The sequence below is a fragment of the Mucilaginibacter aquatilis genome, from assembly GCF_009755275.1.
GTDB classification, from domain to species: Bacteria; Bacteroidota; Bacteroidia; order Sphingobacteriales; family Sphingobacteriaceae; genus Mucilaginibacter; species Mucilaginibacter aquatilis.
This window is the reverse complement of sequence record NZ_WQLA01000002.1, coordinates 519043-576713: the sequence shown is the minus strand read 5'-3', so window position 1 is coordinate 576713 and position 57671 is coordinate 519043. Positions and strand designations below refer to the sequence as shown.

Annotated in this window: 45 protein-coding genes (2 of these 45 only partly in view); 23 read left to right on the top strand and 22 right to left on the bottom strand. The window is 42.3% G+C overall.

The features are described 5' to 3' along the window. Both GO816_RS06960 and radC read left to right on the top strand, forming a co-directional pair. Positions 1–436: the 3' portion of a S9 family peptidase gene (locus GO816_RS06960; protein ID WP_157540628.1), read on the top strand. The gene continues 1901 nt to the left of window position 1, outside the view; 436 of the gene's 2337 nt are visible here — the last part of the coding sequence; the start codon falls outside the window, past its left edge; the stop codon is at positions 434–436. Between the two features lie 160 nt (positions 437–596). Continuing rightward, positions 597–1295 carry a RadC family protein gene (radC, locus tag GO816_RS06955; protein ID WP_317163599.1) on the top strand — a complete coding sequence of 233 codons (699 nt, stop codon included), beginning with the start codon at positions 597–599 and terminating at the stop codon, positions 1293–1295. Between the two features lie 17 nt (positions 1296–1312). Here the strand turns inward: radC and GO816_RS06950 are convergent, their stop codons facing one another. From GO816_RS06950 to GO816_RS06940, 4 genes are all read right to left on the bottom strand, one after another. Further along, positions 1313–4795 (bottom strand): PAS domain S-box protein, encoded by a 3483-nt coding sequence (locus GO816_RS06950; RefSeq protein ID WP_157540627.1) that lies wholly within the window; start codon positions 4793–4795, stop codon positions 1313–1315. Positions 4796–4928: 133 nt separating this feature from the next. Continuing rightward, a complete protein-coding gene (locus tag GO816_RS06945) occupies positions 4929–7724 on the bottom strand; it encodes a hypothetical protein (RefSeq protein ID WP_157540626.1) in 2796 nt (931 codons plus the stop codon). A gap of 117 nt (positions 7725–7841) precedes the next feature. Next, entirely contained in the window at positions 7842–7967 is a 126-nt protein-coding gene (locus tag GO816_RS18890) for a hypothetical protein (RefSeq protein WP_262884859.1), read from the bottom strand. A gap of 57 nt (positions 7968–8024) precedes the next feature. After that, the gene (locus tag GO816_RS06940) at positions 8025–8708 is read right to left on the bottom strand and encodes a PAS domain-containing protein (protein ID WP_157540625.1); all 684 of its coding nucleotides are present in this window, start codon (positions 8706–8708) and stop codon (positions 8025–8027) included. Positions 8709–8992: 284 nt separating this feature from the next. On the opposite strand from GO816_RS06940, the gene GO816_RS06935 reads away from it, so the two are divergent. From GO816_RS06935 to sov, 3 genes are all read left to right on the top strand, one after another. Then, complete coding sequence (locus GO816_RS06935) at positions 8993–11293, top strand: NADP-dependent malic enzyme (protein WP_157540624.1); 2301 nt, start codon at positions 8993–8995, stop codon at positions 11291–11293. 155 nt (positions 11294–11448) lie between these two features. After that, positions 11449–12033, top strand: a complete 585-nt coding sequence (ruvA, locus tag GO816_RS06930; RefSeq protein ID WP_157540623.1) for a Holliday junction branch migration protein RuvA — start codon at positions 11449–11451, stop codon at positions 12031–12033. A 69-nt stretch (positions 12034–12102) separates the two neighbouring features. Beyond that, the gene (gene sov, locus GO816_RS06925; protein ID WP_157540622.1) at positions 12103–19086 is read left to right on the top strand and encodes a T9SS outer membrane translocon Sov/SprA; all 6984 of its coding nucleotides are present in this window, start codon (positions 12103–12105) and stop codon (positions 19084–19086) included. A 69-nt stretch (positions 19087–19155) separates the two neighbouring features. Here sov and GO816_RS06920 read toward each other — a convergent pair whose 3' ends face one another. Next, positions 19156–20739, bottom strand: a complete 1584-nt coding sequence (locus GO816_RS06920) for a sensor histidine kinase (protein ID WP_157540621.1) — start codon at positions 20737–20739, stop codon at positions 19156–19158. Between the two features lie 82 nt (positions 20740–20821). Beyond that, positions 20822–21415 carry a DUF4202 domain-containing protein gene (locus GO816_RS06915; RefSeq protein ID WP_157540620.1) on the bottom strand — a complete coding sequence of 198 codons (594 nt, stop codon included), beginning with the start codon at positions 21413–21415 and terminating at the stop codon, positions 20822–20824. Positions 21416–21683: 268 nt separating this feature from the next. On the opposite strand from GO816_RS06915, the gene GO816_RS06910 reads away from it, so the two are divergent. The 4 genes from GO816_RS06910 to GO816_RS06895 all read left to right on the top strand — a co-directional run bounded on the left by GO816_RS06910 (position 21684) and on the right by GO816_RS06895 (position 26733). After that, positions 21684–22373, top strand: a complete 690-nt coding sequence (locus GO816_RS06910) for a Crp/Fnr family transcriptional regulator (RefSeq protein WP_157540619.1) — start codon at positions 21684–21686, stop codon at positions 22371–22373. A 66-nt stretch (positions 22374–22439) separates the two neighbouring features. Next, positions 22440–23276, top strand: a complete 837-nt coding sequence (locus tag GO816_RS18695; RefSeq protein ID WP_198171437.1) for a glycine-rich domain-containing protein — start codon at positions 22440–22442, stop codon at positions 23274–23276. Positions 23277–23360: 84 nt separating this feature from the next. Further along, positions 23361–25457 (top strand): phosphate acetyltransferase, encoded by a 2097-nt coding sequence (pta, locus tag GO816_RS06900; RefSeq protein ID WP_157540618.1) that lies wholly within the window; start codon positions 23361–23363, stop codon positions 25455–25457. A gap of 76 nt (positions 25458–25533) precedes the next feature. Continuing rightward, a complete protein-coding gene (locus tag GO816_RS06895) occupies positions 25534–26733 on the top strand; it encodes an acetate/propionate family kinase (RefSeq protein WP_157540617.1) in 1200 nt (399 codons plus the stop codon). A 68-nt stretch (positions 26734–26801) separates the two neighbouring features. Here the strand turns inward: GO816_RS06895 and GO816_RS06890 are convergent, their stop codons facing one another. The 5 genes from GO816_RS06890 to GO816_RS06870 form a co-directional block, all read right to left on the bottom strand. Further along, on the bottom strand, positions 26802–27821 hold the full coding sequence (locus tag GO816_RS06890; RefSeq protein ID WP_157540616.1) for an asparaginase: 1020 nt from the start codon (positions 27819–27821) through the stop codon (positions 26802–26804). 52 nt (positions 27822–27873) lie between these two features. Continuing rightward, complete coding sequence (locus GO816_RS06885) at positions 27874–28641, bottom strand: TatD family hydrolase (protein WP_157540615.1); 768 nt, start codon at positions 28639–28641, stop codon at positions 27874–27876. A 51-nt stretch (positions 28642–28692) separates the two neighbouring features. Then, positions 28693–29721: an FKBP-type peptidyl-prolyl cis-trans isomerase gene (locus tag GO816_RS06880; RefSeq protein ID WP_232336507.1), complete on the bottom strand. Its 1029-nt coding sequence runs from the start codon at positions 29719–29721 to the stop codon at positions 28693–28695. 111 nt (positions 29722–29832) lie between these two features. Continuing rightward, positions 29833–30807, bottom strand: a complete 975-nt coding sequence (locus tag GO816_RS06875; RefSeq protein WP_157540614.1) for an FKBP-type peptidyl-prolyl cis-trans isomerase — start codon at positions 30805–30807, stop codon at positions 29833–29835. A 7-nt stretch (positions 30808–30814) separates the two neighbouring features. Next, positions 30815–31825: a DHH family phosphoesterase gene (locus GO816_RS06870; protein ID WP_157540613.1), complete on the bottom strand. Its 1011-nt coding sequence runs from the start codon at positions 31823–31825 to the stop codon at positions 30815–30817. 119 nt (positions 31826–31944) lie between these two features. Here GO816_RS06870 and GO816_RS06865 point away from each other — a divergent pair, with 119 nt between their 5' ends. Together GO816_RS06865 and GO816_RS06860 are read left to right on the top strand one after the other, a co-directional pair. Beyond that, complete coding sequence (locus tag GO816_RS06865; RefSeq protein WP_157540612.1) at positions 31945–32364, top strand: nucleoside-diphosphate kinase; 420 nt, start codon at positions 31945–31947, stop codon at positions 32362–32364. 146 nt (positions 32365–32510) lie between these two features. Beyond that, on the top strand, positions 32511–32714 hold the full coding sequence (locus GO816_RS06860; protein WP_157540611.1) for a hypothetical protein: 204 nt from the start codon (positions 32511–32513) through the stop codon (positions 32712–32714). Here GO816_RS06860 and GO816_RS06855 read toward each other — a convergent pair. Next, positions 32701–32991, bottom strand: coding sequence for a DUF721 domain-containing protein (locus GO816_RS06855; RefSeq protein WP_157540610.1), 291 nt, complete (start codon positions 32989–32991; stop codon positions 32701–32703). The two genes, GO816_RS06860 and GO816_RS06855, sit on opposite strands and share 14 nt — an antisense overlap. 106 nt (positions 32992–33097) lie before the next feature. Then, positions 33098–34198: a DNA replication/repair protein RecF gene (gene recF / locus GO816_RS06850; protein ID WP_157540609.1), complete on the bottom strand. Its 1101-nt coding sequence runs from the start codon at positions 34196–34198 to the stop codon at positions 33098–33100. 142 nt (positions 34199–34340) lie between these two features. On the opposite strand from recF, the gene GO816_RS06845 reads away from it, so the two are divergent. The 6 genes from GO816_RS06845 to GO816_RS06820 all read left to right on the top strand — a co-directional run bounded on the left by GO816_RS06845 (position 34341) and on the right by GO816_RS06820 (position 38552). Further along, positions 34341–35018, top strand: coding sequence for a tetratricopeptide repeat protein (locus GO816_RS06845; protein ID WP_157540608.1), 678 nt, complete (start codon positions 34341–34343; stop codon positions 35016–35018). Positions 35019–35069: 51 nt separating this feature from the next. Continuing rightward, complete coding sequence (ribH, locus tag GO816_RS06840) at positions 35070–35564, top strand: 6,7-dimethyl-8-ribityllumazine synthase (protein WP_157540607.1); 495 nt, start codon at positions 35070–35072, stop codon at positions 35562–35564. 223 nt (positions 35565–35787) lie between these two features. After that, positions 35788–36117 (top strand): bacillithiol system redox-active protein YtxJ, encoded by a 330-nt coding sequence (gene ytxJ / locus GO816_RS06835; protein ID WP_157540606.1) that lies wholly within the window; start codon positions 35788–35790, stop codon positions 36115–36117. Positions 36118–36243: 126 nt separating this feature from the next. Then, the gene (gene lipA / locus GO816_RS06830) at positions 36244–37122 is read left to right on the top strand and encodes a lipoyl synthase (protein WP_157540605.1); all 879 of its coding nucleotides are present in this window, start codon (positions 36244–36246) and stop codon (positions 37120–37122) included. Positions 37123–37155: 33 nt separating this feature from the next. Continuing rightward, entirely contained in the window at positions 37156–37707 is a 552-nt protein-coding gene (locus GO816_RS06825; RefSeq protein WP_157540604.1) for an RNA polymerase sigma factor, read from the top strand. 2 nt (positions 37708–37709) lie between these two features. Beyond that, positions 37710–38552 carry an anti-sigma factor gene (locus GO816_RS06820; protein ID WP_157540603.1) on the top strand — a complete coding sequence of 281 codons (843 nt, stop codon included), beginning with the start codon at positions 37710–37712 and terminating at the stop codon, positions 38550–38552. A gap of 206 nt (positions 38553–38758) precedes the next feature. Here GO816_RS06820 and GO816_RS06815 read toward each other — a convergent pair whose 3' ends face one another. The 5 genes from GO816_RS06815 to GO816_RS06795 form a co-directional block, all read right to left on the bottom strand. Further along, entirely contained in the window at positions 38759–40267 is a 1509-nt protein-coding gene (locus GO816_RS06815; protein ID WP_157540602.1) for an NAD(P)H-hydrate dehydratase, read from the bottom strand. Positions 40268–40309: 42 nt separating this feature from the next. Then, the gene (locus tag GO816_RS06810; RefSeq protein WP_317163606.1) at positions 40310–40762 is read right to left on the bottom strand and encodes a DUF6624 domain-containing protein; all 453 of its coding nucleotides are present in this window, start codon (positions 40760–40762) and stop codon (positions 40310–40312) included. Then, on the bottom strand, positions 40738–41232 hold the full coding sequence (locus GO816_RS06805; RefSeq protein WP_157540600.1) for a hypothetical protein: 495 nt from the start codon (positions 41230–41232) through the stop codon (positions 40738–40740). Before GO816_RS06805 ends, GO816_RS06810 begins: the two co-directional genes overlap by 25 nt. A gap of 102 nt (positions 41233–41334) precedes the next feature. Next, positions 41335–44187, bottom strand: a complete 2853-nt coding sequence (gene uvrA / locus GO816_RS06800) for an excinuclease ABC subunit UvrA (RefSeq protein WP_157540599.1) — start codon at positions 44185–44187, stop codon at positions 41335–41337. A gap of 151 nt (positions 44188–44338) precedes the next feature. Further along, positions 44339–45103: a lytic transglycosylase domain-containing protein gene (locus GO816_RS06795; protein ID WP_157540598.1), complete on the bottom strand. Its 765-nt coding sequence runs from the start codon at positions 45101–45103 to the stop codon at positions 44339–44341. Between the two features lie 231 nt (positions 45104–45334). Between GO816_RS06795 and GO816_RS06790 the strand changes: the two genes are divergently transcribed. From GO816_RS06790 to GO816_RS06780, 3 genes are all read left to right on the top strand, one after another. Then, positions 45335–46804, top strand: a complete 1470-nt coding sequence (locus GO816_RS06790; RefSeq protein ID WP_157540597.1) for a pseudouridine synthase — start codon at positions 45335–45337, stop codon at positions 46802–46804. Between the two features lie 128 nt (positions 46805–46932). Next, entirely contained in the window at positions 46933–48012 is a 1080-nt protein-coding gene (locus tag GO816_RS06785) for a lactonase family protein (RefSeq protein ID WP_157540596.1), read from the top strand. 377 nt (positions 48013–48389) lie between these two features. Continuing rightward, the gene (locus tag GO816_RS06780; RefSeq protein WP_157540595.1) at positions 48390–49532 is read left to right on the top strand and encodes a lactonase family protein; all 1143 of its coding nucleotides are present in this window, start codon (positions 48390–48392) and stop codon (positions 49530–49532) included. 112 nt (positions 49533–49644) lie between these two features. On the opposite strand, the gene GO816_RS06775 is transcribed toward GO816_RS06780, so the two are convergent. Beyond that, entirely contained in the window at positions 49645–50127 is a 483-nt protein-coding gene (locus GO816_RS06775; protein ID WP_157540594.1) for a hypothetical protein, read from the bottom strand. A 105-nt stretch (positions 50128–50232) separates the two neighbouring features. After that, entirely contained in the window at positions 50233–51369 is a 1137-nt protein-coding gene (gene bshA, locus GO816_RS06770; RefSeq protein ID WP_157540593.1) for an N-acetyl-alpha-D-glucosaminyl L-malate synthase BshA, read from the bottom strand. 221 nt (positions 51370–51590) lie between these two features. On the opposite strand from bshA, the gene GO816_RS06765 reads away from it, so the two are divergent. Then, positions 51591–51800: a hypothetical protein gene (locus GO816_RS06765; protein WP_157540592.1), complete on the top strand. Its 210-nt coding sequence runs from the start codon at positions 51591–51593 to the stop codon at positions 51798–51800. Between the two features lie 59 nt (positions 51801–51859). Here GO816_RS06765 and GO816_RS06760 read toward each other — a convergent pair whose 3' ends face one another. Both GO816_RS06760 and GO816_RS06755 read right to left on the bottom strand, forming a co-directional pair. Continuing rightward, positions 51860–53683 carry a serine hydrolase domain-containing protein gene (locus GO816_RS06760; RefSeq protein WP_157540591.1) on the bottom strand — a complete coding sequence of 608 codons (1824 nt, stop codon included), beginning with the start codon at positions 53681–53683 and terminating at the stop codon, positions 51860–51862. Further along, positions 53670–55313: an amidohydrolase gene (locus tag GO816_RS06755; RefSeq protein ID WP_157540590.1), complete on the bottom strand. Its 1644-nt coding sequence runs from the start codon at positions 55311–55313 to the stop codon at positions 53670–53672. The genes GO816_RS06760 and GO816_RS06755 overlap by 14 nt, the downstream gene beginning before the upstream one ends. Positions 55314–55496: 183 nt before the next feature. Here GO816_RS06755 and mutL point away from each other — a divergent pair, with 183 nt between their 5' ends. Then, positions 55497–57362, top strand: coding sequence for a DNA mismatch repair endonuclease MutL (gene mutL, locus GO816_RS06750; RefSeq protein WP_157540589.1), 1866 nt, complete (start codon positions 55497–55499; stop codon positions 57360–57362). Positions 57363–57371: 9 nt separating this feature from the next. Beyond that, on the top strand, positions 57372–57671 hold the beginning of the coding sequence (locus GO816_RS06745; protein ID WP_157540588.1) for a rhomboid family intramembrane serine protease. 387 nt of this gene lie beyond the right edge of the window; 300 of the gene's 687 nt are visible here — the first part of the coding sequence; the start codon lies at positions 57372–57374; its stop codon lies off the right edge, out of view.

Sequence of the window (57671 nt, the reverse complement as noted above, 5' to 3'; positions counted from 1 at the left end):
TACTGCATGCGCTATGTTTAAATATCCTGATTTCTTCAAAGTAGGCATATCAGAGTCAGGCAATCATGACAACCGCAACTACGAGGATGATTGGGGTGAACGCTACATTGGCTTACTTACCAAGGATGCAAGTGGCAAATCAAACTATGAAGACCAGGCCAACCAAAATTTTGCAAAAAATTTAAAAGGAAAACTGATGCTGGCGCACGGCATGATGGATGATAACGTACCTCCTTACAACACGTTGCTTGTTGTGGAGGCACTTGAAAAAGCAGGTAAAGATTACGACCTGGTAATATTTCCTAACAGTGCACATGGTTATGGCCAATACAGCTATTACATGACCCGTAGGCGCTGGGACTATTTTGTGCGTTACCTGATGGGCGCTGAAACGCCTAAAGAATACCAGTTAAAACCACAAATTGATATAAGATAACATCAGCCTACAGGGCTCAGCAATTACCTGCTTTACATGTGATACAAAACGCCATAGTGAAATTCACTATGGCGTTTTGTTTTAATCCTTGTTACCCTTGGAAACCACGGCTAACATTCAAGGTATTGCACTGATGATAAATTTTCAATAGTTTCAAGCCGTGGAAGCATATGAAAGCAAAATAAGCATTAAGGCCTGGGCAGAGGAAGACCGTCCGCGTGAAAAGCTCAATAGCCAGGGGCGCCGTGCATTAAGTGATGCTGAATTAATTGCAATTTTGATTGGTTCAGGCAGCCGAACCGAATCGGCAGTTGAACTAAGCAAGCGAATTTTGCACCATTATGATAACGACCTGCAAAAGCTAGGAAAGGTTTCAGTTGCTGAGCTTTCGAAATTTAAAGGTATTGGTGAGGCTAAAGCAATATCCATTATTGCGGCCCTTGAATTAGGCAGGCGGCGTACCGATACCGACGTAAAGGTACCTGAAACTGTTGCCGGCAGTAAAAGTGTTTACCAGGTTATGAAAAGGCATTTAGTTGATTTAAACCATGAGGAGTTTTGGATTTTACTGCTAAGCCGCAGCTGCAAAATTATCTCTAAAGAGTTAATTAGCAAAGGTGGACTTTCAGGAACGGTTGCCGACCCTAAAATAATCTTCCATGTTGCCCTGCAACACCAGGCATCCTCAATTATTTTAACCCATAATCATCCTTCGGGCAACCTTAAACCCAGCCAGCAGGATATTGATTTAACTCGTAAAATACACCAGGCCGGAAAAATTTTGGATATATGCGTTCTCGATCATTTAATTATTACCGACGGCGGCTATTTTAGCTTTGCCGACGAAGGATTGATTTGATGACAAAATGCCCTGGCTTAAGCTAAGGGCAAGCTAAAGTAAAATGTAGAACCTGCACCAGCTTCGCTTTCTGCCCAAATTTTGCCGTCATGTCGGGTTACAATTTCGGCGCATAAGTATAGCCCAATGCCAAAGCCCGAAATGGTTTGTGTTTGCTTGTTATCTACCCGGTAATAGCGCTCAAATAACTTATCCAAATCCTGCGTTTTTATGCCGATGCCCTGGTCTTTAATGCTAATACGTGCTACACCATCAGCTACCTGGCAACCTACTTCAATATAAGTGTTACGTGGAGAGTACTTAATTGCGTTGCTTAACAAATTTGATATAACAGTTCCTATTTTTTCCTTATCTGCATTAACATTAAGGCTATCACATTGTAGCAAGCTTATACTGTGGCTAGAGGTGGTAAGCTGTGTTTCTTCAACCATATCATGCACTAAAGTAGCCAAATCAAAAATCTGCTTATCTAAATGGATCTTTCCTGATTCTAACCTCGAAACATTGAGGAAGCCATTAATCATGGTAGTCATCTTTCTAACCTGAATGGTTACCTTATCCAATGCATTTGTAGTGAAGCTATCACTGCTGTTACGAGCCTTTGCATGCAACATTTGAACGTAAGCACTTAATGATGTGAGCGGCGTTTTAAGCTCGTGGCTTACCATACCTATAAAATCATTTTTACGCTGCTCATCCTGCTTTTGCTCAGTAATATCAATAATTACGCCCGAAAAGTAGGTTACACCGCTTTTGTTATCATCATTTAACCGGCCCGATGCTCTAATCCAACGTATCTTCTTGTCGTGGTGCCCAATTACGGGGTGTTCAATATTATATACCTCACCATCAGCAATTGCCTTGGCAACTGCCTTTTCAACCAAAGCACGGTGTTCATCGGGTATACAGTTAACTGCATCAGCGTAATCAACCACATCATCGGCATAAAAGCCAAACAGCTCTTTCATCCTACCCGATACCCTGAACTCTCGGGAGTTGATATCCAAATACCATGTGCCTACCCTTGCAGCCTCTACAGATAAGCGCAACATCTCTTCGGCCTGTTCAACAGTGTTGCGCGCCCTTACCTGCTCTGTAATTTCGTTAGCAACTACCATTATGCTAAAGGTATTGCCGTTATTATCCTTTATAGGATGATATACATAGTTAAAGTAGCATTCTTCTAAAACACCGCCGCGTACTAATAGTACTTTTGCTTCATCTCCTGAGTAAGGAACACCGCTTTCATAAACGTTTTGCAAAAGCTCTATATAGGCCTGCCCTTCCAACTCCGGAAGGGCAATATGCAATGGCAGATTCAATATAGCCTTATCTTTACCCCAAACCTCCAGCAACTTATTATTAGCTGCTTCAACAATAAGGTCTTGACCGGTAATTATACCAATGGCTACAGGCGCATCAGCCACCATATAGCGTATACGAGCTTCACTTTCTGCCAGCTGAGCAATAGTGCGCTGCAAATTTTCCTGAGTATGCGCTAACTCTTCGTTAGTGGTCACCAATTCTTCATTAGCGGCTGCTACTTCCTCGTTAGTTGCCGTCAGCTCCTCGTTTAATGATTGCTGTTCGCTATAGCTCTTCTCCAGTAATAGCCGGTTCTCTACTGTTTCTGTAATATCTTCGGCCGCTACAATTATACCCGTAACGTTACCATCGCCATCAAAAACAGGATCATAATAAAAGCTTACGTATTTTTTTACAGCCCCTTGTGGCGTATCAAGAAGAAAAGCTTCCTCCTCTTGCCCATAGGATGTACCGGTATTATAAACGCGGGTTAACAATTCGGGAAATGGCTGGCCTTCCAGTTCAGGAAGTACATCAAGCAGCCTTTTGCCGGTTACTTCCTCTATACTTTTTCCCCATAATTTAACTAACTGCTGATTGGCAACGTCAATAACCCAATCACGACCACGTAATATCATCAAGGCATAATGGGCCGACATTACCAGGTTGCGTAAGCTGTGTTCACTTTGCTCAATTGCCTTGCGTGCCTCAACCTGCGCTGTAACATCAACAGCCGATTGAACAATGCCTTTTATTTCGCCGTTTTCGTATAACGGCCGGTATGATACATTAAAAAAGCCGCGTGACTGCTGCCCGTTACGCTTTAATACTACCGGTTGCTCATGACCTTTCCATTCAATGCCGGTTTTGAGGACCTCATTCAGTTTATCAACTATAGATTGCCCAATAAGCTCGGGAATTACTTCCAGCAGGGGCTTGCCTTTGACATCCGCCGTACGGTCTATCATATCAAGCATAGGCTGGTTAAAAATATCAAACAGCAACTGCGGGCCACGCAGTACAAGCATAGCCACGGCCGATTGTTCAACCAACTGCCTGAACCTTGATTCGCTCTCACTAAGAGCAAGGGTACGACTGCTGATGCGATCTTCCAATTCATCATTTAAATCGGCCAGATTTTGCTGAGATTTATGCAACTCATCATTAGTAGCACCCAGTTCTTCATTAGCTGCAGCAAGCTCTTCGTTTAAAGCCTGCTCGCGTTGCAAGGCTGTGCTTAAACTAAAGTTGTATCCGTTATTAAGTATGATCCCTGCATAATTGCCAACAGATGCTAGGAAATGTTCGTAGTCACTATCCAGCTTTTTCCTGGGCGACACGCCTAACACCAAACTTCCTTTAACATTAGCCTCGCCCCCGCTTATAGGTACAACGTACGCCTCACGGCAAGCTTCGTTCCATTCACTTAGTATAGGTACTGCTAAAACTTCAAGGTTTTCTATATGCTCAGGGTTACTGCTAATAATCACCTTCTCAACCGCGGCATCAAATACTTGTTGGTTAAGCGGCATGTTAATACTCTTAACTGATTGTTCGGCCTCGGGTACGTTGATATTGCCTGACAGCTGAAGTTTGTAAAACGGAATATCACTACTGCAAGTATTTAAAATTTGCTGCACTAACGCGAGGCTTTCCTGCATATCATGCGCAATGTTAACAGCATGCTGCAGGCTTTGCAAAATCTTATTACGCCTGTCGTTGATTACCTTGTAGGTGGTTTCAATAACTGCGTTGAATATACCCTCAACAACACCTTCTTCATTAATTATGGGCGACAGGGTGTAGTCAAAATAACATTCTTCGGTATAGCCATAACGGTGCATTAGTAATAATGCATCAGGCTTGCGTATGGACTGCCCTTTGTATAATACACCTTCAAATTCACTGTTTAAGCCATCCCAAATTTCGGCCCAGGCAACTGCACCGGGTTTGCCTAAAGTCCAGGGGTGTTTATCTCCTGGGATAGAGCTGTATGCATCGTTATAAAGTAATATAAATTGAGGTCCCCAATATATAGCAATTGGAAACCCAGAATTAAGACTAATACTGATTGCCTGCTTTAAACTTTCGGGCCAGGCATCGGGCATTCCTAACGGATGGTTAGACCAGTCAGTTGAGCGCAATAGCTTGCCCGTCTGGCCTCCGCCATGCAAGAATGTGGTAGAATCATTCACGATAGTAATATTAGAATAAATTGGCTAACCGCAAAATAGTATTAATAAACTTAACGCGAAACCCTTAAAATGGTTGGTGTCTCTAATAAATTTTAACCCTTAATTAATAAGATTAAATGCGGTTTGCCAGTAATTATTTATTAATTTTTATTGATGATGTTTGTACACCAACATTACCCTGCAAATCGGCACCTTCAATATTAATAGTATAGCTGCCCACGTTATCAGCAGTGTAAAAGGTAATTTTAGCTTTGCCGTCTTTACCGGTCACAATGTTAGGCTCCCAGTGCACTGTCGACCTAATATCAGTCATATCAGCAACAGCACCCGCCTTGTATTTTGGTGCATAAAACACTTTAGGAAGTGCAAATGGCATAGGCCGGTAAACGTAGGTACCAACCGCCTTTTTCATAAAAGGCCCGCTGCCGCTGCGTGTGGTAACCTCAATAAAGCAATGCTCAAACGGAATAGCTAAGGGGTTTTTGGATGCAATAAACGCCGAAAAGTAGTTTAACGAATACTTTGAGCTCGACATCACCTCAATTCCCTTAATTTCCTCGGCATCATAATAGTCCAGGTACTGATCATAATATTGATAGCGTGACAAGCCACCATCGGGATTAAAAAAGAAGTCAATTTCGACTCCATCAATAATTAAGTGAAGCAGGTTACTATTGATCACGTATTCCTTGTTGAAGTTTCTCAAGGTTTTGAGATAAAAGCCTTTTACCCTTTTTTCGAGCAGTTGCCGCAAAGCGGTTCGGCCCGATCGTTTTAACTCTTCCTCGTCTATAACCACATCAGACCCGCCCGCACCATTTAGATTTTTTGAACCCTTAATTACCTTTTTTGCTTTTACCTCTACCGCTTTTAACACATTGCCTTGCGTAACGCGGTTCTGCTCTTCTTTAAGTTGCTTTTGTTTATTCTTTAAGCGCAACTGTGCGGTATCAATATTCACATACCATGGCACAAGCCTGCCCACCGGATCCTTAAAAACGGGTGGCATAAACTCTTCCATTTCAATACCTACGTTAAAGCTTTTGCCGCGTTTATTTTTTGCCTGCAAAAAATAAACTGCCGTATCAGACGGGTATATGCCGTTAAACATAAATATGCCTTTATCGTTAGACGTTGTATCGGTAATTAAAAATGGCTTTTTTGAAAACAGGGTAATACCTGAATTTGACACAGGTTTATTGAATGCGTTGGTTACCTTACCACGTATAGAAAACTGCTGCTCAGCATTAAACGCCATTGGTGCTGCAGGTTTAAAATAATTATCCCATTTATAACCTACCCACCCATGCACCATAAGTAATTGATCGGTATGCTGCCATTTAAGTGCATCCGCGGCGGGATTAGTATAATACCCGGAGTCTTCAATAACACCGTTTAAATTTGAGGCGAGGTATAAATAGCTGTTGATACGATTGGCAGCAAGCGTATCTATCTTAACCTGATTATCATCAGTCACAGCCAAAGAAAATGATCCTATAACCGGGTTGCCTTCTTTATCCCTTACCTCCATTTGCAAAGCAACACTGTCTCTGCGCCCGTAAGCCGGCTTTGAAGCAGATAACCTTATTTTAAGCTGATCGGCATGATCTATATAAATCATACGTTCGCTTAAAACTGTCTTTCTGACATCAAGCAACATGAAGCGCGTAATACCCGTAGGCAACAGATTTTTTGCGATGTAGAGTTTTGTTGGATCGGCCAGCAATTTGAACGATGCCCCGTAGCAAACCATGCCACGTGCCTGCGCAATTAAGTAATACGTTCGGCCAATAATTAATGAATCGGCAGAACCATTAATTACTACTTCGCACGAGTCGGCTTTGTAAGGATTATTTACCCGTAAACTAAGCCCTTTAGCGGCAACAGCAGGCAAACTAAAGCTTTTGAATAATACACCATCAGTTTGAACCCTGGCAGTATAAACCTCATTTGCAGCGGGAGTAAAATCAAAAACACCCATACCTTTATGTGTTGATGCAAATGAAGCAACTTCCTCCATTTTTTTGTTAAAAACCTTTCCGCTTACATTTGTGCTTAAACCGTTTTCGGTAACTGCTTTAAATGCAACATGGGCAGGTATACCTGCAACCAGATTCCCTCCCTCGGGCATAAACTGCAAATCAATATTTTGCTTACGGTTTAGCATCAGTGGCATCTCCAAAACACGGTTGCCCACATTTTTGCGCATGTCTTTAAGGCTTAATGATAAATTTTGGGCATTAACCTTATCTAGCAAATTGAAGTTAACATCCATTTCACCCGCAAGGTCGGTTTGCACCTCGCTCCGAAGCAACGTACGTTTTCCATCACTAAGCCGCAGCTGCATCTCTCTTACACGTACCGGGTCTTTGTCTAATTGGTTAACCAACAATTTAAGCCGCACGTTATCTTTACCATTTAAGCTTGTAGTTGCGGCGTTATAATTTACCAGCCAGCTATCGGCAGTAGCGGCACCCGATACGTAGAAGTGTTTTTGAAATGCTGCATCCTCACCAAAGTTGCGCATCCAGTTAGTGTAGGCCCTTAAAGTATATCCGCCTTGCGGCACATCCTCCGGCTGCAGCACAATGCTACCATAAGTTAAGCCCATGTAAACCGGCAACATAACGCGCTTAACCAATCTATTGCTATCACTGGCCAATTCAACGTATAACAAACCACTTTTAGTTGATGAGCTAAGCGATGCTTCGTTTAACAAATAGCCTTTAAACCACAGGGTATCACCGGCCTGGTAAGATTGCTTATCGGTTTGGAGGTATAATTTTTCAATAGCAAGTTTTTCGGTAGTTGAATTTACTGTTGTAATTACGCTATTAAGGTAAGCCCGCGTTGGCGATTGCGCAAAGCAATTACCGCAAATGATTAAACCGGTAATAAGAACATACCAGGTTATTAAACATTTTAGCATAAGGAGGTAGATTAGGTTAGCGAAAATAAAGTTAGAGTTTATTATTCTAACTTTCAAAACATCGGCAATAACATGCGTGCCATGCTAACACGTTGGCTTAGCCCTTACTAGCACCTATCAAAAACAAACCTGTGCGTTTATTCTTTTTACAGTTTCGTCAAGCTCATTGGCCGAAGTTTCTAGATAGTTTATAAGCTCAGGCAATGCTGCATCATCATTCACATTAGCTTTAACCATGGGCATAAGGCCAAGCATGTTACATAACGGCCGCCTTATTTCATGCGAGTTTAGCCATGCAATTTAATTTAGTTTCTCATTTTGTGCCTCCAGGCGCAAACCATAGTTCTTTCGCACGTCAATGTCCTGCATTGCACCCAGCATTCGCACAGGCTCACCATTATCATCTAATATCAGGTATCCTCTATCGGCAACATATTTATATGCACCATCGGCGCATAAATAGCGATACTCGGCATTCCATTTTCGTTCCTTTAGCTGCAGTACTGTTTTAAAACTTTTTATAGTTGCCTTTCTATCATCTTCATGTATACGGTTCATATTCCAAAAGGCATTTTCAACCGGTAATTCGTCATTACTGGTAAAGCCAAATACTTCCCGGTATCCGCTTAGCCATTTCAGCTTATTATTCGCTATATCATAATCCCAAATTACATCATTGGTTGCCTTCATTACATATTCATAAGTATTAAGCAAGTGCCTTAGCCTGCCTTCACTTTCTGTAAGTTGGCGGTTTAATATGGTTTGCCGCGCCAGCAACTGGCTGTAATAGTTAGCTACTATGTAAACAAGGCTTATTACACTTACAAATAAAAATAATGTGTTTTTAACCACCAATGCCAAATCAAACCCGGCAAAGTAATCATGTAACTGCAATTGGTCAATTAACCATGTGCCGCCAACCAGCCATAATAAACCGGCGGCAACATATCCAAGCATCAGCTTTAAAACAAACTTTTTATCCATCGGTATAGTAGTAACTACATTTACCTAATATAAGCAACAATACTTATTCATAAAAAATATTATACACGCTTTATACCGACTCAATTTGATGAACAATTGCGTCAACATAATATTCAACAGCCGAATAAAATTTGGGCACTTACAGTTAATGTAGAAAAATTAAATAACGCCTTTAATATTTACGCAACCAAAACCTGCGTTTGCTGCTAACTTCATAATATTGAGGTAATATGCAGCATGTTAAAAAGGAATCGTAATTTTGCCAACCTGAAAATTCGAGAAGAATGAGCACAACCAACAACAATAATAATGCTAAACGCCGTCAGGATGCTTTAAGCTACCATGCTAAAGGCCGCCCCGGTAAAATACAGGTGGTTCCAACAAAACCAACTAATTCACAGCGCGATTTAACCATGGCATACTCTCCGGGTGTGGCCGAGCCCTGCCGCGAGATTGCCAAGAATACCGACGACGTTTATAAGTACACTGCCAAAGGTAATTTGGTGGCCGTAATAAGCAACGGTACCGCAGTATTAGGTTTAGGCGACATTGGCCCCGAAGCCAGTAAACCGGTAATGGAAGGCAAAGGCCTGTTGTTTAAAATATATGCCGATATTGACGTATTTGACCTAGAGTTGAATACCAAGAACGTTGACGAGTTTGTAAACATTGTAAAAGCGTTGGAGCCTACCTTTGGTGGTGTAAACCTCGAGGATATTTCGGCACCAACCTGTTTTGAAATTGAGCGCAGGCTAAAAGCGGAAATGAACATTCCGGTTATGCACGATGACCAGCATGGCACGGCTATAATTTCAGGCGCTGCGCTGATGAATGCATGCGAAATTCAAGGCAAAAAGCTCAGCGAGATAAAACTGGTTATCAACGGAGCCGGTGCTGCTGCAGTATCATGTACTAAAATGTATTTGCAGTTAGGTGTAAAAAAAGAAAACCTTATCATGTTTGATATTAATGGTTTGATTACGCCTAACCGTACCGACCTTGATGAAATACGCCTGGAGTTTGCCACGCACCGTACCGATGTAAGCAATCTTACCGAAGGCATGAAAGGCGCTGATGTTTTCATCGGACTATCTGCAGGTAATGTGGTAACTGCAGAAATGCTGCAAGGCATGGCACCTAACCCTATTGTGTTTGCAATGGCCAATCCAGAGCCTGAAGTTACCTATGATATTGCCGTAGCAGCCCGCAAGGATATTATTATGGCTACCGGCCGTAGTGATTATCCAAACCAGGTTAATAACGTTTTAGGATTTCCTTACATTTTCCGTGGTGCATTAGACGTGCGCGCTACTGCAATTAACGAGGAAATGAAAATTGCCGCAGTACATGCCATTGCCGAACTTACCCGTAAACCTGTTCCGGAAGAGGTTAACTTGGCTTATAACACCACCAACCTGCGTTTTGGTAAAGATTACATCATCCCAAAACCAATGGATCAGCGCCTTATTGTAGAGGTATCGGCCGCGGTGGCCAAGGCTGCAATGGAATCAGGCGTGGCCCGTACCGAAATTACTGATTGGGCCGAATATGCTGAGAAGTTACATGGCCGCATAGGAAGCGATAACAAGCTGATGCGTAACCTAAGCGGTAAAGCCAAGCAAGATCCTAAACGTGTGGTTTTTGCCGAGGCTGATAATTATAAGATATTACGTGCTGCCCAAATAGTTAAAGACGAAGGTATTGCCATTCCAATTTTGTTGGGCAACACCGAAAAAATTCAGAAGATAATTGCCGATCACAAACTTGATTTGGGTGACGTAAAAATCATTAATACCCTGCTGCCATGTGACCGCCAGGATGAATACGCACAGCACTTGTACCAAAAGCGCCAGCGCCGCGGTATAACGCTTTATGAGGCTAAAAAAATGATGCGCGACCGTAACTACTATGGTGCAAGCATGGTTGAATTTGGTGATGCCGATGCCTTAATTTCAGGTTTAACCAAAAATTATGTATCAACTGTAAAACCTGCCCTGCAAATTATTGGTACTGCCGATGGTGTTAGCCGTGTAGCGGGTATGTACATGATGATCACTAAAAAAGGTCCGCTATTTTTTGCTGACACTACAGTTAACGTAAACCCAAGCGTACAGGATTTGGTTGATATTACTGTACTGGTAGAGGAATCAGTTAAACAGTTTAACATCAGCCCGCGTATAGCAATGCTATCTTATTCAAACTTTGGTTCGAATGATGGAGACGTGCCTGATAAAACACGCGAGGCCGTTAAGATTTTGCACAAGCAATACCCTGATATGGTTGTTGACGGTGAAATGCAGGCTAACTTTGCCATGAACCCGGCGTTGTTAGAAGACAACTTTCCGTTTTCAACCTTAAACGGCAAGGCTGCTAATACCTTAATTTTCCCTAACCTTGAGTCGGGCAATATTGCTTACAAGCTTTTACAGGAAGTTGGCGGAGCCGAGGCTGTTGGGCCAATTTTGCTAGGCCTTAAAAAGCCGGTACACGTGTTGCAATTAGGCAGCTCGGTTCGTGAAATTGTAAACATGATTACCATTGCAGTGGTTGATGCACAGCAAAAAGCTAAGGACGGCGCTTTATAAGCTTCCGCTAGTTTAGCACTTATATTTATTATCAATTTAAAGTCATTTAGGCCTATCCGCAAGATAGGCCTAAATCTTTTTTACAAGCCCGCCGTATAAGCGTATGTTTTATTATTTTTAACGAAAAATAATAAACACACACTTATTGATTATACATGTACGCATACATTGATGGCAAGTTGGCTTTTAAAAGCCCAGCCTATGTGGTGATTGATGCTGGCGGGGTAGGCTATCACATAAACATCTCATTAAACACCTTCTCAAAACTGGGCGATGCCGAACGCTGCAAGCTATTTGTTTGGCTGCATGTTAAGGAAGATGGCCATACGCTTTACGGCTTTGCCGATGAAAGTGAAAAACGCTTGTTTCTTCATTTAATTTCGGTATCGGGAATTGGTCCTAACACCGGGCGCATGATGTTGTCGTCCATTACGCCCGAAGAAATACAAACAGCTATAGTAAAAGGTAACGTTACCCAAATACAACGCATAAAGGGTATAGGCCCTAAATCGGCCCAACGGGTAATACTGGAGCTACAGGATAAATTACGCAAAGAAGGACCGGATACGCTTATAAGCATGCCGGCCAACAATACAGTTAAAGATGAAGCGCTTTCTGCACTGGTTATGCTGGGTTTTGCCCGTAACGCAGCCGAGAAGGTACTCGACGCAGAAATAGGTAAAAACACCGAAACTTTAACGGTGGAACAACTAATTAAATCGGCTCTCAAAAGTTTATAATTACAGCTTTTAATACCATTGGTAAGCTCGGTAAACAAATTTGCTGCAAGTGTTTTAGTGGGATTGTTGATGTTAACCTGTGGCGGGATAAGGCCTCTTTTTGCCCAGGTTAAGCCTAAATCTAAAGATTCACTTACCATTAAGGTTCCTTATAAAAAGCCGCAATCACGCAACGCTCGTGTTAGGCAGGGAGATTTCATGCCCGATCCGCCAAACCTTGAGCGGGTTATACAGTACGATGCAGCTACCAACCGTTATGTGCTTATTGAAAAGGTGGGTAACCTTATGTACCGGGCACCACGGTATTTAACTTTTACCGAGTACCTGCAGCTTACCCAACAACAAAACCGCCGCGAATATTTTCGTGAGCTGGCTGATAAATATGCTTATGACTCGCAACAACCGGGCTTTATACCGCAAATAAAGGTACGCAGCCGTACGTTTGAGCAAATATTTGGCAGTAATACTATTGATATCCGTCCGCAGGGGTCAGCTCAGCTGATATTTGCAGGGCAGGTAAACAGCAACCAAAACCCGCTGTTTAACACCCGCCAGCGCAAGCAATTCAATTTTAATTTTGATCAGCGCATCCAAATGAACATTACGGGTGCCATTGGTGATAAGCTTAAACTGGCTACCAACTATAATACTGATGCTCAGTTTCAGTTTGAAAACCAGGTTAAGTTAGATTATACCGGCCGCCCCGATGAAATTATCCAGAAAATAGAAGCCGGTACCGTAAGTATGCCGCTTAATACGTCGTTAATTCGTGGCAGCCAGGCCTTATTTGGTTTAAAAACCAAAATGAAGTTTGGCAAGCTGGATGTTACCAGTATTTTTTCGCAGCAGCGCTCGCAGGCTAAAACTATTACTATAACCAACGGCTCACAGCAAGGAGAGTTCAGGCTTACTCCGGCCGATTATGAAGCTAATCGTCACTTTTTCCTGGCGCAGTACTTCAGAGATAATTATAACAAAGCGCTTGCTAATATTCCTATTATCAGCTCAAACGTTACGGTAACGCGTGTAGAGGTTTGGACTACCAACCGTACCAATTCTACTACCGATTCGCGCGATATTATAGGTTTACTCGATCTGGGCGAAAACCGCCCTTACAATACTGTGCGCATTCAAGGTGGTACTTCGGGCTTACCGGCGGGCTTCATTGGCCCGGGGTTTACGCAGCAATCAAACAATTTGCTTCAAAACCTGCAAGCTTTACCCAATCAAGGCCGTTTAACCAACTCAAATGACGTTGCCACATTCTTTCAGGCTACCGGCGCTACCGATAACTACGTAAAGCTGCCTTATGCACGTAAACTTACCACGCGCGAATATACCCTGCATCCACAATTAGGTTATATATCGCTTAACTACCCATTGAACAACGATGAGGTGCTGGCCGTAGCTTATCGTTACACTTATAACGGCCGGGAATACCAGGTAGGCGAATTTTCAAACGATATACCGGTTGATGCAGTAAACCCTAAGGCACTTTATGTAAAGATGCTGAAGAATGAGATACTGAAAACCAACCTGCCCACCTGGGACCTGATGATGAAAAACATTTACTCATTAGGTGCTTACCAGGTTAGCCCGGTAAATTTTAGAATGACCATTGCCCGGGTTGACGACCAATCGAACATTGAAAAGCCACTGCTTACTGAAGGTGATACAACCGTACGCGGCAAACTTTGGCTGCAGCTTACCAACCTTGATAATCTTAACCAGCAAAATGATAAGCGACCAGATGGTTACTTTGACTTTTTGGAAGGCATAACCATTGATTCGCAAAACGGGCGCATTATGTTCCCAACCATTGAGCCTTTTGGCAGCGATTTGGCTCGGCGGTTGTCAAACAGCCCTAACCTGCAAAGCCGCTATGTTTACCAGCCGCTGTATGACTCGGTACGTACCATTGCTCAACAATATTTTCCGCAGCTCAACCGCTATGTAATCAGGGGTACTTATACATCACAATCCGGATCAGAGTATCAGTTAAATGCAGTAAACATTCCTCAAGGGTCGGTAGTGGTTAACGCGGGGGCATTACGCCTACAGGAGGGTGCCGATTTCACGGTTGATTACAGCATTGGCCGCATACGTATCCTCAACCAATCGTTGCTATCATCAGGTCAACCCATTACCGTCAACATCGAAAATAATGAGCTTTTTGGCGTACAGCAAAAAACGCTATATGGGTCGAGGTTTGATTATAGGGCCAACTCCAAGCTTAATTTAGGTGCCACCATTATGCACCTGTCTGAGCAGCCCCTCACTCAAAAGCAAATTATTGGCGAAGAGTCGGTTTCAAATACCATTGCTGGTTTTGACGTCAATTATAGTTCTGAGTCACGCTGGTTAACCCGCATTATTGACCGTTTGCCTCTAATCAACACCAAAGTTCCGTCATACATCAATTTTTCGGGCGAGTTCGCCCAGTTAATGCCGGGCAGCCCCCGCGCGATAAACTTTGCAGGATCAAAAAACGGAACGTCATATCTGGACGATTTCGAAAGCAGCCAATCAGTAATCGATCTTAAAAGTGCACTTGGCTGGCAAATATCAGGAACGCCGCAACTGTTCAACGAATCGCGGTTGTTTAATGATTTAAGTTACGGTTATAACCGCGCCCGTTTAGCTTTTTACAACATCGACCCCATATTTTATACATCAACCGCCCAATTCAATTTAACACGCGCCGATTTATCAAACCATTACGTGCGCCAGGTACTTGAAACCGAAGTACTACCCTACCGGCAGTCGGTAACGGGGCAGCCGTTAATTTTACCAACTCTTGATTTAGCTTTTTACCCAAATACACGCGGTCAGTACAATTATACCACAACGGGCATCAATCCCGATGGTACGCTGCAAAATCCACGCAACCGTTGGGGTGGCATGTTCCGTAAGCTGGAGACCAATGATTTTGAATCGCTCAACGTTCAGTATATTGAATTTTGGATGATGGATCCATTCATTTATAAACCTAACTCGCAAGGGGGGGATTTATATTTAAACCTTGGAAGCATATCTGAAGATATTTTGAAAGACGGGCGTAAGTCTGTAGAGAACGGCCTACCCCCTGATGGCAGCGCTACCGGAACCGACGAAACCGTTTGGGGACGCGTACCACGCCTGCAACCCGTAATTAATGCTTTTGACAATAACCCTGATGCACGCCGGCTGCAGGATATAGGCTTAGACGGCTTGAATGATGCCGGTGAGCAAACTAAATTTTCTGGCTTTGTACAGCAATTAAGGTCTCAGTTAAGCCCGGCAGCAGCCAATGCACTGGCGGCCGACCCTTCTTCAGATAATTACCAGTACTATCAGGGCCCACAACTAGATCAATCACGTGCCGGCATCTTACAGCGCTACAGCAAATACAACGGAACTGAGGGCAACTCTAAAACAGCCGAGCAGTCACAAGCCGAACTTGGCGTATCTACCTCGGCCTCCACATCTTTTCCTGACGGGGAAGATTTGAACAGAGATAACAGCATGAGCCAGGCCGACGAGTATTTTCAATACAAAGTATCCATTCGCCCGCAGGATATGGTAATTGGTCAAAACTTTATTAACGACCGTGTTACCGCACAAGTACGTTTGCCTGATGGTACCACACAAAGTGTAAACTGGTATCAATTCAGAGTTCCAATTGCTGGTTATAACTCGCGCGAGGGAAATATTCAGGATTTTAAGGCCATACGTTACATGCGTATGTTTATGACCAACTTTGCCGACACCGCCGTTTTGCGTATGGGTACCCTTCAACTGGTGAGGGGCGAATGGCGTGGTTATAACGTGGAAAACAATGCTACCAAAGTTATTGCCGACCCTGCGCTCATCAATCCACCTTTAGATGCTTCGGTACTGAATGTACAGGCAGTGAACCTGGAGGCTAACGGCAATCGTTCGCCAATACCTTATGTGCTGCCTCCGGGCATTGAGCGCCAGCGTGACTATAATAATCTCCGTACTGATACGCGCCTTAATGAGCAATCATTATCTTTAAATGTTACCAACCTGCGTAACGGTTACTCGCGTGCTGCATACCGCACGTTTTATAATGACTTACGCTCATACAAACGTTTACAACTGTTTGTACATGCCGAAGGCGAACAGCTGAATGATAATGACCTGAGCGCTTTTATACGTTTAGGTGTTGATTACCAGGATAGCTACTATGAGTACGAGGTTCCGCTGAAAATTACCCGCCCCGGCACGTCAGATCCCGGCGCTATATGGCCTGCCGCCAATAACATGGATATTGAGCTGGCAGCACTCACCCGCGCTAAGCTTGCGCGCGACAACGCCATTGCAGCCGGACAGCTTGCATCAATAAATATTCCTTTTACGGTAACCGATGGTAACAATAAAATAACCATTAAAGGCCAGCCCGATTTAAGCCGCTTGCGGGCTATTATGCTGGGTATACGTAACCCATACAGGCAAGCGGGCGGGTTTGATAAGAATGCCATTGTGTGGTTTAACGAGTTACGCCTTACAGATTTTGACCAGCGTGGTGGCTGGGCTGCAACCGCACGTCTTAACGCAAAACTTGCCGACTTTGCCGACATTACCTTGGCTGGCAGCAAAACCACCATTGGTTTTGGATCAATTGAGCAGCGCGTAAGCGAGCGTAGCCGTCATGACAGCCACACTTTTGATATGGCCGGCAGTTTAGAGCTAGGTAAGTTTTTCCCTGCAAAAACAGGTATGCGCATACCAATGTATGTAAACGTATCGCAACAGGTAGCTATGCCGCAGTTTAACCCGGCACAACCAGATGTTGAGTTAAAGACTGCTATTGCTAATGCGCCAACACAGGAGAAAAAAGATGAGATAAAACGGGTAGCGCAAGATTATACCATGCGCAAAAGCATAAACTTTACCAACGTACACAAATCAAAATCAAACCAGGCAGCACCGGCCAAATTGTGGGATGTAGAAAACCTCAACGCTACATATGCTTACTCTGAGTATGAGCACCATGACTTCATTACCGAAAACGATGTTCAAAAGATATACAAGGTTGCCCTAGCTTACAATTATCTTAACCAGGCAAAGTATTATACGCCTTTAGAAAAAGTAATAAAAAACAACATGCTGAACCTGTTGCGTGATTTCAACTTCAGCATTCTTCCGTCGAGGTTAAATTTTGCCATTAGTTTTGACAGATTTTATTCAGAAAATACCCTGCGTAACAACGACCCTAATAATTACCTGCCTATACCTACCACAACGTTTAACAAAAACTTTAACGTTACACGTGTTTATGGTATAGGCTGGAATTTAACCAAATCATTGCAAATGGATATTGATGCCACCAACCTTGGTGTTATTGATGAGCCTGCCGGTCGTATAAACGGAATGAAGCGTGATACGCTTTGGGAAAACCTTAAACGTTTAGGCCGTACCACCAACTATAATCACACCATTAACTTTAACTATACATTACCTATAAGTAAAATACCGGGGTTTGATTGGGTAAGTGCCATTGCACGTTACAGCACCAACTTTAACTGGCAAACCCAACCTAAATTTGCTATTGACAATGCAGCTTATGATGTCGGCAATACCATACAAAACTCACGTTCGGTTCAACTTAACCCTACGCTTAACCTGAGCAATTTGTATAATAAGTTTAGTGCCATACGTAAGTTTAATAATACCGATGCTAAAGGTGGCGGCAAGTTTTTAGTGAACTTGCTAACCAGCGTAAAAAACCTGGGCGCAACGTATACGCGTACACAAGGCACATTTTTACCCGGATATTTGCCAACAACCGGCTTTGGCGGGCAGGATTTCAGCGCAAATGCGCCGGGTATAGGATTTTTATTAGGCAGCCAGGCCGATTTACGTTCAAGAGCCGTTGCTAACGGATGGCTCAGCCGCGATACGTTGCAAAATCAATTATACACAACTACGCTTAATGAGGATATGCACCTGCGCAGTACCATAAGGCCAATACCCGATTTAAATATAGAACTTACCGCCTTCCGCACGCGCGATCGTAATTTTCAAACTAATTATAAATTTAATCCGGCCAATAATAATTTTGAAGACCAAAGCCCCATAACATCCGGCACATACAGTGTATCGTTCCTTTCAATAGGTACCGCGTTTAGCCGAGACAGGGGACTGAATAATAACTCTGCGGCATTTCAACAACTTTTAAACAACAGGCAAATTATATCGCAGCGGTTAGCCGCACAAAACAGCAACGCCACAGGTGCTGGTACCAACGGCTATGCCGATGGGTACGGACCTAACCAGCAAGATGTACTGGTAAATTCATTTTTAACCGCTTATGCCGGTAAAGACGCAGGCAAATCGGGGCTAAATTCTTTCCCGCAAATACCCATTCCAAACTGGCAAATTACCTATAACGGATTAAGCCGCGTAAGCTGGCTTAAAGACTTTTTTGATTCTTTTGATTTACGTCACGGTTATCGCTCAACCTACAGTGTAAACAGCTATAACTCCCTCATCCGCTACCGCGAAGTAAATGGCGCATCTGTTGAGCGCGATGTAAATAATGATTTCTTACCGTTTTATCAGTTTACCCAGGTAACGCTTTTTGAACAGTTTGTGCCGCTTGTAGGCGTTGATGTACGTTTTAAAAACAGCATGACGCTTAGCGCCGAATACCGCAACAGTCGTACCCTTAGCTTAAGCGTACTTAACAGCCAGTTGGCGCAGCAAAATGAGAATATAATGGTGGTAGGTTTTGGTTATCGTACCCGCAATTTCCATTTCCCGTTTGGCTTGTTCAGCAACTTTAAGCTCAATAATGATTTGAACTTTAAGTTTGACTTTGCCCTGCGCGATAATAAAATTGTGATTTACCGCGCTGATGTAGAAACCGCGGAGATTTCATCAGGAGCTAAGAATATCACCATCCGACCTTCAATTGATTATGTAATTAACCAGCGCTTTAACTTCAATATATTTTACGATTCAAATATTACCCGCCCTTATACTTCACAAACATTCAATACTGCCTTTACCAATTTTGGTATAAATCTTAAACTTTTGTTACAGTAGTGGCGATTTAAAAGTTCGTGCATTACATCATACGTTGTGAAAGCTACGGATATAAGTTAATATAGCGTCTTACCCGGCCTGAGCAGCAAGCCATTGTTTAGCCTCACTAAGGCTGTCAAAAAATTGCGCGGTAACCTTCCCCATAGTAATATCGATGCTTTTATGTGCCGAGAGCCTGCTAAAGGTACTTGGAGAATAAATCCAGGCAAAATGTTTAAGCCCAGCTTCCTGCATTGCCGGAAACCAGTATTCGCCGCCCCAATCAGCCGCTTCAGACCAGTTTCCTAACACATGTGTGTTATCATTCAAAACCTTTGCGCACTTGTTTTTCCTTAACAGATCGAGCATAATGAGGCAACCTTTTTTTACTGAGTCATAATTTTGATAACCTAACCAATTAACATCAAGCCAGTGCATTTGCTCGTTGTAGTTAATGGTTATGAAGTTGCCTTTGTAAAAGGTTTGGTTGTCGGTATCTATATCTATAAAGTACTGTTTGCCGTTAAGCGGTAATAAAAAATAAAACGTAGATCCCTTTCCTGCTTCACTCTCAATCCATAAACTACCGTTATGCCTTTTAATAATCTCGGCAGCTATGTACAATCCTAACCCCAAACCCTGAAAGCGCATGTAACTATTATCAGCACGGTAGTACCGGTCAAATATGCGGTTGAGGTTTTCTTCGTTTATCCCTATACCAAAATCCTGCACAGATACTACCAGATTATCATGCTGTACTGATGAGCGTATTACAACCTTATTTGCATCGGGCGAATATTTGATGGCATTTGAAATCAGGTTATTAATCACCTGTTCTATACGCCCCTGGTCGCCAGTTATGGTAACGGCATCATTTTGCTCAAGTAATAGTTGATGATCACCGGCGGTTGATTGCAATAAAGAGATGGTGTCTTGCAGCACGGCAGAAAAGTCAAAGCTTTCTTTATTGTATACCATCTTTCCTGCATGTATTTTTGATACATCAAGCAAGTCGGCAATGAGCCTTTCAAGGCGCTTGAGTTGTCCTGCTGCCCGGTCAACAAATTGAAATACCTTTTCGGCCGGATCGGCCATTCGTTTACTTAAGTCAATAAGCGCCTTTGCACTTGTTAACGGCGTACGCAATTCATGACTGGCTATGCTTAAAAACTCGTCTTTTGCAGCTTCGGTCTCCTTTTGCTCGTGTATATCTATGATGGTGCCAAACCACTGTATAGTTTGCCCCTGAGCATTACTTATGGGCAAAGCCCTTGCCTGATGCCAGCGAAACGAATTATCACTTGCACGCTTTAACCGGTATTGTATTTCATAAGCATTACCGGTTTCTATGGCTATTTGCCAGGCTCTTGTAGTAGCATCCAGGTCATCGGCAAACACAATATGAACCCAACCGTCACTTAACGCCTCGGCAGTGGTTTGCCCGCAATACGCTGTGTAGCCTTTATTTACAAAGTCAACAAATCCGTCGGGCTGTGCAGTCCACACCATTACAGGTAAGTAATCAGCCACTGTACGCAGCATCATCTGGTCAGTAAAAACATTACTGCTGCTGTTTTCCTGTTGCGATTCCAACAGGGCAATACGCTCCGTTAAAAGCTTTCGTTCTGCTTTTAAAAACTCAATTTCCTTTAACAGTTGGCTATGCTCGGTCAAAATGGGTAATGCTTATAATTACAACCAACAAAGTAACTATAATTAGCGAGCTGTGTTTACAATTAAGAAAAATTTAATTCAATTAAGACATTTTAACCAGTGCCTGTTGCACTAATCTGAATCCTCCTGCACTATAGTCAAGTTGTAATGCAAAATGGTGTCCATGCGCATCCATCTTTAATAATGATTTGTAAAGGATATTGATCATTTTCTCGGGCTCATTCTCATATTTTAACCTAAAATCGTCATACTGGTACTGCAAGAAAACCAGGCATAAGGCATTTTCCATGGTTTGTACATCAGTATCAACCTTAATACGCTTTTTGAGTACAATTTGCACTACACGTTCTATATCTGTATCGTTGTAGCCTGCCTTCATCAATAATTTACCAGCTACCGCAGCGTGATGTAAAGCTAAATCCTTACGCCATTTTAAATATGCGTCACGTCCTTCGGGGTATGATTCGCGCGGTATTTCCCACCTGCCTATGTGCTGGCATCGCGAAGCTAAAATTAATTCATTGCTAGCATCAGCATCAAGCTTTATTATCCAATCATATAATTTGAGCGCGTAAAAATATTCTTGCGGATAACTTTTGCCATCGTTATTTAACACACGCGGATCTTGCTGGTTATAGCTATCAAAAAGCTGCAATGCAGCCTGCAACTTACTCATTATGCAAAGTAGCACCTTTGGCTCACTTTGCGAAATAAACAATTTTACCAGGGAATACAGTATGGCGACGCTCAAACATCTATTTACTTTTAATTATACACTTTTGAAGACAGAAACCATCAAAATCAACTCTCAAATGCAAAATACATTACAAAAGGGCATCTATTTTATATACATGCAACATTTTAATGCGTTTAAACATTATTTTTGTCATTTAATTAGACATAGTTTAATAACAAACTCTAATTTATAGTACTAAAGCGCAATAATGAAAAAAAATAAAGCCACTTGTGACGCAAACTCTTGTTTTATGTGTCAAAATTGCATTGAGGAATGGCGTCCGGCTATATGCGCTAACAAAACCAATTACAAATTAAGAAAAGGCGAGCTAATTTTCAAGGAAGGTGACCCTGTTACGGGCATATACTTTGTTTACAGCGGAAACGTAAAGGTTTATAAAAAATGGGATGCTGATAAGGAACTGATTTTACGTTTTGCTAAGGATGGTGCTATTTTAGGTCATAGGGGTATTGGCGACGATTTAATTTATCCTATATCGGCATCAGCACTTGAAGACTCGGTGGTTTGCTATATAGATATGAAGTTTTTTGAAAGTACGCTAAAGGTAAACAACCAACTTACTTTCCAATTGGTAAACTTTTTTGCAAACGAGCTTCGCGTGTCAGAACGCCGTATGCGCAACCTAGCACACATGCCGGTAAAAGGCCGGGTAGCCGATGCGCTGTTGAAATTACAAGCTCAGTTTGGCAAAACCGATAGTGGTTTAATAAACATTAACCTAAGCCGGCAAGACCTTGCCTCGTACGCAGGAGCAACCTACGAAACCGTTTTTAGGGTAATTAATGAATTGGTAAATGAAAATTGCATAAGCTTAACCGGCAAAAGCATAGCCATTGTTAATACTGATGCGCTCACTGAACTTACCAAATCAGCATAAGTAATTTACTGACATCAGAGAATGTGAAAGTTTCTTAATACCTTTCGGCAAAGGTCATGATAAATTATGATGACAGAAACCGAACAAACCTTATGGCGCAAGATTGAGAATTTTAATCTTGACGATGATGAAAGCAGTTCTAATTTTACGGCCCGGCTGTCACGCGAGAACGGCTGGAGCAGCACTTACACTAAACGCGTAATTGAGGAATATAAGAAGTTTATTTTCCTTTGCTGTATATCACCAACAGGTGTTACCCCGTCTGACGCCGTTGACCAGGCCTGGCACCTGCACCTCACTTACACACGTTCATATTGGGTTGATTTTTGCCGCGACACTTTGGGACAGGACGTTCACCATAACCCTACCAAAGGTGGCATTGCCGAAGCTGAGAAGTTCGACAGTTACTACACACAATCTTTTAAGCTTTACGAAAATAAATTTGATACTCAGCCTCCTGCAGATATATGGCTGGATAATGAAAGCCGCTTTTCAGATATTAATTTTCAGCGGATAAATGTTAGCCAGTACAAGCCGGTTAAGCGCTCTACCATTAGCAAAATGCAGTTTTTACTGTTCGTATTTGTATTCATAGCTCTTTGCTTCATTATACCTTACATTATCAGCAATTTTGATGATCTAAAGATTCCTCTATTTTTTTGTGGGATACTTTTATTTATAAGCATAAGTATTTACGCTACTGAAAAACGCCAACGCCAAAATGAAAATTCGGCAGGAGGGTGTGGTGACAGCGATGATTCGTCATGTGGTAATGATTTGCATAGTGGACATAGCCACGAAGCGCATGGACATAGTGATAGCGGACATGGTTGCAGCAGTGGCTGCTCGGGCTGTTCATCATCTGGATGCAGCGGTTGTGGAGGAGGCTGCGGAGGCGATTAAGCCAAATCAAATAGCAATTGCACAAGAACTATTAGCTACTATATTTGTCAAGTAAGCTATTGGCTTACTAACACATCTGCCTGTATGATAAAAACCGTTTTTATTACCAGTACCGAGCCGTACAGCGGCAAATCCATCGTATCTCTTGGCCTTATAAACATGTTGTTGGGCAAGGCTCAAAAAATAGGCTACTTTAAACCCATTGTAAGCCGGCCGGCTACCCAGCACAAAAGTGATCATATACAAACCGTACTAAGCTACTTTGATTTGCCTATTACGTATGATGAGGCACATGCTTTCAGCTGGCAGGAAGCTATGCGCCAGTCAGAAACAGGCAGCCAGGGCGAAATGATTGATACTGTTATTCGCAAATACAAACAGCTGGAAGACAAATACGATTTTACTGTTATTGAAGGTACCGATTATCAGGGTGAAGGTTCGGCGTTTGAATTTGAGGTAAATGCCTCCATTGCCAAAAATCTGGGCGCACCGGTTATTGCCGTAATATCTGGCGAGAACAAAACCACGGCTCAAATCGCCAATTCGGCCATTACAATGGTGCGCAATTTTGAAGCTCGCGAAATACAGGTGCTTGCTGTTATTGCCAATAAAATAAGTGAAGAACAAACAGACGACGTACGCGAACTACTTGCTGCCCAACTTCCTGATGATGTAATTGTTGCTATAATACCAGCCATGCGGGCCTTACAGGCACCTACCATGAAGGAGATTTGTGAAAGCTTGAATGCAACCCTCTTATTTGGCGAAGAACGCTTGAGCAATCAGGTGGATAATTTTGTTACTGGTGCCATGCAGGTGCCTAATTTTTTAAACTACATTAAAGATAACCTGCTAATTATTACGCCGGGCGACAGAGGAGATATCATAATCGCCGCTTTACAGGCTAACCTATCTACCAGCTATCCGCAAATTGCTGGCATAGTTTTAACTGCCGATACGATACCGGAAGAGCCTATTATAAGGCTGATACAGGGTTTGCAAACTGTTGTACCTATTATAGCGGTTAAAACCGGCACCTTTCAAACCACTACCGAAATTGGCAATATACGCTCGAAAATTACTGCCGATAATACCAAGAAAATACAATTGGCTATTGACGTATTTAATAAATACGTTGATGTAGCCAAGCTCGATCAGCAGATTGTGACTTTCAAACCAAGCGGAGGCATTACGCCGCGCATGTTCCAGTATCAAATTACAAATTGGGCAAAAAGCCAAAAGAAACATATTGTGTTGCCTGAGGGAAACGATGAACGCATTTTAAGAGCCACGGCTCGCTTAGTTAGCCAGGATATAGTAACGCTTACCCTGCTGGGTAACCCCGATGATATTACTGCTAACATTAAGCGCCTTGGACTTAACCTTGATGTGAGCAAAATAAACGTTGTTAACCCGGCTGCTTCTGAATATTACCAGGACTATGTAAACACGCTTTACGAGCTTCGTAAGAACAAGAATGTAAACATGGAAATGGCTACCGACATGATGACCGACGTATCGTACTTCGGCACTATGATGGTTTATAAAGGCCATGCTGATGGTATGGTATCAGGCGCGGTGCATACCACGCAGCACACCATTCGTCCGGCATTGCAGTTTGTTAAAACCAAGCCAGGCATTTCAGTGGTTTCGTCGGTATTTTTCATGTGTTTACCTGATCGTGTTTCGGTATTTGGCGATTGTGCCGTTAACCCCAACCCTACCGCCGAGCAACTGGCCGAAATTGCTATATCATCAGCCGAAAGCAGTCAGCGATTTGGTATTGAACCGCGTATTGCCATGCTATCTTACTCATCAGGCACCTCCGGCGAGGGCGAAGATGTAGAGAAAGTGCGCCGCGCTACCGAAATAGTGAAAACCAAGCGCCCCGACCTTAAAGTTGAAGGACCAATACAATACGATGCCGCAGTTGACCCAATTGTGGGTAAAAGTAAACTTCCCGGCTCTGAGGTTGCCGGTCAGGCCAGTGTACTTATCTTTCCAGACTTAAACACCGGCAACAACACTTATAAAGCCGTTCAGCGCGAAACGGGTGCTTTGGCCATTGGTCCTATGTTGCAAGGCTTAAACAAACCGGTGAATGACTTGAGCAGAGGTTGTACGGTAGACGATATTTTTAATACCGTAATAATTACGGCCATTCAGGCACAACAAGATTAGCTTTAGTTCATAGTTGATGATTAATTGACTATGATAATTCAATAAACTATGGTCTATTGACCATAAATAAAATCACATGAACATCTTTGTAGTTAATTCGGGCAGCAGCTCTATCAAATATCAATTGTTTAAGATGCCAACTAACACGCCAGTATGCAGCGGATTGGTAGAGCGCATTGGCTTGAGCAACCCAACCATAACCCACAAGGTTTTTGTTGATGGCGAGGAGAAAGTGATTAAACTTACCCCTGAAGAACTGCCCGACCATGAAGCCGGACTTAAAGAAGTAAACACTTTGCTTACCGAAGGCGAACTTGCCGTTATACAAGACCCTGCCGACATTCAGGTAGTTGGACATCGCATTGTGCATGGCGGTGAGCGTTTTACCACCACTACTATTATTGATGCCAAGGTAAAAGAGGAACTGAAAGGCACTTTTCAATTAGCACCATTACATAATCCGGCCAGTTATTTAGGTATTGAGGTAGCCGAAAAAATATTTGTTAACGCTACGCAAATAGGTGTTTTTGATACGGCATTTCATCAAACTTTACCCCCAAAGGCGTATCGTTTCGCTATACCAAACTCATATTATACAGATTTTAACATACGCACTTACGGCTTTCATGGCACCAGCCATAAGTATGTGACTGAACAAGCTGCCGACTACTTGGGTAAGGTTGAGAGCAAACTCATCAGCATACACCTGGGCAATGGCTGTAGTATGGCTGCTGTTAACAATGGCCAGTCGGTTGATACCAGTATGGGCTTTGGTCCGTTGAGCGGGCTAATTATGGGCACACGCTCGGGCGATATTGATGCAACGGTGGTATTTTACTTAGTTAACCAATTAGGCTATGACATTGAACAGGTGAGCAACCTGCTTAATAAGCGCAGCGGCATGCTGGGCCTTACCGGCCATAGTGATATGCGTGATATTACTGCAGCCATTGAACAAGGCGACGAGCAGGCCAAATTAGCTTACAACCTGTATGCCTATCGCATTAAAAAGTACATTGGCTCATATACTGCTGTTTTAAACGGACTTGACGCCATCATTTTCACAGCCGGCGTTGGAGAAAACGACGCCCTGATACGCGAGCTGATTTGTACCGATTTAGAGTATTTAGGAATTGAACTGGACACTACAGCAAACAGCACCCGCTCTAAAGGCATTCGTGAAATTAGTACGGCAAAGTCGAAGGTTAAAGTTTTAATTGTGCCAACAAATGAGGAGTTGGAGATTGCTCAGCAGTGCTATGGATTAGTAAGTTAGTACTTAAAACAAAGAAGCCGTACAGTTTCCATGCACGGCTTCTTTGTTTATTGATTTTCAGTAAAGCTTTACGAAACTGTCAATTCGCCACGAATATCCTGCTCAAGCCAGTAATTTACTTCCTTAGGATCTTCAAACTGGCTTAATAAAAACATTGTTTTTGTGATAGCGGCTTCAAACGTCATATCGTAACCATTGGCAACGCCAATATCCTTTAGTTGCTTGCTGGTTTCGTAACGGCCTAACTCAACAGTACCTACCTTACATTGAGATATATCAACGATAACCTTTCCGCTGTCAATTGCACCTTTTAGTAAATCGGTAAACCATTGATCGGTTGTGGTATTGCCTGCCCCAAAGGTTTCCATTACAATACCACGTACATCAGAATTTACAATGTTTTCGACAACCTTAGGGCTTATGCCCGGATACAGCTTTAAAACGGCCACATCACTTGTAAACTCTTTATGCACAATTAAGTCTCCCTCGCCTGGTTTGCGTATATCATTTATACTAAAGCGCAGGTGTACGCCCGACTCGGCCAACACCGGATAATTTGGTGAGCGGAAAGCCTCAAACTTTGATGAATTGTATTTAAACGCGCGGTTACCTCTAAATAATTTGTAGTCAAAATAAATACAAACCTCAGGTACGCGCACTTTATCGTTCTTTTTAGCCTTGGCCAGTTCTATTGCTGTCATTAAATTTTCCTTAGCATCAGTACGTATAGCGCTGATAGGCAATTGCGAACCTGTAAAAATTACGGGTTTGGCCAGGTTTTCGAGCATGAAACTTAATGCAGATGCCGAATAGGCCATAGTATCTGAGCCGTGTAAAATCACAAAGCCATCAACCTCGTCGTAATGCTTTTGAATTAAACCGGCCAGGCGGCTCCAAATAGCCGGACTCATGTTTGATGAATCGATAATATCCTCAAACGAGTGTACTTTAATACGGCAGTTTAATCGCTCCAATTCAGGAACGTTCTCCATAATTTGCTCAAAATTTATGGGCACTAAAGCTTTAGTGCGTGGGTCGCTCATCATACCTATTGTCCCACCGGTATAGATGATCAGTATCTGGCACATTTAATAATTGGTTATACTTTTGAAAATAATAAATTGTTAATTAATAACACCATTAAACCCCAAAAATCGTTTTGGAGTTTTCAGTTGTAATTTCGGCAACTGCCTCAATACTTGTACGGTGCAAATCGGCTACCTTTTGGGCCACATGTACCAAATACGAGCTTTCATTAGGCTTACCGCGGAACGGTACGGGAGTAAGATACGGAGAATCTGTTTCTAAAACCACATGTTTTAGGTCTATTTGTTCAACTACCTTGTCCAACCCGGCATTTTTATAAGTTACAACACCGCCAATTCCCAGTTTAAAATCCAGGTCAATGATCTTGTTGGCGTGTTCCAACGTTCCCGAAAAACAGTGGAATATACCGCGTAATTTATCATCGTGCTGCTCTGTTAATACTTCATACACCTCATCAAATGCATTGCGGCAATGAATATTAATGGGTAAACCGGCAGCTTTGGCCCAACCAATTTGTTGGCGAAAGGCTTCCTGTTGCTCGCTTATAAAGGTTTTATCCCAGTATAAGTCAATCCCTATCTCGCCAACAGCATATACTTTGTTTTGTTGCAGGGCAGCATAAATAACCTCGAGTTCCTCCTCCCAATTGGCTTTAACATCGCATGGGTGCAATCCCATCATGGCAAAGCAATTTTGCGGATACCGGTTTACCATATCCATCACCTGCGCAATGCTACTGCTATCAACATTAGGTAAAAACAACCTGCTTACACCGTTGCTTATGCATCGCTGAATAACTTCATCCTTTTTAACAGAATCAGTTTCATAATATTGATGAGTATGCGTATCGGTTAGTACCATGGCGCGAAAGTAAAAAGCCCTGCGATGTTAACGCAGGGCTTTTGCACAATATTATTTTTTGGTGACTTTTCTTTTAGTTGCAGCCCTTTTACCTGTGGCTTTTTTTGCCGGGGCTCGCTTAACACCCGTCTTAGCAACGGCCTTCTTGCGTACACCAGGTATTACCTTTACAACCTCAACATCAAAAACCAGCGGGCTGTAAGGCTTAATATCAGCACCGGCTCCGCGCTCACCGTAAGCTAAGGCCGATGGAATAATGAATTTGGCTTTCGCGCCTTCGTTAACCAACAATAAACCCTCATCCCATCCGCGTATCACTTGTCCGTCTCCAACCACTACTTTAATAGGCTCATAGTTTCGGCCGGGTTGCTGCAGGCCTCCGGCTTTTGCTACCTCTTCAATGCTCGAATCAAATAGTTTACCATCCATGGTACGCCCGGCATAGTTAACCAGTAACGTATCGCCATTTACGGGCTTCCTGCCTGCAGATGGTGTAGTAATGATATATTTTAAGCCGGATGTTGTGGTTTGTGGCGTAAGTTGATTATCGGCTATATACCGCGCTAAAGTTGCCTTCTCTTCACCGCGTAATTTTTCGGCCATGGCTGCCCGTTCGGTCTTTTCCTTTTCCATAGCAGCATTGCGTTCGGCCATAGCCTCATCAAGGCTTTGCGTTTTCTCAACCTTTATGGTAAAATTAAGGTAGCTGCCTTTTGGTAAAAACGGCGGACGCCCATCTTCGCGCCCGGCAAAAATAGAATCAGTTGGTATTCGTACACGTGCACTGTCATTAACGCTAAGCACTGTAAACACCTCCATCAAATCTGAAACGCTACGGCTAGGCTGCACCTGCACCATTGCAGGCTTACCCATTTGGTATGAGCTACCTAAAAGCGAGTCGCGATCATTTTTTTGTGTAAATTGGAAGGTTATTACCTCACCCTGTTTAATTTTTGCACCGCCGCCGGCTTTTAAAATAGTGTATAACGCACCTTTAGGTGTTTTGGTGTAGTTGGCTTGAGCAGCAGCCTGACCAATATATGCCGCTACGAAAACCGTTAATAAAAGAGCTTTTTTCATTCTGTAAATGTCCTAATACATCAATTGCGAGAAACAACGCAACCATGCTGTTTTTTAAAAAACGACAGCTGCATTGTTTCTCGCAATGAGGAGAAAGTATAATATTAAATTTTATTGTTTTGCCGGAGCCTGAGTTGGCGCAGGTAACTGCATAGTTGGCGCTGCTGCACCAGCTTTTGGATGCACAATGTCAACCAATTCAACATCAAATACAATTGGCGCAAACGGAGGAACCGGGCCTAAGCCTTGCTCACCGTATGCCAGGCTTGATGGTATAACCAACGTTGCCTTAGCACCTTTGTTAAGCAACTGCAAACCTTCATCCCAACCAGGTATAACAGCACCTGCACCTACAGCAATGCGAATAGGCTGGTAAGGGCGGTTGGCATCAAAAGTTTTTTCTTTTTGAGCAATTTCTTTGATGCTGGTATCGAACACTTTACCGCTAACAAGTTTACCGGTGTAGTTTACTACGGCAGTATCACCTTTAGCAATAGTTGGGCCTGAGCCTGGTTTGGTTATTTGATACTGCAGGCCGGTAGACGTTTTGGTAGCCTTGATGTTATTTGCAGCAATGTATTTGCTGATTTTACCTGGCTCAACACCTTTAAGTTTAGCCGACTCTGCTTTAAAATAATCAGTTATACGACCCTGAAATACCTGATCGCTCAGCTTACCTTTAGGGATAATTTTAACAACCTTAACCTGGTAAATGATATATTTACCTTTTAAGTTAGCCGGGCGCGGAGTTGGGCTTGCCTTAAACATTGAGTCGGTGTTTATTTTGAAGGTTGCGCTGTCACCTTCGCTCAGTTTGCTTATACCTGCATAAATATCACCCTTATACTGTGGTTTAGGCATCAAGGTAGGCATAGGTTTACCCTGATCATAAGAGTTAAAAAGTACCGAATCGGCATCAGTTTTAGCAATCAGGTTTACACTTATAAAATCACCCTCCTTAACCGGAGCACCTTCTTTATCTTCATGAATAGTGTACAGCAAACCGCCGTCACCTTTTTTAAATCCGCTGTTACAGCTGGCCAGGCCAATTGCTGCTGCGGTTAAAAACATTAAACTTTTTCTCATTGTTTGTTTATTGAATTAACAGTGTTTTGTATTCGGGTAGTATTTGTTTAAATTGTTGAATAGTCTCTTCGAGGCTCCTGCCCGACTGGCCGCCCGCAGCATTCCGGTGTCCGCCGCCGTTAAAATACCTTTTACATATTTCATTTGCCGGAAACTCGCCTGTTGACCGTAAAGATAGTTTAACCATATCAGTACGTTCAACTATAAAGGCCGCTAAGCGTATGCCGGTTATTGATAAAGCATAATTCACAATGCCCTCGGTATCGCCGGTGTTTGATTCGTATTTTTTAAGTTCTTCTTTAGTAACGCTGATTAAGGCTGTATTGTATTCGCGTAAAATTTCAAGCTTGTTACTTAAACAGTAGCCTAAAAACCTAAGCCTGTTTTCAGGAGCATTACTGTATACCAACTCGTGTATACGCCAGTTTACAGCACCTGCATCAATCAGGTTAGCCACAATGCGGTGCACCGCGGCAGTAGTATTTGGCAAACGGAATGAAGCAGAATCAGTCATGATACCTGTGTACAGGCAGGTAGCAACATCGGCATTAACAAGCTCAGGGTGTTTCAACTCTTCAACTATAAAGCTGTAAACCAACTGGGCAGTTGCACAGGCATTGATATTCCAGTAACGATAGTCATCAAAATCCTGAGGCTCAAGGTGATGATCAATCATCACTTTAACAGCACTACTTTCGCCCACCAGTTCACCCATTTGGTTAATTCGGCTCAGGTGATTAAAATCAAGGCAAAAAATAATCTCAGCTTCGGCAATTAACCGGGCTGCAGTTTCCGTTTTTTCGGTATAAATGATAACCTCTTCGTTACCCGGCATCCACCATAAAAACTCAGGATAGTCTGTTGGTGCTATAACAATGGCGTGGTGTCCTTGCTGCACCAGGTAATTATATAAACCCAATGAAGAACCCATAGCATCACCATCAGGTTTATGATGCGTGGTGATAACAATTTTGCGGGGCTGGTTTAATAATTCGCTAAGCGAGGCTATATCTAACATCAACTAAAAAAAGAAGTGCAAATCTAAATAATAATATCAAAAACGCGCCATGCAAATTCTATAAAAAGCTTTAGGTTTCAGTAACAAAACTCTATTTTTGCCACAACTTTAAAACAAACATGGAAAATAACAAAACTTTCACCATGATTAAGCCAGATGCAGTACGCAATGGCCACATAGGTGCTATATTAAACCACATTACCAAAGGCGGTTTCAAAATTACTGCTATGAAGTACACTTATTTAACCCCTGAAAAAGCAGGTGAGTTTTATGCTGTGCACAAAGAGCGTCCTTTTTACAAAGATCTTGTTGGCTTTATGTCTTCAGGTCCTATTGTAGCTGCTATTTTAGAGAAAGGAAACGCTGTTGCTGATTTCCGTACCCTTATTGGTGCAACTGACCCAAGCAAAGCCGACGAAGGTACTGTTCGTAAACTGTATGCTGAATCAATTGAGGCTAACGCCGTTCACGGTTCTGACTCTGATGAGAATGCTGCTATTGAAGGTAGCTTCTTCTTCTCAGCTTTTGAGAAATTTTAATTTTTCCTTTTAAGGAATTCAAGCTAAAAGACCAAATTTTACCCTTAAAGAAACGCAAATTTCACTTAAGGTAAAATTTGGTCTTTTTTTATAGCCTGCTGGCATGATAATTTCTTGGTAGAAAGAGTGTTTATTATATTAGCATTATGAAGAAAGCATCAAGAGCCGCTATTTACTCAGTTTGTGTGGTGTTGTTTATTATTGGAAGCTGGTCTCTGGTTAAGGCGCATCCTGAAGTGCAATTTACATTTTATATTCCTGCAGCCCTGGTAATTATTTACGCTGTAATACGTGATGATCTTTTCAGCAAGCCAGGCGCTCATGTTCGTCATGCGCTTAGAGAAGAATAATCTCCTCTATAATTGCACTGCCTGCACGTGCATTAATTTTTTCTATAATTTGTGAACGCATCATCATCAATTCGTTTTTTACTACTGATGATTCTATACGCAAAAATAATCTTTTGTTGTTAACAAAAAGCTCGCTTGTGCGGTTGGCTACCGGCTTACCTACAATTTCGGGCCAGGCAGCAATCATTGACGTTTCATCAAACCGCTGCTTTATTTTGTAAACACTAAGCATTTGCTCAATTGCTTCCTTTATTGATTTATCGTTAGGCTTACGCATATTTTCTAATTGAATATAGTTATAAATGTAGTAAGTAAATAGTAGCAAAACCGTATTAGAAAACTGCACTCTTCAACCTTAGTACTATCTACTAAAGGACTTAACACTACCCCGAAACCTCTCCCCGGCTTATATCAAATAACTTCACCTCAACTTTTATTTTGTTGAATATATCAGTAACCCGTTTGGGGTTGGCGTCGGTAATAAACACCTGACCAAACTCCTTGTTGCTCACCAGCTGCATTAGCTTGGTAATACGGCTATCATCAAGTTTATCAAAAATATCATCAAGCAACAACAAAGGTTTAAACCCTTTTTGCTGCTGCAGATATACATACTGCGCAAGTTTAAGGGCTATTAAAAATGATTTTTGCTGCCCCTGCGAACCAAATTTTTTTAATGGCATACCGTGTACACTAAAGTGCAAATCATCGCGGTGAATTCCAGCCGTAGTACGTTCTAGCACCCTGTCTTTTTCTACTACCTTTTTTAAAAGTGCTGCAAAATCATTTTGAAGTAACTGCGATTCGTAAATAAGCTCAACCAATTCTGCATCTTCACTCAAAAACTGGTAGTATTGATTAAATAGTTTGGTATAAACTTCGAGAAAGGCTTTCCTTTTATTAAAAATCTTCGTTCCTGATGTTATAAGCTGCTCATCAAGAATTTCAAGCAAACCCGGGTCAAACCTACCTGTATCGGCAATGCGCTTTAATAAGGCGTTACGGTTAGCCAATACTTTGTTGTAAACAATTAATTCATCAAGGTAATGGTTATCTGTTTGCGAAATAACATTGTCAACAAACTTGCGCCGCTCTTCGCTCCCCTCCATAATGATGCTGCTATCATACGGCGAAATCATGACGAGGGGAATGAGTCCAATATGATCGGCCAGGCGCTGGTAATCCTTTTTATTGCGCTTGAATACTTTTTTCTGATTACGCTTTACCGAACAGGCAACTGTTTCGGGCAATTCGTTACGTTCAAACGTGCCGTTTATAATAAAAAAGTCGGCACCCTGCTTTATTTGCTGGCTATCAATAGGGTTAAAATAGCTTTTGCAAAGCGACAGGTAATGAATAGCATCAAGTATATTGGTTTTGCCGGCACCATTATTACCAACAAGCGCATTTACACCACTGCTGAATGTTAGTTCGGCCTCGGTGTAATTTTTAAAATTGATAACAGATAGTTGCTGCAAATACATAAAGCGGCTTCAAAGTTAGCACTAAAACCCGACGAATGGAGCTTTTAACACGCTTAAATAAGAGCTACAAATATTTACGGTTTTTAATATTGTATAAAAAAATAGAATAACGTAGTTTTGCAAACTTAATTTTAGCATAGAAATGTCAAATACGGAAGTGAATGCCAACGTTGCACCAGAAAGAAAAACTCATGTACCAACAGGTGGCTTCGTAAGAGAGAACCAGAAAAGTTTATTATTTATTGGTGCAGCAATTATTGCACTGATAGCCATATACATTGCTTACCAAAAACTATACTTGGCTCCGCGTGAGGTTGAAGCTGCAAACCAAATGTATGTAGCACAGGATTACTGGGCTAAAAAAGAATGGGACAAAGCCTTAAAAGGCGATGCCAGCTATCCGGGTTTTGAAAAAATCATTTCCAACTACAGCAACACTAAGGCCGCTAATTTAGCTTACTACTATGCCGGTATTGCTTACCTTAACAAAGGTGAATACAACAAAGCTATTGATAATCTTAACAGTTTCAGCAGCAACGACAAAGTAGTATCTGCAGAGGCACTAGGTGGTATTGGCGATGCTTATGTTGAATTAAAAGAGTTTGATAAAGCAGAAAGCAATTTTAAACAAGCTGCTGATAAGGCCGACAACAAATTTTTGTCGCCGTTTTACCTTAAAAAATTAGGTTTAGTTTACGAAAAACTTAACAAGGCTAAAGAAGCTGCAGAAGCTTATAAGAAAATAAAAACTGACTATCCGGCAAGCACTGAAGCTCAAAATATTGATGCTTATATTGCTCGTGTTGAAGCAAAACAATAATTAATAGTTTTACGTATAACATCCTGCTGTTAACAATTTTAAACATTTTGCATGGCTACACAGCTTAAAAATCTTTCTGATTTTTCAAACACCACCATACCCAACGCGGGTGCATACCGCTTTGGCATTGTAGTGGCCGAGTGGAATGCAAAAATTACCGGGGCCCTTTATGAAGGTGCTTACCAAAGTTTAGTTGATAACGGCACGTTAGAAGAAAACATTTTCACCTATTCTGTTCCGGGTAGCTTTGAATTAACAACAGGGGCCGATATTTTATTAAAGAACAAAAACTTAGACGCCGTTATTTGCTTAGGCTGCGTTATACAAGGCGAAACACGTCATTTCGACTTTATTTGTAACGCTGTAGCAAATGGTGTAAGTAATGTTAGCATAAAGTATTCAAAACCTGTTATATTTGGTGTACTCACCACTGATAATGAGCAACAAGCCGAAGACAGGGCCGGAGGAAAGCATGGAAACAAAGGCGTTGAAGCTGCTGTAACTGCTATCAAGATGGCTGACCTTAACAAACAGTTACACGATTAATTATTTGATTTAAGCAGTTAACATGAAAAAGCTAATTTACATTGCCTTGCTGGCCGCCACTTTAATAGGTACCTTCTCATCGTGCTCAAATAAATTATGCCCGGCTTACGGTAATTCACGCCGCCGCTAAACCAATACAGACATATTTTGACAAATTGCTGAAAACCATTTGTAACAGATAGCGTATTTTTGCTAACAGTTATACAATTGACTAATTTTAGATATGACCTGGACGGCATTAGACTCGGCTGAGCAGTTAAGCAGTATTAAGCAACAACCCGGCTACAGTATTATTTTTAAGCACAGCACACGTTGCTCAATTAGCATGATGGCTAAACGCCGTTTTGAGCTTGACTGGGATCAACTGCCCGATAGCATTCCGCTTTATTTTCTTGACCTGATCAAATTTCGTGAAATATCTAACCAAATTGCGTCAGAATTTAAGGTTCACCATGAATCGCCTCAGTTGCTTTTGATTAAAGACGGCGAGTGTATACTTGACCAATCACACGGTGGCATCTCGGTTGAAGAGACACTGGAGATGGTACAATAACTGCAGATGCAAGAAACAAGAACCATGAGCCAAGATTAATGTGGCAAATTGGTTATGTATTGTAAAAAATCTTGTTTCTTGATTCCTGGCTCTTGCTTCTATACTAAAATCCCTACTTTTGTTATTATGATTGATTTACCGGTAATTCCAGCCAACCAGGTACAACGTAAGCCCGATTGGCTTAGGGTTAAACTGCCTGTTGGTAAAGAGTATGCACATGTACGTAGTTTGGTTGATACCCATAAGCTGCATACCATTTGCGAAAGCGGTAACTGCCCTAACATGGGTGAGTGCTGGGGTGCCGGTACTGCAACATTCATGATATTGGGCAATATTTGTACGCGCTCATGTTCATTTTGCGCGGTAGCAACAGGCCGTCCATTAGCGGTTGACATGGATGAGCCAAACCGTGTAGCAACATCGGTTAAACTTATGCAGGTTAAACACTGTGTAATTACATCGGTAGACAGAGATGACCTTAAAGATGGAGGTTCAATTATATGGGCCGAAACCATTAATGCCATCCGCAGGGAGAGCCCTGAAACTACTTTAGAAACGCTTTTGCCTGACTTTAAAGGCAATTGGGATAATTTGGCACGTGTACTGGCGGTACGCCCCGAGGTTGTATCTCACAATCTTGAAACTGTACGCCGTTTAACCCGCGAAGTGCGTATACAAGCCAAATATGACCGTAGTTTGGAGTGTCTTAGCCAGATATCTGCTGCCGGCTTACGTACAAAATCGGGTATAATGCTTGGTTTAGGCGAGCAGCAAGAAGATGTGCTGGAAGCTATGCAAGACTTATATAATGCGGGAGTGCATATATTAACACTGGGCCAATACCTTCAACCAACCCGTAATCACCACCCGGTAATTGATTGGGTTACACCCGAGCAATTTAACTACTATAAAGAGGTAGGCCTGCAAATGGGCTTTAAGTATGTAGAAAGCGGACCACTTGTACGCTCATCTTACCATGCTGAAAAACATTTGTTTGATTTATAATGTTGTGGTATAATATTTTATATTTACTGCACTTTGGCCAAAAAGCATAGAATTACCCTTACTGAAGAAGAACTTGTTTCAGCACTTCAGCGTCATGATAAAATAGGCGCTGAAGCATTGTATGATATGTATTCTGCAGCACTTTATGGGGTGATTGTACGCATTGTTAACGACACGTCTACCGCCGAAGACGTTTTACAAGAAACTTTTGTTAAAATTTGGCACTCTGCCGCCAGCTACAGCGCCGAAAAAGGCAGGCTGTTTACCTGGATCGTAAATATTGCACGCAATCTTGCAATTGATAAAATAAGGTCGAAAGATTTTCGCAATCAATTCAAAAACCAGGAGCTCGAAAATAACGTAGGTTATATTGATCAAAACAACAGCACGGTTTATAAGCCTGAGCTGTTGGGTGTTAAGGATTTGATTAATACGCTGAGACCCGAGCAAAAATCAGTACTTGATTTGATTTATTTTAAAGGTTACACACATACCGAGGCTGCTGATGAGCTTGGTATGCCGTTAGGAACCATTAAAACCCGCCTGCGTATGGCAATACAGCAATTACGTAAGCATTTTAACTAAAAGTGGAAGAGACAAGGGAATATATAGAATCGGGTATTTTGGAGCTTTATGTTCTGGGCGATTTGAGCACAGAAGAAAAGCTGCAGGTACAAGCTATGGTTCAAAAACACCCCTTGGTTAAAGCCGAACTTCAGGAAATTGAAAAGGCGGCTTACCTTTACGCAGATCTTCACCAAACAGAACCCTCCCCAGTATTACGCGACCGTGTTTTAAACAGTTTGCTTACCAACTTTGCCGACGACAGAAATTTAAAGACTGTAACAAACAGGCGTGAAGAAGCAACTGTAAGAAAAATGAATGCCTCATCTGCAGCCAAGCCAACTGTAAGTGTATTTTACAAATATGGTTTTGCAGCAAGTTTGCTTTTATTATGCGCTAGCATTGCCGCTACGGCAATTTTATACAGCCGCTTACGTCAATCACAGCAGCAGTTGATCACTTTAGCGCAAAGCAATCAAAAGTTTGCCAATCAGGTAAGCTTCATGCAGGATGAAATCAGTGTGTTTCGCGATCCGTCTTTCAAACTTATTCAATTAAAGGGAACAGCTAAAGCGCCTAACAGTGCACTAACTGTTGCCTGGAGTGCAACACGTAAAAAGGTAATGGTTGATTTAAAAAGCGTTAAACTTCCGGAAACCAGCAAAGATCAGCAATACCAGTTATGGGCAATTGTAGATCAAAAACCTGTTGATCTTGGTGTGTTTGATGGCGCTCTTACTGATACTGCTGATATGCAACTTATGAAGTCGGTTAGTACTGCCCAAGCTTTTGCTGTTACAATTGAACCAAGGGGAGGAAGCTCAAACCCAACTATGGAGCAAATGGTTGTAATGGCCAGTTTATAGAATTTTATTTTAAATAAATTATATAAACCAATATTTAATTCTAAACGTAGCTTTTTAAGCTTGCTAAATAAAATAAAATTTTGAGTGAATTTTGTGTAACTATTTACATTTGACCGCGTCTTATGAATAACTTTTAAAAAGTATTTGTTGTTCTTTATAAGGTCAGTTAATAGTGAAAGGGTTACATTCAAATACATGTAGCCCTTTTATTTTTGCGTAAGCTTAGCCATTGTTGCAGGTACACGTGCAGCAACCTGACCGGGCAATACAACATTTAATTTATCAGGAAGTGCAAGCTCATCGCCGGCACGGCCATGCAAGTATACTCCTGCTAAACAAGCTTCTAAAGGGCTGTAGCCTTGTGCTAGCAAAGCCGTTATAACTCCCGTCAAAACATCGCCCATCCCTCCTACCGCCATTGCGGCATTACTGCTCGAATTAAAATATAGTTGTCCTTCAGGAGTTCCGGTGATGGTGTAGCTGTTTTTTAAAACGATGTAAATATTAAGTTCGCTTGCTTTTTGCCACATGGTTTGTAAGCGTTGCCACCAACTTGTGTGATGGCCAAACAGGCGGTCAAACTCCTTCATGTGTGGTGTAATAATACTTTTTGCGGGCAACTGATTAACCAGAATTGTATTACCGGCTAACAAGTTTAGTCCGTCTGCATCAATTACTAATGGCTTTTGGTAATCTGTAATTACGTGTTGCAGCAAAGCCAAAGCATCATCGCCTGTGCCTAATCCCGGTCCAATAGCAATTGCCTTAAACTTTTCCAGTTCCAAATCAGGCAACTGGTATTCGTTTCTTACAATGGCCATTACTTCAGCCTGGTAACTATTGAGCGCGGTTAAACCAGCCTCTGGTACACACGCTGTAGTTAACCCTGCCCCTGCATACACACACGCTGATGAGGAAAGTAATGCAGCACCCATTGTTTTAGCCTGTCCTGCAATAATCAAGGAATGCCCAAAAGTGCCTTTATGGCTAAACCTCGTTCGCGGCTTTAATATGCCATGGATATCCTTATCCTCAACCATTTGATAAGGCGATTGCAGCGAACTTATAAACTCGGTATCCAGTCCAATGTTAACCGCTTCCCAGCAGTTAATGTATGCACCTGATTCAGGCAGCAGAAAGTTTATTTTAGCCTGTTGGAAGGTGATCACCAAATTGGATTTCAGTGCTGCTCCCTCCAACTCTACTTCTCCATCAGTATAAAATCCGGTAGGAACATCTACTGCTACAACGCATTTGCTTAAACTGTTAAGGTGATCAACCAAAGCCCTAAAGCTACCATCTAACGGTTTATTCAACCCGCTTCCTAACAAGGCATCAATAAGTATATCAGCGTTTTCTTGTGGTAAGGTTTCTGATTCGGATAATTCAATTAAGGGGATTTGCATGGCTTGCAGTCTTTGCAAGTTAACGTCAAAATCTGCTGTTGACCTGGCCGTATAACGTGCTATCTTTACGTTGATCCGCCTGTAATCATGCTCAAAAAGTAAACGGGCAATAGCTAGTCCATCTCCACCATTATTTCCCGTACCACAGTAAACTGATATGGTGTCACGCTTATCGGGAAAATGATTTACAAACCAACTTACAAAAGCTTTAGAGGCGCGCTCCATTAAATTAACGGAGCTTATGGGCTCATGAGCTATGGTGTAAGCATCGGCTTCGCGAATTTGTTGTGCAGTAAGTAATGGTAGCATAACTTGTTAAGATGAGTTACGCGCTTTTGTTTGCAACCAGTGCTAATTGGCTGGCAGATGGTACTCAATTTCCCATTGCTTAACATAGTTCTCCAGCGGTTGCAAGCCAACTGCAGCCCTACGCTTGTTTACGTTAGGTTCATCATCAATAGCGTCAATAGTGGCTTTGCCTGTTTTATCAATTGAAATTTGGCTACCGTAAATTTGCTTTTTACCTTGTCGTATAGCAAGTCGGTCTTCAAGCAAAGCCAGGTTTGCCGGGTGTGCCTTGCCTTCCTTAACAGCTGCTCGCATCAAAGGAAGATACTTTTCCTGCGTTTTAATATCGGCATGCTGAATTACTAAAAACAAGGTTAAATTGCCTTTATCGCCAATAACATCAGCTCCAAGCCAACCACGATCATCTAAAATTGCTTTTACTTTTGATAAATTAATTGAATCTTTTTGCTGGATGGTGGACCATAATTCCTTTACTTCTTTAGAATTGCGGCGTATTTCCTACCTACCGAATCCAGTTTCAAACGGTACGATTGATCATCGTTATAAATACCGGTAAGTTCTATTACCAAAGGTTTATTGAGTTTTTTTTCAGCCTCTAGCTCATTTAACTTTACCCGCTTAAGTAATTTTGGCCAACGTTTATCGGAATATAAAGAGGCTAAGTCAGTAACTTGCGTAATATGCTGGTAGTTATGGTAGCCACCTACATAAACTACACGCTGTAAATTAGTAAACGCACTATCAGTATAATTGGCAAGTGCCCAGGCGCAGGCAGCATTGTACCGATCATTTATAAGCCCTTGCCACTTGTTACTTTTAAAAGCAGCAGAATAAGCCCACGCCGAGGCTTTATAATCTTTAGCTTGATATAAGGAGTCGGCTTTAGAAATTAATGCTGTGTAAGTTGTCTGTTGTGCTTTGGCAGAATAAGCTAGTAACAAAAAACAGATGTATAGATATTTCATAGTTTAAAACTGTGATAAGCAAATTAAACAAAAAAAGAGGCACAACAAATTGCGCCCCTTTAATATAATCAATTCTTACGTCTGTATTCCCGACGCTGTATTCTATACTCTTTTCACGCCCATCTCCTTAGCCAAAAACTTTCCGGTAAAGCTTTCCTTTATTTTACACAAACCTTCGGGTGTACCTTTGTACAAAATTTGTCCGCCTCCCGATCCACCTTCCGGACCAAGGTCAATTACATGGTCCACTACTTTAATTACATCAAGGTTATGTTCAATCACCAGCACGGTATTGCCTTTATCAACCAATTGCTGCAATACGCCTAACAGTACGTTAATATCTTCAAAGTGCAAACCTGTGGTGGGCTCATCAAGAATATAAAATGTGTTTCCGGTATCTTTTTTAGATAACTCGGTTGACAACTTTACACGCTGTGCTTCACCGCCTGATAATGTTAAGGATGACTGCCCTAAGGTAATGTAGCCCAAACCAACATCATTTAATGTTTTCACCTTACGATAGATGGCCGGAATATGCTCAAAAAATACCGTAGCATCTTCAATACTCATATCCAATACATCACTGATGGATTTGCCACGATAGCGCACTTCCAAAGTTTCGCGGTTGTAACGCTTACCGCCACATTCCTCGCAAGGCACCTGCACGTCGGGCAAAAAGTTCATTTCAATAACCTTTTGTCCTGCACCCTGACAGGTTTCGCAACGGCCACCCTTTACGTTGAACGAGAAACGCCCAGGTTTGTAACCACGTATTTTTGATTCGGGCAGTTGTACATATAATGCCCGGATATCAGAGAATACACCGGTATAAGTAGCCGGATTTGAGCGTGGCGTACGACCAATTGGCGTTTGGTCTATTTCAATAACCTTATCAATATTCTCCAGCCCTTCAATTTTGTCATAAGGCAGCGGTTGCTTTTTAGCCCTAAAAAAATGATGATTTAAAATAGGGTACAGCGTTTCGGTAATTAAACTTGATTTACCACTACCTGATACGCCTGTTATACCTATAAGTTTACCCAACGGAAACTCTACCGTTACCTTTTTAAGATTATGCCCTGTAGCTTTTTTAAGCGTTACAGATTTACCATTGCCCTTACGGCGTTCTTTAGGAATGGCAATTTCGCGCTCACCATTAATATATGATGTAGTAAGCGTGTGCATAGCCATCAACTGCTGAGGTGTACCTTCGGCCACAACAGTACCACCATGAACGCCAGCGGCAGGTCCCATGTCAATAACGTAGTCGGCTTCGAGTATCATATCCTTATCATGCTCTACTACCAGCACGGTATTACCTAAATCTCGCAGGTTTTTTAGTGCGTTAATGAGGCGATCATTATCGCGCTGGTGCAGACCTATGCTTGGCTCATCTAAAATGTACATTACGTTCATTAGCTGCGAGCCAATTTGCGTAGCCAAACGTATGCGCTGCGCTTCACCGCCCGATAGGGTACGCGCCGTACGGTCAAGTGTTAAGTAGCTCAAGCCTACATCAAGCAAAAAGCCAATGCGTGCCCGTATTTCTTTAAGTATCTCTCGTGCTATAACGTTTTGACGCTCGGTAAGCCTGTCTTCAATACCTACAAACCAATCTTGCAGGGTTCGTATATCCATTGTAGCCAGCTCAAAAATATTTTTTTCGCTAACCTTAAAATGTAACGACTCCTTTTTGAGTCTGGCACCTTCGCAAACAGGACAAACCTTTAAGGTGCGGTAAGCTTCCAAATCGTCTGATACATCCTCGTTTTTGCGCTCCTGCTGCTCTTCAAGCATACGGATGATACCATCAAATGTAACCTGGTAATTTTGGACGTTCCATTTATTGTACTCAACAGCAACAGAAATAATTTCCTGCGAACCGTTTAATATAATGTCCAGCTTTTCGCGGGGGATTTTCTCAATAGGCACTGATAAAGAGAAATCATACTTTTTGCCCAGAGCTTTCAACACCTGGAAAACCCACGTTTCGCGGTACTCGCCAAGCGGCGCCAAACCGCCGTTAACAATACTCAGCTTTGGGTTTGGTATAACTGATGACTCATCTACAACAAAAATATAACCTAAACCATCACACTTATCACAAGCGCCATAAGGCGAGTTAAATGAAAATGTATTAGGCTGCGGCTCGTCATAAGAAATACCCGAAACCGGATCCATCAAAAACTTACTGAAATAAGATACATTGTTGTCCTTATCGGCAATGCGTATGATGCCTTTGGCCGTCTTAAGTGCCGATTGTACTGAAGTATGTAAACGCTTGCTATCTTTTTCGCTAACCGTCAAACGGTCAACTACAATATCAATATCATGAATTTTATAACGGTCTACCTGCATTTTTGGCTCAACATCCATAATGTTGCCATCAACATATACCTTTAGGTAGCCTTGCTTGCGTATTTGCTCAAATAATTCGCGGTAATGACCCTTACGGCCTTTTACCACCGGTGCCAAAATATTTAACGGCTGCCCGTCAAACTTTTCGGCAATGGTGCGCATAATCTGATCTTCGCTCATACGCTCCATTTTTTGCCCGCTTACATAAGAGTATGCCTCACCGGCACGGGCATATAGCAAGCGCATAAAATCATATATCTCGGTAATGGTACCTACTGTTGAGCGTGGGTTTTTACTGGTTGTTTTTTGCTCAATGGCAATAACCGGACTCAAGCCTGACACCTTATCAACATCGGGACGCTCCATGCCGCCCATAAACTGGCGCGAATAGGCCGAAAAAGTTTCCATGTAACGGCGCTGCCCTTCAGCGTAAATGGTATCAAACGCCAACGACGATTTACCGCTGCCGCTCAACCCTGTTACCACCACCAGCTGGTTACGCGGAAATGAAACATCAATATTTTTAAGATTATGCACCCGGGCCCCGTATACCTCTACTTCACTTTGTTCGCCCAGGTCAATTGTTTTTTCAGCCATAATTTTTTTAAACAACAAGTATGTAACTTGTAAACAGCCGCTAAGTTTTTTGGCCGTGTATAATTATCTAAAAACGAGCCGCAAATATACTGAAAAAGGCCTGCATGCACAATGCATACAGGCCTCGCTTGCTCCGTAATTACTAAATATTTTAGTTTAATGACAATGTGTCGGCAGGTACTATATTAGCCATCATAGGGCCATAGTTTTCCTCTATTTCTTTATCCATAACCTCTTTCATGGCTACAAGCTTGTAAACGTACATACCTGTTTCCCGGTTAAGGTGCATAAAAAAATAGTTGCCGCCGTTTTTGCGGTTAATTGCCTTGTGCATACGCGGCGACCCGGCGTTGTAAGCCGCTGCAGCCAGCGTCCAGCTACCCATTTCATCATACAAGTCTTTAATATACTTACATGCGGCTATAGTAGCTTTGCGGTTGTTAAGGCGTTCATCTTTGCCATGCCCAACCTTAAGGCCGTACTGGCGTGCGGTACCAGGCATAAATTGCCATATACCCGCTGCGCCACGCGGCGAACGCACATGTTTTTGAAAACCCGATTCCAGTAAAGGAATATATTTAAAATCTTCGGGGATACCATAAACCTGCAAAATGGGTACAATCATCGGAAACCATTTTGCAGCCTGAGCCTGCAGTTGTTTGGCTTGAGAGGTGTATCGGCTATGTTTCCAAATGGAGTAGCTGATCTTGCGTTTTACTTTAACGTTCTTCACCGGCACTTTCTCGTCGGCAAAGTTTAAATTTGGTTTCTCTTCAACTTTTTTGTTTTCAAAAACGTTAAAAAGAACAGGACTGCTTTTCAATTCTTCTTTGTGATCAACACTGAAAACAAAGAGTCTTGAAATGATAAACAGCACACATATTACGGAGCACGTAATGAGGTGATTTTTAATCATTCAATTTAATTTAGTTCAACAATACACAGGTAGATGTGTGGCGCAAAGGTATAAAACATATCACACAATCAAACACTTAGGCCTGCTTAGTGTTTTGAGCGATGTGGAAAAAATGTTAAAACAATGGGTTTAAGAGTGTTTAAACGCCGATTTCGCGTGTGGAAACTTTTTTTGCAATAAGGCAATTTTTCGTACCTTTGCTCCCCGCTTTTAAAGCTTTAACAAAAAAATATGGTATTCAAAAAACCAGGGAACAGTCGCGACGACAAGTCCAACAAATCAGCCGGCAGGCGCACCGGCGGCAGTGGCCACGAACCACGAAACAGCTCTTCACCGCGTACACGTAATGCTAATTCAGGTTTTAAAAAGTCAGACGATGGCGCACCTAAAAAAAGGTTCGGTACCGATGGCGACAAAAAACCGTTTACAGCAGGACGCAAAACATCATCAGGTGGTTTTAACGCAGATGACAGGCCAAAAAGGAGCTTTGGCTCGACAGCCGGAAAGAAACCGTTTAGCGACCGCAGCAACCGTGGCGAAAGCACAGGCGCCGACCGTCCGTTTAAGCGCACCAACGAAAGCCGTGGCAGCAGCACCGACAGGCCATTTAGAAAAAACACAGGCGGTGATTTTAAAGCTGGCGACAGAAGCAACTTTAAATCACGCACAGGTGAGCAACGCGAAGGTGGCGAAAAGAAATTTAGCCGTGCTATAGGCAGTAGCCGCACCTGGGCCGATAAACCAGCGGGTGATGATAACCGTAACAAACCATTCCGCGAACGCCGCGAACAATCAGGCGAAAGATCTTCAGACTTCCGTAAAACCGGCAATGATGAGCGTAACAAGCCTTTTCGTGAGCGCCGGGAACAAACAGGAGAAAGATCATCAGGTTACCGCAAAAATCCTGAAGAATTTAATGAAGACCGCCCTAAAACAAACTTAAGGGGCCGCAACAAAAAAGCTTCAGAAAATGACGACAGTCATTTAATACGTCTTAACCGCTATATATCAAACGCAGGTATTTGTTCGCGCCGTAAAGCCGATGAATTGATTGCTGCAGGTGTGGTATCGGTTAACGGCGAGGTAATATCAGAGTTAGGCCATAAGGTTGATCCATCAAAAGATGTAATACGTTATAACGGTGAAACCCTGAAGCGCGAGAAAATGGTTTATGTATTACTTAACAAACCTAAGGATTACATTACCACTACCGATGACCCACAGGAGCGCCGCACTGTTATGCATTTGGTTGACAAGGCAAGCAAAGAGCGCATTTACCCTGTAGGCAGGCTTGACCGCAACACAACCGGCTTAATACTAATGACTAATGATGGCGAACTGGCCGACAAGCTTTCGCACCCACGCAATAGCATTACTAAAATATACCAGGTTGAACTTAACAAGAGTTTAACACAGGGCGACCTTAATAAGATTGAGTATGGTTTAGAGCTGGAAGATGGCTTTATTAAACCAGATATGGTAAGCTATGTACAAGGTGGAACCAAACGCGAGGTTGGTATACAAATACATAGCGGCAAAAACCGCATTGTTCGTCGTATTTTCGAACACCTGGGTTATGAAGTGGTAAAGCTTGACCGCACCATTTATGCAAACCTTACCAAAAAAGACTTACCACGCGGACGCTGGAGATTCCTGGAAGAAAAAGAAATAATTCAACTAAAGCATCTGGTTAAAGCTTAATAATATACTGTCTGCATAACTTACAGCAACAATTAAAAGGGGAAATTTCCATTAGGGAGTTTCCCTTTTTAACTTTTATGAAAACCCAAAGCCTGCTATAGTGTTAAACATATACAACTTATAGCTATATGAAGAATCTGGTTTTCAATTTAATTATAGGTTCGTACACTGAAGACGGTACCGAGGGACTATATGTTTACAGGTTTGATGCAGAAAGCGGAAAGCTATCGTTTTTGAATAAAACCGCTGTACCGGTTGAAAACCCAACTTACCTTTGTGTAGCAGCTAACAATCGCTTTATTTATACTGTTAACGAGGTTGGAGTAGAAAGCAGCGGCTACGTTAGTGCATTTTCTTTCGATGCTAGTGATGGTACTTTACACCTGCTTAATACACAGCATACCGGCCCTGGTCCCTGCCACGTTACCATAGACCGGGCACATAAACATTTGTTTGTTGCAAACTATGAAGGAGGCAGTGTATATGTTTTTCCTATAAATGAAGATGGTTCACTTGCACCGGTGAAACAAATAATACAGGAAAATGGCTCAGGCCCTAATCATGAACGCCAGGATAAATCACATGTTCACATTGCGCTACTATCGGCCGATGAAAACCACTTAGTATATACCGATTTGGGTGCCGATAGTGTAAACATCCGTAACTACATCCCACATAGTGATAATGATGTATTAGTTCCTGTATCAGCACCACTTGCTAAAGCGGAGCCAGGAGAAGGCCCCAGGCATGTAGTTTTTAGTCCTGACAATAAAAACCTTTACCTGGTAAATGAAATGAGCGGCAACGTTACCGCATTCAAATATGACAACGGTACGCTTGAACAAATTCAAAAAATAAGCATGTTACCTAATGGCTTTGATGGGGAAATTAGCGGTGGCGATATCAGAATGTGCCCTAATGGTCGTTTTGTTTATGCCAGTAACCGGGGAGATGCAAATGAAATTATCGTTTTTGAAAGAGACTTTGCAAGCGGTTTGCTGACTTTTGTACAACGGCACGACAGCGGAGGCAAAGAACCCCGTAACCTTGCCATCGATCCTACTGGAGGCTTTCTATTATCTGCTAATCAAAAAAGCAATAATGTGGTAGTTTTTAAAATTAATGGTGAAACAGGTGAACTTACATCTACTGGAGTACAAACTTTAATAAGCAGCCCAAGCTGTTTAAAGTTTTCACCTGTAGCCTAAGCTCAAATCCAGTATTTACTAAGTTCCTTACGTGATATGATGTGATAGCGACTTTTGACACAACAGGCACAAAAAAAGATTTTTACCGGAATAATATCTTCCAGCCACTTAAATATAAGTGGCGTATTTTTTTTGTAATGATATGGGCGCTTACACTTCGAACAACACAACTCCGGCTTTCTCATAATCTAAGGTTAGTAACACTACATATAACATTTTTGTTACAAAATAATTGTATTTGATTATCAAATGTTTACAACCCAAGCTATTAACGCGGTGCTTTAGCAAGGCTGAGGGATAACCTAAATAGCACTTGTATGCAGATGATACCGCAACTAAGAATTTGCTACCTTGCAAATAATTAAAGCGTTTTCATTATGAAAAAACTACTACTAATTTTGTGCTTACTACCAGGTTTACTTAGTGCACAAAGCAAAAACAAAGGACCTAAAATATTAGACTTACTTATTGGCACATACACCACCGGAACCAATAGCGAAGGCATTTACGTTTATCGGTTTTACACAGAAACCGGTCGCGTAGCGTATTTAAGCCGTACTGGTCAGGGTGTTGATAATCCATCATACATTTGCGTTTCAAACGACAGGAAGTTTGTTTATGCAGTAAATGAAATTGGCGACGACCGCAAAGGCAGTGTAAGCTCTTTTACTTTCGACCCCAAGGTAGGCACGTTAAATTTAATTAATAAACAGGTATCAGGTGCGGGTCCATGCTACATATCCATTGATAAGGATCAGAAGCACGTATTTTCGGCTAATTACGCAGGTGGAAGCCTATATGTTTACCCGGTTGCTGCTGATGGATCATTAGGTTCAGCCTCTCAAATTATACAAGACCCATCGAATGATCTTGGTCCGGATAAAAAACGCCAGGAAAAACCCCACGTGCACACTGCAGTACTATCGCCCGATGAGAAGCATTTGTTATACACCAATCTGGGCAGCGATAAAATTCATGTTTATAAATACAAAGCGTCGCAACCACAACCGTTAAGCGAACCAACCTCGGTAAGCGTAACAGGCGGCGATGGTCCGCGCCATATTGATTTCAGCGCCAACCGTAAATACATGTACGTTATTACCGAAATGGGCGCCCATGTATTTACTTACGAGTACAACGGTGGCAAACCAAAAATGCTGCAAAAAGTAAGTATGATGGAAGATGGCTCAACTAAAGAACCCGGAGGTGCCGACATCCACGTTTCGCCCGACGGCCTGTTTCTTTACACCAGCAACCGTGGTACAGCTAACGAAATTGTAGTGTACCGTATTAACCAGGATAACGGCATGCTTAGCTTTGTAGAACGTCACAACACCGGCGGCAACCATCCACGCAACTTTGTGATTGACCCTACAGGCAACTTTTTGCTGGTAGCTAATAAGAACAGCAATAACGTGGTGGTATTTAAAATTAACCGCGCTACTGGTCAGATCACTCAAACAGCTAATAAAATTGAGGTGGATAGCCCGAGTTGTTTAAAATTTGCTTCGATAGAGTAAGTTATGAAGCCATTTCATAATTTTCAATCTGAACTGTTCTAGTTCAAGACACAAACAAAAAACGCCGGCTATAACTAACCGGCGTTTCCTTATTAAAAGAAAAAAAACTATCTTACTGCTTATTAAAGCTATACACCACATAACCGGTGCTGTTACCAATGGCTACAGGTGTTTTAAGCACCATGCTGTTACCATCGTTGCTGCTAACCATTAACTGGTAACCTTGCTGCACATTTTTGGCTTTATCACCTTCAAATATCTTTTTAAACTGAAACATTTGTCCGCTTGGCCCATTGTTGTTAATTGACCAAAAAATGGTTTGTGACACGCCGCTGGTTAAGGTATAAATACCATTACCGCTATTGGTAAGTTTCCAGGTACTGCCCACAAAAGCCGATGGCTTTGCTTCGTCAAACGCGCTTGAAACTGCGTTTTCAACCAAACCTTCATAACTTACGTTATTTACTACCCAAGTGCCGGTAAATTTACCACGGCCAACATTTTGAACGCCGGTTGCAGCGTTTTGGGTTGAACAAGCCGTTACAGCAAAACCTATTACCACGGCTGTTAAAACAATTTGAAGTATCTTTTTCATTGTAGTGTTTATTTGAACGTATAATAATACACACAACCGGCAACCTTGTTTTTACCGGCCCTGAGCTTTATTACCAACAGACGCTTTAAAGGCAAAACGGTTTAATTAAAAGCGCTTACTGCTTTCAATTACTTCCATATAAAAGTTTTCGTATTCGGGTAAAATGTTAGCCAAATCAAACTTGCGTGCATGTTGCAGTGCATTTTCTTTAAACTCGGCAAGTCGGGCCTCATCTTGCAGCATGTAAACAGCCCGCTCGGCCATACCGTCAACATCGCCCACATCACGCAGGTAGCCGGTTACGCCTTCTTCATTTAATTCGGGCAGGCCACCGGCATTACTACTGATAACCGGTACACGGCAAGCCATAGCTTCCAGCGCAGCTAAACCAAAACTTTCTGATTGTGATGGCATCAGGAATAAGTCAGATACCGACATAATTTCTTCAACAGCATCCTGCTTACCCAAAAACCGCACGTTTTGACTTACGCCAAGTTCACGTGCAAGCTCCTCACATTCGGGGCGGTCTTGCCCATCGCCCACCATTAACAACTTCGATGGTATTTGTGCATTCACCTGTGCAAAAATGCGAATTACATCAGGCGTACGTTTAACCCTGCGGAAATTGGACGTATGTACCAGTATTTTCTCGCCTTCAGGCGCTATTGCTTTCTTAAAGTGCTCTTTAGGAGAATGACTAAAACGGCTCAGGTCAATAAAGTTAGTTATTACCTTAATATCCTTTTCTATTTCAAAAAACTTGTAAGTATCCTGCTTAAGGTGCTCTGATACGGATGTTACGCCATCGCTTTGGTTAATGGAAAATGTTACTACTGGCTTATAGGTACGATCATTACCCACCAGCGTAATATCAGTGCCATGCAAAGTGGTTATTACCGGTATATGAATGCCGTAAGTTGCCAATATTTGCTTGGCCATAAAAGCTGCGGATGCATGCGGGATAGCGTAATGCACGTGCAAAACGTCCAACTTTTCAAATCGTACCACATCAACCAAACGGCTGGCCAGCGCCAGTTCATAAGGCGGATACTCAAACAGCGGGTACTTGCTTACAGCAACCTCGTGGTAAAATAAATTCTCAGAGAAAAAATCGAGCCTTACCGGCTGGTTATAGGTAACAAAGTGCACCTGATGACCGCGGTCGGCCAGGGCTTTGCCCAGTTCAGTTGCCACAACACCGCTACCGCCAAAGGTTGGATAGCAAACTATGCCAATTTTCATGAAGATGTTTTGATTAAGCGTTGAAATGAAGCCAAACCATACCTCTCAACCACCTGGTACCCGATAATATAGTTTGATTTCATGCCCGCAAGTTTAACAGCTATTTATGGCAAATGTGTTATGTATATGTAAACTTTACACAGCCTTACAATTGTTATACAAAGCACAATAATACAACGCCAAACATCTATATTTACTTTACACACTTAAACCAAAAAACCATGGGCTTATTTTCTGCTGAAGAACCTAAATCATACGAGATTGATAACAGGCAACTAGTTTGCACTTTTTGTAAAAACACCACTTTTTATACCCGCCGCGAGCAATTGCACTCACCGACCCGTACATTCTTTAATGTAGAATGGACAGATAGTACAGCCATGTGTTTTGTATGCAGCAACTGCGGTTTTATGCATTGGTTTATGCGATAGCCTTGAGCAAAGGATATTTGACAGGTATGCAACAGGCACAATCATCAACGCTTGATGCATTACTGCATTCCCTTTTGTATGGCTTCATAAACCACATCCATAATGCGGGGCCTTATACGGCGACTGCTTAACAGCTGTGAGTCTTTAGGATATACCCTGTTTGACAAAAACACATATACCAAACCCGACTTAGGATCAACCCAAACACATGTACCGGTATAGCCGGTATGTCCGTATGTTTCTGAAGAAGCATAATTTGAAGGATAATGCTTGCTTACCTCAGGGTCCCAACGGTCAAAACCCAGCCCCCGGCGACTTACATTTGATTGCCTGGCCGTAAATTGTGCTACCGTTTCGGGTTTAAAGTACTGAGCACCTCCGTAACTGCCGCCGTTAAGCACCATTTGGAATAAAATGGCCATATCATTTGCCGAAGCAAATAAACCGGCATGGCCAGATACTCCCCCAACCATTGCCGCACCCTGATCATGGACATAACCGGTTAAAAGATTGTGCCTGAAATAAGTATCGTTCTCGGTAGGTACCATTTGTTCTTTAGCAAAGCGGTTACGTGGCAAAAAGCCTGCAGTTTGCATACCCAGCGGGTTATAGAAATGAGTTTGCACATACTCGTTAAGCGGAGTGGCAGTAACTGTTTCTACAATTTCCTTCATAAAGTACATGCTCAAGTCGCTGTACACGTACTTGCCACGGGTGCGTAATGCTGTATTGAGCATTTGCGGCCACATTACATCCTTAAAATAATCTTTACGCATATAGTACCCATCAGTAACCTTTGTAGGGTAAGCGGCAGATGAGTCGGAACTATGGTCGGTTGGCTTTATACGCTCATAAAAGGGTATATAAGGTATTAACCCTGCCTGATGCAGCATTAACTCGCGTACGCTGATATTCTTTTTATTGGTATTACGCGCCAAAGCAACATATGAGCTTACGGTAGAGTCGAGGTTTAATTTGCCCTGCTCCACCAACTGCATAACTTCCATAGTAGTGGCCGAAATTTTGGTTACCGATGCAAGGTCAAATATGTCGGTAATCTTATCGGGCTGAGTGTTATCATACACATGATATCCGTAAGCCTTATTTAAAATCACCTTTCCGTCTTTAGCAACCAGTACCACAAAACCCGGCGTTGCCCGATCACTGATAGCCTCGCGGGCAATGTTATCAATAGGTAAAAGGTTTTCTGTTTTAATACCCACAGCCTCGGGTACGGTATATTGCAAACGTGTTTTAACGGTAACAAACCCCGAGCCTGCAACATACCTGGACGACATTGTTTTTTGCATCTTTTGCGTAATTGCTACACCTCCAAATATTGCCTGGGCAGTAAACGCAGCTGCAACGGGCGATATACGCGAACACCATAAAACCGGTGTAGTAACAGAATTAAGCTTATCAAGCATAAGCCCGCTGCCAAAATAAGCTATCACAACTTTTTTAAGCTTATCGTTCATTGCAATAAACTCCAGCAAACGCGGGTTATTTAAATCACGATCAGTAACCTGTAGAATAACTGTGTTGAAAAGCTTTAAATCATCGGTTAATTTGCCTACGGTTAAGTAAGTAAGCCCGTTAAACGGCTTAATGAGCGTATACTTGTTAAGCAGGCTATCAAAAGAGGTGGCATACTCATGATTAAAGCGCACACTTGCAATGGCAGACCTATCTAAATCCTTCAATGGAATTGCACCTTGCTCATTATTAAGCAACACCGTTGATTGGGCAGAAAGATTTTCTTCACTTAAATAAGCTGCACCTACAAGCATTGGCTGCACGGGCGGAACCTGCGCACATGCAGTGTTCAGCAATACAAAACCACAAAAAAAGGCCGCAATAAAACCTAACTTATTTTTTCTCATACACTTTCTCGCCGTTCACGTAAGTTTTTAACACTTTAATATTTGGCAGGTCGGGCCCTTTTGCTTTCATAATGTCTTTATCGAGTATTACAAAATCTGCGTACTTGCCCACCTCTATGCTTCCCTTTTCGGTTTCTTCAAAATTTGATTTTGCTGCCCATATGGTCATGCCACGCAATGCTTCTATACGGTTCAACGCATTTTCTTTTTGAAACCCTTGCGCAGGTAAACCTTTTAAATCCTTGCGCTCGGTTGCTGAATAAAACGTTAGAAGCGGATTGATATTTTCTACCGGAAAATCAGTCCCAAGCGGAATCCATCCGTTTTGTTGCAATAATTGCTTATATGCATAAGCACCTTTTAAACGTTGCTGTCCAAGGCGCTCACCGGCCCATCCCATATCTGATGTAGCATGCGTTGGCTGTACAGATGGTACAATATTATTTTCGGCAAAGTATTTAAAATCATCAGGATCAATGACCTGGGCATGTTCCACACGCCAACGACGATCATTTTTACCTTTTAAAGCCCCGGCGTATATTTTTAATATAGTACGATTAGCCGAATCGCCTATGGCATGCGTACACATTTGAAAACCTTTGGCCGCTATACGCCCGGCAACATCTTCAAAGTGTTTTTGATTGCTCAGCAAAAAGCCTTTCCAGCCTTTACGATCGCTGTAATCGTGCAGTAAGCACGCACCGCGCGATCCAAGTGCACCATCAGCATATACCTTAAATGAGCGTACATTAAGTGCGGGTGTTTTGTAAACGCCTCTTTTAAACAGGTAATTAATATTTGCTTCATTGTCAGACAACATCACATACATGCGCATTTTCAACGCTTTTTTATGTTGCAACTCAGCAATAACGTTTACCATGGGGTAATCAAGCCCGCAATCATCTACAGTGGTTAAACCAACGGCAAAGCAATTACGTTGCGCATCAAGCAAAGCAGCCTGCACTTGTGCCTCAACCGGATCGGGTATTTTGCGGGTAACCAAAGCCACCGCGTTATCAATCAAAATTCCGGTAAGCTTATTATCCACCGTCTCTACGGTTCCGCCATCAATTTTTTGTCCGGGCTTAATGCCTGCTATATTTAGCGCAGCCTGGTTGGCAATGGCGGCATGGCCATCTACCCTGCTCAAAACAACAGGGCGTACAGGGTATAATGAATCGAGTTTTGCTTTATTAGGAAATTGCTTTAACTGCCAATCATTCTGGTCCCAGCCGCGGCCAATAATCCAGCCATCAGCATTACGACCCGCATAAGTTTGAACCGAGTCTAAAACCTCATCCCAGCTTTTGGTTCCCTCAAGGTGAACTTCGTTCAAACTCATACCATAACGGTAAAAGTGAGTATGAGCATCAATAAAACCCGGATATACTGCTTTACCGCCTGCATCAACGACTTCACGTGCCAGGTAAATTTTCTCTAAACTATCGGCCTTGCCAACTGCAACAATTTTGCCGGCATTTACAACAAAAGCTTCGGTGGTTGTAAATACACTGTCAACAGTATAAACCGTTGCGTTTTTAACCAGCATATCGGCATTATAATCTTTCTTTTGCTGCTTACAGGCCATACCCAAAGGCAGCAGTAAAAGCAGAGCCAGCTTTCTATTCATATGTATTGATTTAGCCCCTCCTTAACCCTTCCCCTGAAGCGGGAAGCCTATGCCATGTATCAACAATCTTCTACGTTAAAGGACACCGAAGGGGCAGTAGTTTTATTATATACAACGTTTCAAAGGTAAAGTTATGCCATCAAATATTTAATTTAGCCGATTGAAATTGAAGGGATTTTTTTGATGTCAGATATAATACAGCTTTTACCCGATTCGGTAGCCAACCAGATTGCAGCAGGTGAGGTAGTGCAGCGCCCGGCGTCGGCAGTGAAAGAGCTGGTGGAGAACGCAATAGACTCGGGTGCCGACAAAATACAGCTAATTTTAAAAGATGCAGGCAAAGCGCTTATACAAGTAATTGATAATGGTTGCGGCATGAGTGCCACTGATGCGCGCATGTGTTTTGAGCGCCACGCCACTTCAAAAATACGCAAGGCCGAAGACTTATTTGCCATACGCACCATGGGTTTCAGGGGCGAAGCCATGGCCTCAATTGCTGCCATTGCACAGGTTGAAACCAAAACCCGCCGCCATGAAGATGAATTGGGCAACTGCATTATAATTGAAGGCTCAGAAGTAATAAGCCAGGAACCCTGTGCAACCGGTGCTGGTACGTCAACATCAATTAAAAACCTATTTTATAATACACCCGCACGCCGTAACTTTTTAAAGAGCAACCCGGTTGAGCTGCGCCATATTATTGATGAATTTCAGCGCGTAGCACTGGCGCACCCGCAAATATTTTTCACCATGCACCATGACGGGCAGGAGGTTTACCACTTACCGGCCTCACAGTTGAAACAGCGCATTGTACACCTGTTTGGCAATAACTATAACCAGCGCCTTGTACCTGTTGAAGAAGATACTACCATTATTAACCTGCGAGGTTTTGTAGGCAAGCCCGAATTTGCAAAACGCACCCGTGGCGAACAGTTCTTTTTTGTAAATAACCGTTTCATTAAAGACAATTACCTCAACCATGCGGTAATGACTGCCTTTGAAGAATTATTACCCGAAGATACCTATCCGTTCTACGTATTATTTATTGATATTGATCCGGCTAAGATTGATATCAATGTTCATCCTACCAAAACCGAAATTAAGTACCAGGATGAAAAAGCTATATACGCCATCATCCGGTCGGCGGTTAAACGGTCATTAGGCCGCTATAATATAACGCCTAGTTTGGATTTTGACCAGGAGAACAGTATTGAGCACCTAATAACGGCCAAACCACTGGAGCAAATAACTCCGCCGGGCATTACCTTTAATCCTAACTTTAATCCTTTTGATACCCCTGCAAAGGCAACGCCGTCGCCACGCGAAAGCAGCTACCAATCATCAAACAACCCCTACAGGGGAGGTATGCCCAATAACTGGGAAACGCTTTATGAAATAAGCAAACAACCAACTGAACAGGCACAGCAGGAAATATTGCCCGATGCCAGTTTTGAGGTAAACAACCAGGCAGTAAGTAAAAACAGTGAGCGCCAGTTATTTCAGATACATAACCGGTATATCCTTTCGCAAATAAAATCGGGCTTTATGCTCATTAATCAGCAGGCCGCTCACGAGCGTATTTTATACGAGCGCTTTTTGCAGCAATTGCAAAACCATTCGGGCACCAGCCAGCAAAGCCTGTTTCCGCAAAGTGTTACTCTCAACGGCAGCGACTTTGCTTTACTCATGGAGCTATTACCTGACATTAAGGCCCTTGGCTTTGATATACGCGAATTTGGCAAAAACACCGTTGTTGTTGACGGCGTACCTGCTGACGTTAACCAATCAAGCGAACATCAATTACTTGAGCACTTGCTTGAAGGGTTTAAAAACAACATGGCTATATTGAAGTTAGATAAGCGCGACAACCTGGCACGTACGCTGGCCCGCAACGCAGCTACCAAAGCCGGTGTGCGTTTAACTTTAGAAGAAATGAACCTGCTGATTGATCAGCTGTTTGCTTGCCAGATGCCTAATTCGGCATTAAACGGCAAACCGGTAATCAGCACTTTTACAATGAACGAACTTGCTGAAAGGTTCGAAAAATAAACAATTGATATGTACAGGCAAAGCCCTTTTGGTGATATAACCCCGGTTGTAAAAAACCTCCTGATAGTTAACGTGATTTTCTTTATAGCATCAAACGTTATACCCGTTTTAAACGAAATACTTGCTGCTTATTACCCGGCATCGCCCCTTTTTAAGCCGTGGCAAATTATAAGCTACATGTTTATGCATGGCAACATATTCCATATATTTTCAAACATGCTGGGGCTTATTTTTATCGGGCCTATTTTAGAGCAAACCTTTGGACAAAAGCGGTTTTTTAACTACTATTTTTTAACCGGCATTGGCGCA

What these genes read in the sequence shown, in the direction of transcription:
- GO816_RS06945 (WP_157540626.1), bottom strand. Translation starts at nt 7,724, where the DNA reads ATGCTAAAATGTTTAATAACCTGGTATGTTCTTATTACCGGTTTAATC.
- GO816_RS18890 (WP_262884859.1), bottom strand. Translation starts at nt 7,967, where the DNA reads ATGCCCATGGTTAAAGCTAATGTGAATGATGATGCAGCATTGCCTGAG.
- GO816_RS06940 (WP_157540625.1), bottom strand. Translation starts at nt 8,708, where the DNA reads ATGGATAAAAAGTTTGTTTTAAAGCTGATGCTTGGATATGTTGCCGCC.
- GO816_RS06935 (WP_157540624.1), top strand. Translation starts at nt 8,993, where the DNA reads ATGAGCACAACCAACAACAATAATAATGCTAAACGCCGTCAGGATGCT.
- ruvA (WP_157540623.1), top strand. Translation starts at nt 11,449, where the DNA reads ATGTACGCATACATTGATGGCAAGTTGGCTTTTAAAAGCCCAGCCTAT.
- sov (WP_157540622.1), top strand. Translation starts at nt 12,103, where the DNA reads ATGTTAACCTGTGGCGGGATAAGGCCTCTTTTTGCCCAGGTTAAGCCT.
- GO816_RS06915 (WP_157540620.1), bottom strand. Translation starts at nt 21,415, where the DNA reads ATGAGTAAGTTGCAGGCTGCATTGCAGCTTTTTGATAGCTATAACCAG.
- GO816_RS06910 (WP_157540619.1), top strand. Translation starts at nt 21,684, where the DNA reads ATGAAAAAAAATAAAGCCACTTGTGACGCAAACTCTTGTTTTATGTGT.
- GO816_RS18695 (WP_198171437.1), top strand. Translation starts at nt 22,440, where the DNA reads ATGATGACAGAAACCGAACAAACCTTATGGCGCAAGATTGAGAATTTT.
- pta (WP_157540618.1), top strand. Translation starts at nt 23,361, where the DNA reads ATGATAAAAACCGTTTTTATTACCAGTACCGAGCCGTACAGCGGCAAA.
- GO816_RS06895 (WP_157540617.1), top strand. Translation starts at nt 25,534, where the DNA reads ATGAACATCTTTGTAGTTAATTCGGGCAGCAGCTCTATCAAATATCAA.
- GO816_RS06890 (WP_157540616.1), bottom strand. Translation starts at nt 27,821, where the DNA reads ATGTGCCAGATACTGATCATCTATACCGGTGGGACAATAGGTATGATG.
- GO816_RS06885 (WP_157540615.1), bottom strand. Translation starts at nt 28,641, where the DNA reads ATGGTACTAACCGATACGCATACTCATCAATATTATGAAACTGATTCT.
- GO816_RS06880 (WP_232336507.1), bottom strand. Translation starts at nt 29,721, where the DNA reads ATGAAAAAAGCTCTTTTATTAACGGTTTTCGTAGCGGCATATATTGGT.
- GO816_RS06875 (WP_157540614.1), bottom strand. Translation starts at nt 30,807, where the DNA reads ATGAGAAAAAGTTTAATGTTTTTAACCGCAGCAGCAATTGGCCTGGCC.
- GO816_RS06870 (WP_157540613.1), bottom strand. Translation starts at nt 31,825, where the DNA reads ATGTTAGATATAGCCTCGCTTAGCGAATTATTAAACCAGCCCCGCAAA.
- GO816_RS06865 (WP_157540612.1), top strand. Translation starts at nt 31,945, where the DNA reads ATGGAAAATAACAAAACTTTCACCATGATTAAGCCAGATGCAGTACGC.
- GO816_RS06860 (WP_157540611.1), top strand. Translation starts at nt 32,511, where the DNA reads ATGAAGAAAGCATCAAGAGCCGCTATTTACTCAGTTTGTGTGGTGTTG.
- GO816_RS06855 (WP_157540610.1), bottom strand. Translation starts at nt 32,991, where the DNA reads ATGCGTAAGCCTAACGATAAATCAATAAAGGAAGCAATTGAGCAAATG.
- recF (WP_157540609.1), bottom strand. Translation starts at nt 34,198, where the DNA reads ATGTATTTGCAGCAACTATCTGTTATCAATTTTAAAAATTACACCGAG.
- GO816_RS06845 (WP_157540608.1), top strand. Translation starts at nt 34,341, where the DNA reads ATGTCAAATACGGAAGTGAATGCCAACGTTGCACCAGAAAGAAAAACT.
- ribH (WP_157540607.1), top strand. Translation starts at nt 35,070, where the DNA reads ATGGCTACACAGCTTAAAAATCTTTCTGATTTTTCAAACACCACCATA.
- ytxJ (WP_157540606.1), top strand. Translation starts at nt 35,788, where the DNA reads ATGACCTGGACGGCATTAGACTCGGCTGAGCAGTTAAGCAGTATTAAG.
- lipA (WP_157540605.1), top strand. Translation starts at nt 36,244, where the DNA reads ATGATTGATTTACCGGTAATTCCAGCCAACCAGGTACAACGTAAGCCC.
- GO816_RS06815 (WP_157540602.1), bottom strand. Translation starts at nt 40,267, where the DNA reads ATGCTACCATTACTTACTGCACAACAAATTCGCGAAGCCGATGCTTAC.
- GO816_RS06805 (WP_157540600.1), bottom strand. Translation starts at nt 41,232, where the DNA reads ATGAAATATCTATACATCTGTTTTTTGTTACTAGCTTATTCTGCCAAA.
- uvrA (WP_157540599.1), bottom strand. Translation starts at nt 44,187, where the DNA reads ATGGCTGAAAAAACAATTGACCTGGGCGAACAAAGTGAAGTAGAGGTA.
- GO816_RS06795 (WP_157540598.1), bottom strand. Translation starts at nt 45,103, where the DNA reads ATGATTAAAAATCACCTCATTACGTGCTCCGTAATATGTGTGCTGTTT.
- GO816_RS06790 (WP_157540597.1), top strand. Translation starts at nt 45,335, where the DNA reads ATGGTATTCAAAAAACCAGGGAACAGTCGCGACGACAAGTCCAACAAA.
- GO816_RS06785 (WP_157540596.1), top strand. Translation starts at nt 46,933, where the DNA reads ATGAAGAATCTGGTTTTCAATTTAATTATAGGTTCGTACACTGAAGAC.
- GO816_RS06780 (WP_157540595.1), top strand. Translation starts at nt 48,390, where the DNA reads ATGAAAAAACTACTACTAATTTTGTGCTTACTACCAGGTTTACTTAGT.
- GO816_RS06775 (WP_157540594.1), bottom strand. Translation starts at nt 50,127, where the DNA reads ATGAAAAAGATACTTCAAATTGTTTTAACAGCCGTGGTAATAGGTTTT.
- bshA (WP_157540593.1), bottom strand. Translation starts at nt 51,369, where the DNA reads ATGAAAATTGGCATAGTTTGCTATCCAACCTTTGGCGGTAGCGGTGTT.
- GO816_RS06765 (WP_157540592.1), top strand. Translation starts at nt 51,591, where the DNA reads ATGGGCTTATTTTCTGCTGAAGAACCTAAATCATACGAGATTGATAAC.
- GO816_RS06760 (WP_157540591.1), bottom strand. Translation starts at nt 53,683, where the DNA reads ATGAGAAAAAATAAGTTAGGTTTTATTGCGGCCTTTTTTTGTGGTTTT.
- GO816_RS06755 (WP_157540590.1), bottom strand. Translation starts at nt 55,313, where the DNA reads ATGAATAGAAAGCTGGCTCTGCTTTTACTGCTGCCTTTGGGTATGGCC.
- mutL (WP_157540589.1), top strand. Translation starts at nt 55,497, where the DNA reads ATGTCAGATATAATACAGCTTTTACCCGATTCGGTAGCCAACCAGATT.